Here is a 54,058-nt window from a genome sequence, read left to right as displayed (position 1 = left end):
TACTTCTGCTGGGGGTTGGCGAAGCGGTTGATGCGGGTGCAGGCCCCCTTGGTGGCCTTGCGGCAGCTGGACTCGTACGCCATCACGGTCGACCAGTCGCCCTTGGCGGGGAAGAAGCCGGTGGCGCCGTTCTCGGGCTGGACCGGCTGGGTGACGCGGTCGTGGTCGGCGCTCATGTTGTGGCCGATCTCGTGCCCCATGGAGTAGTTGCCGATCGCTGCCCGGCCGACGACGCTGTAGCCCCACGGAGCGGTGGAGGGGCCGGGGTCCGGCGGGGTGTAGCCGAGGCCGCCGGCGCGCCGACCGGCGGCGATGACGGAGACGAGGTCGGCGCCGTACTGGTCGCGCTGTGTGGCGAGGGTGTCCGCGAGGCCGTCGGTGGGGAGGGCGACCGCGCTCAGGAGGCTGTTGGTGACGCCGTCGAGGGAGGCCGGTACGGAGACGAGGGTGGTGCCGACGAGCCGCAGCCGGACCTTCGTACCGCTGGCCGCGAAGGCGTCGTTGCCGAGGGCGATGCCCTGGGCGGCGAGCGCCTTGATCTGGGCGTCGCCGCCGGCCTCGGTACGCGCGCCGGGCGTGTAGCCGACCAGCACGTCGACGAGGGAGTAGCCCGCGCCGCCCTTGCAGGCGGCGGCGGCCCGGCCGGCGGGGGTGCCCGGGGCTCCTGCGTCCCCCGCCGCGTCCTTCGGCGGTGTGGCGGCGGCCGTCGTGGCGGCCGGGACCTCGGTGGGCTGGGGCTCGTCCTCGTCGGTCAGGGGTGTGCCCTGCGCGATGAGGACGCGGCCGGGGCCCGCCGATTGGAGGGAGTACAGGTCGCCGCCGAGCATGAACTGCCCGCTGAGGATCTCGTTCCCGGGCGTGCGGTCGCAGCCGCCGTCGAGGGTGAGGACCACGTTCTGGTCGACGGCACCCGCCACGCGCCCGTGCCAGATGAGGGTGGAGCCGACGGTGGTCCGGGTGGCCTCCACGGCCTGGACCACCACGTCGCCGAAGAGCGGGAAGGTCGCCTCCCGGCCGTATCCGGTGCCGCAGACGGGCGCCAGGGCGGCCGGCATGACCCGCGCGATCCGGCCACGGACGAACTCCGCGCCGAAGGTCTCCGCCGCGTCACCGCCGGCCGGTCCCGTGCGGGTCAGGCCGGTGCCCTTGTTCGTCACGCGCTCGCCGGTGTCGGGGCTGAACGCCCCCGCCGCCACGACGGCGCGCTCCGCGCGCTCGTGGGCCTCCGCCCCGGACCCGTCGCCCGTGCCCGGCGGCGCGAAACCGGTGACGGTGGTGACGCCCAGAGCCATGGCTCCGAGGGCCGCACCGCCCGTCCATCTGTAGCGGGCCATCTCTTCCTCCTGTTTCCCCGAGGCGGCCGCGTCTTCGGCGGCCCGCCGGGTTCACCTACAGAAACGAGAGGGAGGGTTCCTCGATCGGATGAGCTGATCACCTGATCGTCCGGAGAATCACCCTGCCTGACAGGGTGTTCGGGGCGGCTGTGCTCCGCATGGCCGTGCGGCGGGGGCGCTCCCGCTTCGCGTCAGCCCTCCCGTACGGCCAGGGCGAGGTAGCGGGCGTCCTCGTCCACGTACGCGTCGAGCCGCCAGCCGGCCTCGGCGAGGACGGGGCGCAGCCGGGGCTCGGCGCGGAGGTCGTCCGGGGTGATCCGCCGGCCGTGGCGGGCCGCGAGGGCGGCGCGCCCGATGGGGTGGAAGAGCGCGAGCCGGCCGCCCGGCCGTACCACCCGGGCCAGTTCGCGCAGGTCGGCGACGGGATCGGCGAGGTGGGAGACGAGTCCCGCGCCGAAGACCGCGTCGAGCCCGGCGTCCCGGAGCGGCAGCCGGCCGACGTCGGCGAGGAGGAGGACGCCGGCGCCGTCGGGGCCGCGGCGCCCCGCCCGTACCGCCTCGGCCAGCATCTCGGGGGTGAGGTCGGCGCCGATCACCGTCCCCGAAGGGCCGACGGCGGTACGCAGCGGGGGCAGCGCGCGGCCGGTGCCGCAGCCCGCGTCGAGCACGGAGTCGCCGGGGCGCAGGCCCATTTCGGCCACGGCGGCGGCGTAGGCGGGGCCGTCGTCGGGGAACCGGTTGTCCCAGTCGGCCGCGCGGGAGCCGAAGAACGCTCGGACATCTGTGGGGTCATCGCTCATGCGCTCATGATCGCCCACTCGCGCGGGTGAAGGTTCTGTGTGGACGGATGTGTGGACGTTCTGTGTGCACGTTCGAACGTCGCGCGATCGATCTGAAACTTCTCGCTGTCATATTCCAGCAGCTTTCGAAATGCGCCCCTGGTGCGCCCCCACGTGCGCACTAGCGTCCCCGAGTCATGGGACACCTGGACCACGCCACCTTCGGCTGGCTGACACCTGTGCTGTCGTACGCGATGGCCTGCATCGGCGCCGCCCTCGGGCTGCGCTGCACCGTACGCGCGCTCGACGCGACCGGCCGTTCGCGGCGGAACTGGCTGCTCACAGCGGCCTCCGCGATAGGCACCGGCATCTGGACGATGCACTTCGTGGCGATGCTCGGCTTCGGCGTCACCGGCACCGACATCCGCTACGACGTGCCTCTCACCATCCTCAGCCTCGTCATCGCGATGGGCGTCGTGGGCGTCGGCGTGTTCGCCGTCGGCTACGGACGCGACCACGTGCGATCGCTTCTGATCGGCGGGCTGACGACCGGGATCGGCGTCGCGAGCATGCACTACATGGGCATGTCCGCCCTCCGCCTCCACGGCACCGTGCACTACGACCCGGTGCTCGTCGCCCTCTCGGTCGTCATCGCGGTCGTCGCCGCGACCGCCGCACTCTGGGCGGCGCTCAACATCCACGCACCGATCGCGGTCGCGCTCGCCTCGCTCGTCATGGGAGCGGCCGTCAGCAGCATGCACTACACGGGCATGTCCGCGGTGGCCGTCGAGGTCGTCCCCTCCTCCGCGGACCTCCCCGGCGCGACGGTCATGCAGTTCATCTTCCCGCTCGCCGTCGGCCTCGGCTCGTACCTCTTCATCACCTCCGCCTTCGTGGCCCTCTCCCCGACCGCAGGAGAACGCGCCGCGTACGCCTCCGCCGAACGCCTCACCGAACCGGACGAGCGCGCGGTGGACGTAGCCCCGCCCGGCTACCGCGCCGCCCGCACCCCCCTCCGCACCCCGACCCCCTGACCCCCTGACCCTCTCCCACCCCACCCAGCCGGAACGAGCAGCCCATGCGACCTCCCCGCAAAAACCAGGACGCCGCCGCGCCCACGCCCCCGGCGACCCCGCGCGGTCGGCGCGCCCATGCCGGGCCGCCTGCTGACGAAGCGGAGGCGGGTGCGGTGGGGGTGGGGGCGGACGGAGGTGTGGGGCCTGAGAGCTGTCTGGGATCCGACGGTGGTCTGGGACCCGACGGTAGTCGGGGACCCGACAGCGGTCTGGGGCCTGACACCCGTCTGGGGGCCGACGCCCGTCTGGGACCCGATAGCCGTCTGGGGGCCGACGTTCGCCCGGGATCTGGCACCCGTCCCGGCCTTGACGCCCGCCCGAGCCTCGGTACCGGTCTCGGCGCTGACACCCGTCCCGGGTCCGACGCGCCCCCGGGACCTCACAGCCATCCGGGATCTGACGCCCGCTCGGGATCCGGCACCCGTCCCGGCCTTGACGCCCGTCCGGGCCTCGGCATCGGTCCGAGCCTCGGCACCGGTTCCGGCGCAGACACCCGTCCCAGCCACGGCGCTGGTCCCGGTCCGGACACCCGTCCCAGCCACGGCATCCGTCCCGGCTCTGGCGGCCCGGCGGGCGACGCTCAGCGTGGCGCCGCCCAAGCGGCCGAAGTCCGGCATGCCGACGACTGGCCGGCCGCCGCTCGTGCGACGACCGGCGCTCAGCCGTCCGACGCGGGAGAGGGCGTCTCCCCGCCCGCCCCCGCCCCCGCGCCCGCCCCCGAGGCCCGGCGGTGGGGCCTGCGGCCTCGTACCGTGCGTGCCAAGATCGTCTCGCTTCTCATGGTCCCGGTCGTCTCGCTTCTCGCCCTCTGGGGTTTCGCCACCGTCACGACCGCCCAGGACATGGCGAGGCTCCGCCAGCTTCAGCGCGTCGACGCCGACATACGCCAGCCCGTCTCCGCCACCCTCGCCGCCCTCCAGGACGAACGCCGGGCCGCCGTACGGCAGCTCGCCGCCCCGGGCGCCGCACGGGCCGCCGAGCTCAAGGATCGGATCCGCCGCACCGACGAGGCCGTCGCACGGCTCAAGCTCGGCGGCGGTCACACCGTCGCGGACTCCGGCGACCTGCCCGCCGACGTCGCCGACCGCGTCCGCGCCTTCGTCGGTGAGGTGCAGGGCCTCGCCCGCCTCCGCGTCGCCGCCGCCGACGGATCCGGCGACTGGGACCGGGTGTACGACGCGTACACGACCGCCGTCTCGGCCGGCTTCGCCGTCGGCGGAGCCCTCAGCGGTATCCAGGACACCGGACAGGGCTCCCACGCGCGCGTGCTCCTCGAACTCGCCCGCGCCGGCGAGATGCTGTCCCGCCAGGACGCCCTGCTCGGCTCCGCCCACCTCACCGGCCGCCTGACCGCCGCCCACCAGCGCGCCTTCACCGGCGCGGCCGAGACCCGGCGGACCCTCCTCGCCTCGGCCACCGGCGACCTGCCCCCGGCCGGCCGGGCCGCCTGGTCCCGGCTCGCGGACGGCACCGACCACGCCCGCCTCACCGACGCGGAGGACCGCGTCGCCCGCGCCGACGACGGCCGCCCCGCCGCCCAGGCCGCGCCCTCCGCCGACTGGGACCCCACCCTCGCCGCCGTACGCACAGCCCTCGCCGCCGTCGAGAACGACGCGCGCACCGCCGCGGCCGACGACACGGACCCCCTCGCGGGAGGCATCCTGAGCCCGGCGGGCGCGGCCGTCGTCCTCGGCCTGGTCGCCGTCGCCGCCTCCCTCGTCATCTCGGTACGCATCGGCCGCGGCCTCGTCGTCGAGCTGGTCAGCCTCCGCAACACCGCGCTCGGCATCGCCCGCCGCAAACTCCCGGCCGCGATGGGCCGGCTGCGCGCCGGGGAGGAGATCGACGTCCGGGCGGAGGCGCCGCCGGGGCCCGCGCCCCAGGACGAGATCGGCCAGGTCGGCGAAGCCCTCACCACCGTCCACCGGGCCGCCCTCTCCGCGGCCGTCGAACGCGCCGAACTGGCCAGCGGCATCTCCGGCGTCTTCGTCAACCTCGCCCGCCGCAGCCAGGTCCTCGTCCACCGCCAGCTCAACCTCCTGGACAGCATGGAGCGGCGCGCCGACGACCCCGGAGAGCTCGGCGACCTCTTCCGCCTCGACCACCTCACGACCCGCATGCGGCGCCACGCCGAGAGCCTGATCATCCTCTCGGGCGCCGCGCCAGGCCGCGCCTGGCGGATGCCGGTACCGCTGACGAACGTCGTCCGCGCCGCCGTCTCCGAGATCGAGGACTACGCGCGCGTGGAGGTGCGCGGGCTCCCCGAGACGGCCGTCGCGGGCGGCGCGGTCGCCGACCTCACCCACCTCCTCGCCGAACTCATCGAGAACGCCGCACAGTTCTCCCCGCCGCACACCAAGGTCCGGGTCAGCGGCGAACCCGTCGGCAACGGCTACGCCCTGGAGATCGAGGACCGGGGACTGGGCATGGGCAAGGACACCCTCGCCGAGGCCAACGCCCGCATCGCCCAGTCCGAGGCCCTCGACCTCTTCGACAGCGACCGCCTCGGCCTCTTCGTCGTCAGCCGCCTCTCCTCCCGCCACGCCGTCAAGGTGCACCTACGCCCGTCCCCCTACGGCGGCACCACCGCCGTAGTCCTCCTCCCCACCCCCCTCCTCCAACCCCCCGGCACAGCCCCGACACCCCTCGCGGCCACCACCTCACGCGAAGACACCCGAGCCGCACACGAACGCGAAGAGGCCCACCAAGCCGAACCCCGCCGCTTCGCCTCCAGCACCCCGCCACCTGCCCCAGGCGCCCCAAAACCCCTCGGTGACACCCCGACACCCCTCACAGACACCGCCTCACGCGCCGACAAGCGCACCGCACACGAACGCGAGGAAGCCCACCGCGCCGAACCCCGCCGCTTCGCCAGCCCCCCGGCCACCCCTCGTACCCCCGAGCCCGCCGCAGGCCCCCCGAGGCGCCTCGGGGCGACCCCGGCAAATCCCGCGGGCACTGCCTCGCGCGCCGACAAGCCCGCCGCGCTTGAGGGCGAGGAAGCCCACCGCGCCGGAGCCCGCCGCTTCGCCAGCCCCCCGGCTGGCCCCCGTACCCCCGAGCCCGCCACAGACGCCCCGAGGCCCCTCGCGGGCACTGCCTCGCACGACGACAAGCGCGCCGCGCGTGAGCACGAGGAGGCCCGCCGCGTCGAAGCCCGCCGCTTCGCCCGGCCCTCGGCCTCCCCCCGTACCCCCGAGTCTGCCGCGGACGCCCCGAAGCCCCCCGGTGAGAACCCGGCGACCCTCGCGGGCTCTGCCTCGCGCGGCGACGAGCGAGCCGCGCTTGAGGGCGAGGAGGCCCGCCGCGCCGAAGCCCGCCGCTTCGCTCGCCCCCCGGCCACGCTCCGTACCCCCGAGTCCGCCGATCCCCGCGACCTCGCGTTCGCCGCCGACCCCCGTACTCCTACGACCGAGCCTGACCTCCGCACCCCCGAGCCCCTCGCGGGCACCGCCTCGCGCGGCGACGAGCGAGCCGCACGTGAGCGCGAGGAGGCCCGCCGCGCCGAAGCCCGCCGCTTCACCCGGCCCTCGGCCTCCCCCCGTACCCCCGAGCCCGCCGCGGGCGCGCCCAAGCCCCTCGACGACTCCCCGAGCACGCCGGCGCAGGCCCCGGGCTCGCCAAACGCCGGTGGGGCCCCGCCGATCCCCCTCACGCCCCCGCGTCCCGGCGCCGGACGGGTGCCGGCGAGGCCACAGTCCCTGCCGCGCCCGGCGGCGGTTCCCGCACTCGGGCCGGGGGCCGGGATCGCCTCCGTACCCGCTGGAGTGACTCCCCTGCGGCCCCGAGGACACGTACTGCCGCCGCAGGCTCCGCCGGACCGGACGGGGCATGGCTCCGGTGTCGGTTCCGGCGAGTCCGACGGTGACAACGGACTGCCTCGGCGGATCCGGCAGGCGAGCCTCGTGCCGCAACTGCGGCAGGTGCCCGCGGCCGCCCCGGCCTTCGGTCCCGACGTCAGCGGTGGTCGGGAGCGGACGCCGGAGCAGGTGCGGGACCGGATGGCCGCGTACCGCGACGGCTGGGCGCGGGGCGGCGGCCCCGCCCCGGGGGTCCGGCGGCCTCTCGGCGGCGGCGCCCCCTCCGTGCGTACCGAGCCGCCGACCGCCCCGCACCCCTGCACGCGCCCGTACGGCGACACCGGGCCCGCGGAGGCACCCCGCGGCGCCGGCCACGACGCCCCGTACGCCCCCCGCAGCGACGCACGCGCGCGTACCGACCTCGGTCCGTACTTCGGCGCGCGCCCCAACCCGCCCCAGGACCCCCGATCCGAAGGAGACGACGCATGATCGACCACGAGAGGGTCTCCCACCACCGCTCCGGCGAACTCGACTGGCTCCTCGACGATCTGGTGACCCGGGTCCGTGAGGTCCGGCACACCGTGGTGCTCTCCGGCGACGGCCTTGCGGTCGGCGCCTCCAGCGGACTGAGCCGCGAGGACGCCGAACACCTCGCCGCCATCGCCTCCGGCTTCCACAGCCTCGCCAAGGGCGCCGGACGCCAGTTCCACACCGGCGGCGTCCGCCAGACGATGGTCGAGATGGACGACGGCTTCCTCTTCGTCGCCGCCGCCGGCGACGGCTCCTGCCTGGCCGTGCTCAGTTCCGTCAGCGCCGACATCGGCCTCATCGCCTACGAGATGGCCCGGCTCGTCAAGCGCGTCGGAGAGCACCTGCACACCCCGCCGCGCCTCACCATGACCCCACCGGCCGCCGGCTGACGGGAGACCACCCCCATGATCATGGACAGCACCGGCTGGGACAGTCGGGACGGCACCGGCACCGGCGGCGGCCCGCCCCCACCGGGCAGCCAGTGGTACGACGCCGACGCCGGCCCGCTCGTCCGGCCGTACGCGCTGACCGGCGGCCGCACCCGGCCCGGCCCCAGCAACGTCCGTTTCGACCTGATCGCCCTCGTGGTCGTCGACGACGACCCGCCGGGCCCGGCCGAGGAGGCCGTACTCGGCCCCGAACACCGCGCCCTGCTCTCCCGCTGCCGCTCCGAGACCCAGTCGGTGGCCGAACTCGCCGCCGACGCCGACCTCCCCGTGGGCGTCGTCCGCGTCCTCCTCGGCGACCTCCTCGAATCGGGCTTCGTACGCGTCAGCCGGCCCGTGCCGCCCGCCCAGCTCCCCGACGAACGCATCCTGAGAGAAGTGATCGATGGCCTACGAGCGCTCTGACAGCACCGGCGCGGACGGCGGCGCAGACACCGCTCTCGCCCTCAAGATCCTCGTCGCCGGCGGCTTCGGCGTCGGCAAGACCACCCTGGTCGGCGCGGTGAGCGAGATCCGCCCTCTACGCACCGAGGAACGGCTCAGCCGGGCCGGCGAACTCGTCGACGACACCGGGGGAGTGGACCGGAAGACCACCACCACCGTGGCCATGGACTTCGGCCGGATCACGATCCGCGCGGGCCTGTCCCTGTACCTCTTCGGCACCCCGGGGCAGGACCGCTTCTGGTTCCTGTGGGACGAGCTCTCGCAGGGCGCCCTCGGCGCCGTCGTCCTCGCCGACACCCGCCGTCTGGAGGACTGCTTCCCGGCGGTCGACTACTTCGAGCACCGGAAGATCCCCTTCGTGGTCGCCGTCAACTGCTTCGAGGGCGCCCGCTCCTACGGGGCGCAGGACGTGTCCCGCGCCCTCGACCTGGACCTGGGCACGCCCGTGGTGCTCTGCGACGCGCGCGACCGGGACTCCGGCAAGGAGGTTCTCATCAGGGTCGTCGAGTACGCCGGGCGGATGCACACCGCCCGGCTCCTCGACACGGTCGGCTGAACCGGCCGCCGTCCGGGGGAGGTCAGTCGGAGACGCCGCCCGCCGAGATCACCTTCTCGATCTTCACCCGGACCAGGAGTTCGCCCGGCACCCCGTTGCGGCGGCCGAACTCCTCGGCCCGGTCCTCGCCCATGTAGCGGCCGCCGATCAGCGTGGCCCACCGGACCAGCTCCGCCGGGTCCTCGCTCAGCTCGGCCCGGCCGCTCAGGGTGACGTACGAGAACGGCGGGGCGTCGTCGTCCACACAGAGCGAGACCCGGGCGTCGCGCGCGAGGTTGCGCCCCTTCACCGTGTCCTTCCCGGTGTTGAACACGAAGGAGTCGCCGTCGAGCACGAACCACACCGGTACGACGTGCGGGCCGCCGTCCGCTCGCACGGTCGCGAGCTTGCCGGTACGGGTGCCCAGGGACACGAAGGTCCGCCACTGTTCCTCGGTCATTTTCGTCATCTCCCCATCGTGCGGCACGCGGTGACCGTACGGCGGCACCTTGTACGGCACGCGGTGGCCGTACGGCGGCACCTCGTACGGCGCGCGGTGGTCGCCCGGCACACGGTGGTCGCACGGCGGCACACCGGGGTCGGTGGGGTGCTTGCCCTGTCCACGACAGTGCGTAAGGCTTGCCGCGACACGCGGTCCGTACGGCGCACGCGGGCACGGGGCCCGGCCGGAGCGACCGCACCGATCGAGGGGGAGGACCACCACATGGCGCTGGACAAGGGGCTCGACTGGCTCCTGGACGACCTGACCCGACGGGTCGGACCGATACGGCACGCACTGGTGCTGTCGAACGACGGACTGGTGACGGGCGCGAGCAGCGAACTCGCGCGGGAGGACGCGGAGCACCTGGCCGCCGTCTCCTCCGGCCTGCACAGCCTCGCGCGCGGTTCCGGCCGGCACTTCCGGGCCGGCCGGGCCCGCCAGACCATGGTCGAGTTCGACGAGGCCCTGCTGTTCGTGACGGCGGCCGGCGAGGGCAGCTGCCTCTGCGTGCTCAGCGACGCGGAGGCGGACGTCGGCCAGGTCGCGTACGAGATGACCCTGCTGGTCAACCGGGTCGGCGAGCACCTGAGCGTCTCCGCGCGGCAGCTGGGCGGACCCACCGTCTGACGGTTGTCCACAGGCGGTTGTCCACAGGCCGCACGCTTTTCGTCACTCTCCGTTATCTTCGTGGTGTCGGGTTCACAGGAGCCCGGACCGGTCGACAGGCCGGGGTGAGCCAGTGGAACGAGCGAGTGGGGGAGGCGGCGGACGCCATGACGGTGGACGAGACGACACGGACGGTGACAGCGGCCCGGGCCGCGGAAGAGCTGGAACTGAGGCGCGAAGAGTTCCGGCTCGCCGTCCGGATGGGGCTGATCAGGACCGTCCCGGTCCCGGGCGCGGACGCCGCGGTCCGGGACCGGGGAGGCGGCGGGGCGGCCGGCCGGGGCCAGGCGCCCGAGCGGCGCCCGGTCGAGCGCGCCGAGCTCGACCGGCTCAAGGCGGCGCCGGACTTCCCCGCCGGCCTCCGGGAGCGCGTGCGGGCCGTGGGCGCCGGGGAGGCGGCCGGACTCCTCTCCATCACCCCCGACCGGTTCGCCCGCCTGGCCCGCACGGGCCACCTGAGCCCGGTCCGCTTCTACCTCAACCGCTACCGCACGGTGATCTGGCTGTACGTGGCCGCCGAGGTCACCGCCTTCGGCGAGGAGCACCCCGCACTGCTCACCGGCCGGCTGCCCGCCGAGGTGCGCGAGCGGGAGGCCACGGGGGAGGACCTGCGGGCCAGGAACTGGCGCTCCCGCCACCTGAGCCTGCTGCTGCGCGGCACCGACGACCCGTGGGTCCGCGCGGCGGCGATCGCCTCGCTGCTCGACCCGGTCCAGATCGCGGAGGTCGTCGACGACCCCTACGAGCGCACCCATCTCGACCGGCTGCGCCCCGCGCCCCCGCCGGGCTTCCCGCTCGCGGGCGCGGCCCACGAGGTCGCCGACCGCCTGGTCCGCGCCGACGACCCCGACGAGATCCTGTGGCACCGGATGAGCCTCGCCCTCGCCCTGGACGAGGCCCGCGCCGACCGCCAGGCACCGTACCCGGGCGAGCGGCCACGACCGGCCCCGGATCCGGCCCCGGCCCCGGCCCCGGATCCGGATGCGGCCCCGGCTCCGGATGCGGTGGCGGGCCGTCCGCCCGGTCGCCCGCGGGGTGAGCGGGTGACGGGGCCGCCGGGGCGGGCGCCGCGCACCCGGCGCTCCGGGGTGTGGGCGCGTCTGCGGCGGTCGCTTCCCGGTCGGTCTGCCGCCGGCGCGGGGTGGGGTGAGCGGCGCGACTGGGGCTGAGGCGGCCGACGCGGCTGCGGGTGCGCCCGTGGAGGGCGGCGGTGACGATGGGGGCATGTTGCTGGCCCGTGTCGCCGAGGTCTCCCGGCAGGTCGCCGCCGACCCGGCGCGGTCGCGGAAGATCGCCCTGCTCGCCGAACTGTTCGCGGAGGCCACGCCCGAGGAGAGCCCGCTGGTCATCGCCTACCTCTCGGGTCGGCTGCCCCAGGGCCGTATCGGAGTCGGCTGGAGCACGCTCAAGCAGGTCGTCCCGCCCGCCGTGCCCCCGGCGGCCGCGCCGCGGCTGACCCTGGCCGACGTGGACGCGGCGATGGACGGCCTCGCGGGCGTGGCGGGACCCGGCTCCCAGGCGGAACGGGCGCGCAGGGTGCGGGAGTTGTGCGCCGCGGCGACGGTCGAGGAGCAGGAGCTGCTGGTGCGGCTGCTCTCCGGGGAGGTGCGGCAGGGGGCGCTCGACGCCATCGCGCTGGAGGGCGTCGCGAAGGCCGCCGCCGTGCCCGCCGGTGAACTGCGGCGCGCCGTGATGCTGGAGGGGTCGCTGCCGCCGGTGGCGCAGGCGGTCCTCGCGGAGGGGCTGTCCGCCCTCGACCGGTTCACGCTCCGGGTCGGCAGACCGGTGCAGCCGATGCTGGCGCACACGGCCGGCTCCGTCACCGAGGCGGTGGAGGCGCTGGGTCCGTGCGTGGTGGAGGAGAAGCTGGACGGCATCCGGATCCAGGTACATCGCGACGGGGAGGAGGTACGGGTCCACACGCGCTCGCTCGACGACATCACGGCTCGCCTGCCCGAGGTGGTGGCCGTCGTCCGGGAGGTGCCGTCGGAGTCGTTCATCCTCGACGGCGAGCTGATCGCCCTCGATCCCGGCACCGGACGTCCGGCCGCGTTCCAGTCGATCGCCGGGCGGGTCGGCTCCCGGACCGACGTGATCGGCGCCCGGGCCGCGCTCCCGCTCACCCCGGTCTTCTTCGACGTCCTCGCCGCGGACGGAGAGCCCCTCGTCGACCGCCCCGGCCGCGAGCGGCACGCGGTCCTCGCCCGCCTGCTGCCCGAGGACCGGCGGGTGCGCCGGGTCGAGGTGACGGCCCCCGACGACCCCGCGCAGCGGGAGGCGGCCGAGCGGTTCCTCACCGACACCCTGGCCCTGGGCCACGAAGGGGTCCTGGTCAAGGCCCTCGACGCTCCCTACGTGGCCGGCCGGCGCGGGCGCACCTGGCTCAAGGTGAAGCCCGTGCACACGGTCGACCTCGTCGTCCTCGCCGTCGAACGGGGCCACGGGCGCCGCACCGGCTATCTCTCCAACCTCCACCTGGGCGCCCGCGCGGCGGACGGCGGGCTCGTGATGCTGGGGAAGACCTTCAAAGGGCTCTCCGACGACATGCTCCGCTGGCAGACCGACCGCCTCACGGAGCTGGCCGTCGAGGACGACGGCTACACCGTGACCGTACGGCCCGAACTGGTGGTGGAGATCGCCTACGACGGCCTCCAGCGCTCCACCCGCTACCCCGCCGGCATCACCCTCCGCTTCGCCCGCGTCCTTCGCCACCGGCCCGACAAGCCGGCGTCCGAGGCCGACACCGTCGAGACGCTCCTGGCCGGCGGCTGAGGGCGGCCGGGCGGGAGCCGTCGACGTACCGGGAGCGGAGGGGGATGCTGGAAGAGTGCCACGCGGGCCGCGAGGAGATGAGCGACGTGTACGACTTGCACATCGACACCGACGTCAGTGTCCAGCTGAGCGACTGCCGCCAGGAGGACGCCCGGGCCGTCTTCGACGTCCTCGACCGCTACTACCAGCTGGAGGACGTGGAGACCGCTCCGCCGGCGGGCGGGGGACCGGTCACCACCGTGTGGATGGCCACCTTCGACACCTCCGGCGGCCGGCGCGAGGAGACGCCTCCCCCTCGGCTCGACGGCAAGGTCGTCGCCCTGCTGACCGGCGGCTATCACGCCGTCGGCGAGGTCGAGAAGGTGCTCGCCGCCGACTTCGCCATCGAGTCCCTCCAGGCGGTCTCGGGCGACCAGGAGACCGAGGCACGGCTGCTCCTCGCCTCCCGCTGAGCGGCGGCGAGGGCGGCGTCACCTGACACCCCGGGCGGAGCGGACGGACCCCGCCCGGGGCTCCGTCGTGCCCGGAGGGGGAGACGAGGGGGAGGAGAGGGGGAGAACAGGGGGGGCGACGAGGGTCCCCGACCGGAAGGGGAGACCCCCCTTCCGACCCCGGTATACACCGTGTGTAGAGTTCACGGCGGCCATTCGGCGCACGCGTCCTGACCAGGCGCGGGCGTGGCCGCATCGCACACGAAACCGGGGAAAGCGGGTACCACCATGTTCCGATCCAGTCTGGGCCGCCGCGGTGGGAGGACCGCCGTCGTGCTCGCCGCCGCCACCCTCATGCTCACCCTCGGCGGCTGCGGCGTGGACCCGATCACCCCGCAGGCGGCGCGGGCCGAGTCGGGAGGCGACGACAAGCTGGGCGCGGAGCCCCGCCGGGTCGACTGCGCCCGGGTGAAGTGCATCGCGCTCACCTTCGACGCCGGGCCGGGCAAGGACACCCCGCACCTCCTCGACGTCCTCAAGGAGAAGCAGGTCCCCGCCACCTTCTTCCTCCTCGGCCACAAGCACGTCGACCGCTACCCGAAGGTCGTCCGGCGCATCGCGGACGAGGGGCACGAGGTGGCCAACCACACCTGGTCCCACCGCATCCTCACCGACCTCGACGAGGCCGAGATACGCGAGGAGCTGTCCCGCACCCAGGACGCCATCGAGAAGATCACCGGCCGTAAGCCGGTCCTCATGCGCCCGCCCCAGGGCCGCACCGACTCGACCGTCAGCGACGTCAGCCGCGAACTCGGCCTCGCGCAGGTCCTCTGGAGCATCACCGCCAAGGACTACTCCACGACCGACTCCGCCCTGATAGAGGAGCGCGTTCTCACCCAGGCGCACCGGGACGGCATCATCCTGCTCCACGACATCTACGACGGCACCGTCCCCGCCGTCCCCGAGATCATCGACGAGCTCCAGCGCCGCGGCTACACCTTCGTCACCGTCCCCGAACTCCTCGCCCCCGGCACCGCCCGCGCCGGCGCCGTCTACCGGCCCGAGAAGGACTGACCGCCGCCACCCCCTCCGGCCCGCGCGCGACGGGTGAGCCGACTCACACCCTTTCTCCCGGAGCGTCCGGAACATTCGGCAGGGATTCACCGTTCTTCTGTATGTGACGCCGAAGGGGTCCGGTCCCCAGGTCCCCCCCTAGAGGTGACCGCTCTTCGCACGTCACGGTGAGTGGCCCCGGCTGGAATCCCCCGTCCAGCCGGGGCTCCGCCATGTCCGGGGGCGGCTCGCGCACGGCGCCCGCAGGGCGCGCGCGACGGCGCGTTCGACCCGTTCGAGTGAGCTCGCGCATGGGCGCCCTCGTCACGGGCAGTGATGGTTCGGGCCGGCCGACGATCATCCTCCGGCCCGCCGACCAGGCACCGCGCCACCGCGCGAAGGGGGACCCATGCCGCTCGCCACCACACCGCTCGCCCGCCGCGCCCTAACCACCGCCGCAGCCGCCCTGGCCCTGCTCTCCGGATGCACCTCCATCCGGCCCGACGTGCCAGGACAGCCCACCGTCCCGACCGCGCGCGCCGAGCAGGACGCCCTCCTCAAGGCCGCGGAGCGGCGGCTCGTCGACGACTGCCTCGCCGGGCACGGCATCCGCGCCCCCGCCGAGCCGCGCGCCCCCGCCCAGGACCAGGCCCTCCAGGTCGCCCTCTTCGGAACAGGACCCCGCGAACTCTCCGTGACGCTCGCCACCGGCGCCACCGTCACCGCCCACAGCGACGGCTGCCTCGCCGCCGCCCAGCACCGGCTCTACGGCGACCAGCACCGCTGGTTCCGCGTCCAGGTCGTCGTCGACAACCTCCGCGTGGAGGCCCAGGCCCGCTACCGCGACGATCCCGCCCACCAGGCCGCCCTCGCCCGCTGGACCGCTTGCGTCGCGCCGCCCGGCACCCCCCGGCCCGAGACCCCCGCCACGGAGGACTCCGCCCGCTGCGCGCGGGAGACCGGCCTCGACGAGACCCGCGCCCGTCTGGAGCGCGCCGAGCTGACCGAGGTGCGCGCCCTGCACCGCGACGAGCTCGCCACCTACCGGCAGTTGCGCGACCGCGCGCTGCTGCGGGCGGTCCAGCTGCCCGCACCCACCCCACCACCGAAAGGCAACGCCGCCTCGTGAAGCGCTTCCTGGCCACCACGGCCGCCGCCCTGTTCGTCCTCACCACCGGCCTCGCCGCCGCCGGCTCCGCCACCGCCGCCGAATGCCCCTCCGGACACTTCTGTGTCTGGCAGGACGCGAACTTCGGCGGCCAGCGGGCCAACTGGAGCGGTGACGACGGCTGGTGGGAGAGCTGGATCTCCGACACCGACTCCTCGTGGGCCAACCACGGCATCTCCGGCCCCGGCATCAAGGACCACGTGCGGGTCTACGAGAGCGCCTGGCAGGGCGGCAGCATGACCATCTGTCTCGCCCCCGGGCAGGAGGTGGGATACAGCGGCGCGGCCAACGACGCCGGCGACTCCCACATCTGGGCGACCGGCTGCTGACCCCGTCCGCCCCGGGCCCGGCCCCGACCCCCACGCCGTCCCCGGGTCCGGCGCGCCCCCGTCAGGGGGTGCGCCGGGCTCCCGGGTGGCGCAGCGCCGAGGCCAGCATCAGTCCGGCGCCTCGGACCACGCTGGTCGCCGGGTCGTTGGCCAGCCGGACCCGGCCGCGCAGCACCTGCGCGAGCCGCGCGGTCACGTCCAGCCGGAGCGCGCCGCCGCCGGTCACCAGGACCCCGCGGCGCAGCGCACCGCGCACCGCGCCGGTGCCGTCCTCGCGCCACATGTCGCTCACCATGTCGGCGGCCGTGCCCGCCACCGCGTCCGGCACCCCGCCGTGCGCCGGCAGGTCGTCCACGCCGAGTTCCGCGAGCCGGGCGTCCTGCACCTGTCCGTCCACGACGAGCGTGACCTCGGTCAGCCGGGCGCCGAGGTCGACCACGAGCAGCGGACCGCCTCCGGGCGGCGCCGCGTAGGCGGCGGCGGCCCGGGCGCTGTCGACGGCGATCACCCGGACCGGGCCGAGACCCGCGACGACCCGGCGGGCCGCCTCGCGCTCCGCCGGGGCGGCGAGCACCGGATGGGTCAGCATCACGACGGTGTCGTGGCTCTCCCCGCCCGGGGCGGAGGCGGCGAGCCGCTGGAGGAGCAGCAGCTGGGAGGAGTCGTCCGCCACCCGGCCGCGCAGGACCGCGGTGCTCGGCACGTCCGCGAAGACGCCCGCCCCCGGGGCCCAGGCCCGCGTCCGTGAGCTGCCGATGTCGAGGGCGATCCCCCGTACCGGCCGCCGCTCGTCCAGGTGGGTGCCGCCCGCTCCGTACGATCCCATCGCTTCCGTCCATTTCCCTGTCGGCCCACTGAATACGAGGCCGATCCGCGCCCACACTATGCAGGATCCGCAGCGGGAACGCCACGGTGCTTCAGGATCGAAGGATCATGGAGGGGGAGGCTCCCCGGGTCAGGCCGCGGCGCCCAGCCAGAGGTCCGGTCCGAAGACCTCGTAGTGGACGTCGGCGGCGGCGACGCCGGAGGCGACGAGGTCGCCGCGGACGGTCCGCAGGAAGGGGAGCGGGCCGCAGAGGTATGCGTGCGTGCCGGCCGGCAGCTCCAGCGCGCGCACGTCGGCGCGGCCCTCGCGCGCGCCGGACGCGCCCGGCTCCTCGTACCAGAGGTGCAGGCTGCCCTCGGGGAGCCGTCCGACCAGCTCGCGCAGCTCCTCGGCGTGGGCGTGCGCCTCGGGGGAGCGGTCGGCGTGCACGACGACGACCGGGCGCCGGGCGCCGGTGGCGGCCAGGTGGTCGAGCATGGCGAGCATCGGGGTGCTGCCGATGCCGGCGGAGGCGAGCAGCAGCGGGCCGTCGCCCTCGGGCAGCACCAGGTCGCCGAAGGGCGCGGAGACCTCCAGGACGTCACCGGCCGCCGCGTGCGCGTGGAGCTGGTTCGAGACCTCGCCCGCCGGGTCGCCGTCGACCCGCTTGACCGTGATCCGCCAGGCGGGACGGCCGGGGGCGGAGGAGAGGCTGTACTGGCGGATCTGGTGGGCGCCGTCCGGCAGGGCGACGCGGACGCTCACGTACTGGCCGGGTCGGAACGGCGGCAGCGGCGAGCCGTCCGGGTCGGTGAGCACGAGGGAGACGGTGTCCGCGGTCTCCTCGCGTCGCTCGGAGATCCGCACCGGGCGCCAGACCTCGCCGCCCTCGACGCCCGCCTCCTGGTAAAGGCGGTTCTCCAGGGCGATGAGCGCGTTCGCCATCAGCCAGTAGACCTCGTCCCACGCCTGGGCGACCTCGGGGGTGACGGCCTCGCCGAGCACCTCGACGATCGCGGCGAAGAGGTGCTCGTGCACGACCTTGTACTGGCCGGCCGTGACACCGAGAGAGGCGTGCTTGTGGGCGATGCGGGAGAGCAGCGTGTCGGGGCGGGTGTCCGGGTGCTCCAGGAGCGCGACGGCGAAGGCGGCTATGGAGCCGGCCAGCGCCTTGCGCTGGTCGCCGTTGGCCTGGTTGCCCCGGTTGAAGAGGTCGCGCAGCAGCTCGGGGTGGGCCTCGAAGAGCCGCCCGTAGAAGCGCTCGGTGATCTGGTCGAGCGCTCCGCCGACGGCGGGCAGCGTGGCGCGGACGACGGGTACGGCCTGCTCGGACAGCATCGGAACTCTCAATCTGGTAGATGATCTGCGTATTTAAAGCGAAGCGGAACCCCGCGCGGCGCGGGCCGCCGGGGGTGCGCGGGTCAGGAAGGGGAGCGCGGTGTGAGGGAGAGCAGCACGGGACCCGTCGGCGACCGCACGAGATCGGCGACCGTCAGCGGGTCGAGCGTGCGGTAGAAGGCGTCCTGCGCCTCCCGCAGCGCCCCGCGCAGCCGGCAGGCCGCCCGTAGCGGGCACGGCGGATCGGCCTCGCAGCCGACGACCTCCTCCTCGCCCTCCAGTGTCCTGGTCAGCCAGCCCACCGAGGAGCGCCGGCCGAAGTCCGTCAGTGCGAGCCCGCCCCCGCGGCCGCGCCGGGCCTCCACCACGCCGAGGTGCTGGAGCCGGGTGACCACCTTCGCCATGTGGGCGTGCGGCACCGCCATCTCCTCCGCCACCACGCGCGTGGTGACGGGCTCCTCGTCGTCGGTGACCGCCAGGCGCATCACGGCGCGCAGGGCCAGGTCGGTGAACTTGGTCAACCTCACCATCCGACCGTATCAAAGCGGTATCCCGGACTCGCATTAAGGGTGCGTCGTCCGGGATACCGGGTCCCGCCGGGGGGCGGGGGTGGTGCGGGGTGGGAGCGGTCAGGCGAGGACCTTGGCCTTCGCCTGCTGGAACTCCTCCTCGGAGATCGAGCCCTTCGCCTTCAGGTCGGCGAGCCGGGCCAGTTCGTCGGTGGCGCTCGGGGCGCCGCCCGCGGCGGCCTGGGTGCCGGCCGTCTGACGGATGTACTCCTGGAAGCGGGCCTCGGCCGCCTGGGCCTGCTTGGCGTCGCGCTGACCCATGCCCTTGCCGCGGGCGATGACGTAGACCAGCACACCGAGGTAGGGCAGCAGGATGCAGAAGATCAGCCAGCCGGCCTTGCCCCAGCCGCTGAGCTCGTGGTCGCGGAAGATGTCGGCGATGACCTTGAAGAGCAGGAACAGCCACATGATCCAGAGGAAGAACCACATCATCGTCCAGAAGACGTTCAGGAGGGGGTAGTCGTCCATTCCTGCACACTCCGTTCCCCGCCGGCCGGGAGGCCGCGCGTTGGAGCGAGTCTCACCCGTCCGGCCCGCGCCCGCATGTCGTGGCCGCCCGCTCCCGCCCGGCGTGCGGGCCCGCGGCCGCCGTGTTCGCATGGAGATCCCGTACGCGGACGGCGGCCCACGGGGACGACGAGGAGCGGAGTGTCATGGGACCGGTGGAATGTGTGGTGCTCGCCTTTCCTGGCGAGCGGCTGAAGGTCGCGGCCGTCGCCGCGCTCGCCGACCTCCGCAAGGAGGGGCAGGTCCGGCTGATCGACTCGCTCGTGGTCGTGAAGTCGCCGGCCGGGGACGTCGCCACCTCCGAACTCGTCGAGTACGACGAGTACGAGGACGCCACGGCGGAGATCGGCCCCGAGGCGAACCTGCTCGGCCCGGAGGACGCGGCCGAGGTGGCCCAGTCGCTCGAACCGGGCTCCTGCGCCCTGATGCTGCTGGTCGAGCACATCTGGGCCGCGCGGGCCACCGAGGCGATCCGCGAGGCGGGCGGCCGCGTCGCGGCCAGGGTGCCCATCCCCGACACCTATGTGGAAGAGGCCAGGACCGCCTACCAGGAGGCGGTCGCCGCGGCCGCCGGAAGGAGCTGAAGCCGCGTGTTCATGCGACGCCGCCCCCTCGTCCGCCCGGTGATCCGCCCCGCGGGCGCCCCGCTGCTGCGCGGCGCCCTCGTCGGCGGAGCCGCGTACGCCGCCGGCCGCAGCGCCGCGCGGGCCTCCCGCCGCGAGCAGGACCAGGAGCAGGCCATCGCCGACCTCCAGTCCCAGCAGGCGCCACCGCCCCCGATGGCACCCCCGCCGCCGCAGGCCGCGCCGGCGCCCCAGCCCGCCGCCCAGGCCCCCGCCGGGGGCCTCACGGAACAGCTGGCCCGGCTCGGCGAACTCGCCCAGCAGGGACTGCTCACCCCCGAGGAGTTCGCCGCGGCCAAGGCCAAACTCCTCGGCGTCTGAGCCCCGGCGAAAGAGCCGGTCAGGAGGTCCGCAGCGCCGCCAGCGCGGCCAGCGCGCGGTCCGCGTGGGCACTCATCCGCAGCTCGCTGCGGACGACCTCCTTGATCCGCAGGTCCTGCCCGATCACGAACGTCACGCGCTTCGTCGGGGCCAGCGAGAAGCCGCGCCGCACGCCGAAGCGCTCCCGCACAGTGCCCTCGGGGTCGGAGAGCAGCGGATAGCCGAGCGAGTGCCGCTCGGTGAACTCCCGCTGCCGCTCCACCTCGTCACCGCTGACGCCCACGGGCAGCGCGCCCGCCGCGCGGAACTCGCCGGCCAGGTCGCGGAAGTGGCACGCCTCGGCGGTGCAGCCGGGCGTCATCGCCGCCGGGTAGAAGAAGAGGACGACCGGCCCCTCGGTGAGCAGTCCGGAGAGGGAGCGCGAGGCGCCGGTCTCATCCGGAAGGGTGAAGTCCTCGACGAGATCGCCGACGTTCATGGGGTCCGCCCCTTCGTCGGGCGCACCGGCCTCCGGGCGTCCGCCCGTTCCGTACCCGCCGGACTCCCCGGCGGGCTACCCGAAGGTTCTACCGCAGGGTAGGAGTCGGCGTCACCCCGCTGCCGCCCAGGCCCGCGGCGATCCGCGCGTCCAGGACCTCCAGCACCCGCTCGCTCCAGCGGAGGTTCTCCTCCTCAAGCAGCCGCCCGCGCATCAGCGTCAGATACGGCCCGACGCGCTCGGACTCGCGCAGATACGTCTCTTCGTCCCGGCCGCCGAGCAGCCACTCCCGCAGCCGGTCGTAGCGCGCCAGCTTGTCCCGGGAGACGTCCATGCGCCGGGCCACGAAGCCCCGTACGGCCCGGGTGTCACCGCCGTCGCACGCCTGCACCTGCACCATCAGCTCGTCGCGCACGGCGGTCGGCCGCGGCGCCACGGAGGTGAAGGAGTCGAGGTCGCGCCGGCCCTCCGGGGTGAGGCTGAACATCCGCTTGTTCGGGCGCCGTTCCTGCTCGACCACCCGCGCGGTGATGAGCCCGGCCTCCGAAAGCCGGTCGAGCTCGCGGTACAGCTGCTGGGGGGTGGCGGCCCAGAAGTTGGCGACGGACACGTCGAAGATCTTGGCGAGGTCGTATCCGGATGCCTCACCCTCCAGGAGAGCTGCGAGGACGGCGTGTTTGAGCGACATCCGGACACGCTAGCAGTCCGTTGAATAGTTTCCTCCGCACCTAATCAACGGACGGAGCAGCCGCGGTTCGTACGTCCTGCCTGGCACCCCGCCCGGTGCCTGCCTAGGCTGGATCACCACGACACCAAGGGGGAGACGACCGGGGGCCGGAGGAGCGAGCAGCACCATGGACAGCGACGCGTACGTCTACACCAGCTACATCAGGACAACCCCGGACGAGCTCTGGAAGGCGCTCACCGAGCCGGAACTCACCCGGCGCTACTGGGGCGTGGCCTTCGAGACGGAGTGGACCCCCGGCGCGCCGATGGTCTGGGAGGAGGGCGACCGCAGGACCGCCGACCCCGAACAGGTCGTCGTCGAGGCCGTCCCGGGCCGCCGGCTCGCCTACACCTGGCACACCTTCACCCCCGAATGGGCGAAGGCCGTCGGACTCGACGACGAGGTGTACGCACTCCTGTCCCGCGAGCGCCGGTCCACCGTCGCCTACACCGTCGAACCCTCCGGCGACATGGTCCGGTTCACCGTCACCCACGACGGCCTGGAGCCGGACGGCATCATGCGGGGACTCATCGGGGAGGGCTGGCCCGCGATCGTCTCCAGCCTGAAGTCGCTCCTGGAGACCGGCGAGGAGCTTCCCGAACCGCCCCGCTGACCCATTCGAGTCGTCTCCCGGCCCTCTCACCCGCCACGCCCGCGCCCTTGATCATCTTTTTCTCCTCTCGTCGGTTCTGATGATCCGGTCGGCGCCCGCGCGCCGGCCTTCCACCGGTCAGCGACGAATGGGGAGGGTGTCCGACGTGCCGTCACGCCGATACGTACAGGGGTGGGGAGCGCTCTCCCTCGCCATCGGGGCCGTACTCGTCACCACCGCCTCGGCACAGTCCCCTGCCCCCGGCCGCGCGGGTGTCGCGGCGGCACCGGGGCCCGTCGTCGTCGCGGTCGGCGCCTGCTCCGGCACCGCCGGCCTCTGCCGGGTGCCCCACGCCCCCGTGGCCCTGGACGCCCCCGCCACCGTCACCCTGCCCGCCGCCGCCACCGGCCCCGTCGACCTCGCCCTGCGCACCCCGGGACGGCTCGCCGACGTGACCGTCACCGACCGGCGCGGGCGCCGGATCGCCGGGAGCACCGGCCCGGACGGCACCCGCTGGACCAGCGAGGCCGCGCTGCCCGCCGGAGGCACGTACACGGCGCGTCTCGTCCTGGAGGAGAGCGGCCCGGACGGCCCCCGCGGCCGGGTCGTCCGGCTCGCCGTCCGCACCGCGAAGGCCCCGGCGGGGGAGCGGCTCACCGTCGCCTTCGGCCCCGGCGAGAGCGAGGGCGGCGGCGACGGCGACGGTGGGGGAGGGCGTACGTACGGGGTGGGGCAGCCGGTCACCGCCGAGCTCAGCCACCCCGTGCCGCGCGGCGATCCGGCCGCCCGCCGGGTCGTCGAACGCGCCCTGGTGGTGCGCGGCGAGCCCCGCGTCGAGGGGGCCTGGCACTGGGTGGACGCCGACACCCTGCACTACCGACCGCGCGCCTACTGGCCCGCCGGCGCCACCGTCCGGGTCCGTGCCGCACTCGACGGAGTCCGTGTCACCGACCGTCTGCACGGCGGCCGCTCACGGCCCCTCACCTTCTCCACCGGCGCCCGGGTGGAGGCCGTCACCGACGTCGCCGCCCATGAGATGCGGGTCTACCGCGACGGGCGGCTGCTGCGCGTCATCCCCGTCACGACCGGCAAGCGGGGCTTCCGTACCAGGGTCGGCACCAAGGTCGTCCTCGGCAAGGAGTCCATGGTCCGGATGCGGGGCGACTCCATCGGCATCGCGCGCGGCAGCCGCGAGTTCTACGACCTCAAGGTGCGCTGGGCCACCCGGGTGACGTGGAGCGGCGAGTACCTGCACGCCGCGCCCTGGTCCCTGGACGCGCAGGGCAGCGCCGATGTGAGCCACGGCTGCACGGGGATGTCCACGGAGGCCGCCCGCTGGTTCTTCCGTACGGTCAGGGAGGGCGACCTGGTACGGGTCGTCAACGGGTACGGGGAGCTGATGACCCCGTTCGACAACGGCTACGGCGACTGGAACCTCGGCTGGTCCGAGTGGCTGCGCGGCAGCGCGCTCGGCGTCCGCGCGGCCCCTTCCGGCGCGGCGGGAAGTCCGTTGCGGCCCGCACTCTGACGTGCTGGTTCAGCCCCCGGCGCCCGGGCGCGGTGCCCTCGCGCCGTCCGTGCCGTTCGCGCCGGTGGTCCGGTCCTCGTCCGGGCCGGGTGCGGGGGTGCTCGGGGCGGGTTCGCCGAGGAGCAGCCGGGGGCGGCGCTGGAGTCCGGCGCCCACGAGCACGCCGAGGGCGATCGCGGCGACCGTGATCACCGTCCCGACCAGGCTGTTCAGGCCGCCGTCGGTGTCCTTCTCGACGATGATCTCCGAGATGCTGGTGAGCCCGACCGCGCCGGGCACCAGGAGCCAGAAGCAGGGCAGGAAGACGACCTGGTCGGGGGTGCGGGAGCGCTTCTCGATCCAGCCCGCCATCGGCGGCAGGACCGCTCCGGCGGCGAACGCGCCGAAGGTCGCCCCGGCCAGGTCGGAGGCGACCGACTGCACGAGGCGTTCGGCGAGGAGCGCGCCGAGCAGCCAGCCGATGACCCGGGGAGGGGCGGAGAAGTACAGCAGGAAGCCGAAGCCGAGCAGCAGCACCCCCACCCAGGGCGCCCACGCGCCGAGAGGCTCGGCGGCCTTCCCTGCGGCGGGGTGGGGCCGCAGCAGTTCGGAGCCGACGAGGATGCCCAGCGAGAGCAGCAGCAGGACGCTCACCGCGCCGGCCAGCCGGGACAGCCCGGACAGCGCGGCCCCGGTGGCGAGTTCGATGGCGCCGAGCGTGAGCGCCGCACCGGGCAGGAAGGCGATGAGCGGCGGGATGTAGAGCACGGCGGGGTTCTCGTGGAGGAGGGGGCCCGCCCAGCGCAGCGCGGCGGCCGTGACGAGGATGGCCGCGACCACCGGCAGCGCGGTACGGGCGGCGGGCAGCCGGTCGCCGAACAGGCGCAGCAGGCCGACGCCCGCGCCGAGCACCGCGTACCCGACGACGGCCGGCACGGTCGCGTGCCGCATCGTGCCGAGACCGACCGTCAGCAGCACGTACCCGAAGACCGTGGCGGTCGGGCTGAACCGGTCCGGCCGCTCCCGGTTCTCCCGCAGCGCCCGCCGCACCTCGTCGAACGGCACTTCCTCCGCGAGCATCCGGCCGACCAGCGCCTGGAGCGACTCCACCTGGTCGAGCCGCAGGTCGGGGCCCTCGACCGGGGCGAAGTCGAGTTCGCCGCCGCGGCCGTCGGGCCCGCCGCCGACCCGGACGAAGAGCCCGGTGGGGACGACGAAGCAGCGCGCCCGGGTGCCGTAACGGGCGGCGATGTCGTGCAGCGTCCGCTCGACCTCCGAGCTGCGCTCGGCGGCCCGCAACAGGTCGGAGCCGAGCTCGCAGAGCAACGAGGCGAGGTCCCGGAGCCGCTCCCGGCCGGCGGTCTCGTCCTCCGGCAGAGTGACCGTGCCGGTGCGCCGCCGGGGCCGCAGAGCCGCCGCGCGCCGCGCGAGCCCGCGCACATCGAATCGGGACAAAAGGCGCATTCGTGAACGTTAGCAGCGGAAGGGGAGGGGAGTGGGGGCGTGGGTGCGTGGGCGACGGGGCGTCAGCTCCCGCCCCTGGCGGCCGGTCTCGCCTGGCGCCAGGGGGGGCTGCCGCCCGGTCTCGCCTGGCGGCCGGTCTCGCCTGCGGCGCGAAAACGGTTCGCCCGCCTTCACCCCTGCTGCGAGCATGATCGGATGAACGACAGGACCCCCACCCCCGAGGAGCGTGACCGCCTCCTCTCCGAGGCCGTCGCCCTCCGCTCCGGAGACGGCAAGGAAGAGGCCCGCGTACGGCTGGTCGCGCTCGCCGGGCGCCTCCCCGGCGACGCCGAGGTCGCCTACCAGACCGCCTGGGCCCACGACGTGCTCGGCCTGGAGGCCCAGGCCGTGCCCTACTACGAGACCGCGCTCGCCGACACCGGCAGCGGCAGCGGCAGCGGCACCGGCACTGGCACGGGCACCGGCCTCACCGCCGACGACCGGCGCGGCGCCCTCCTCGGCCTCGGCAGCACCTACCGGACCCTCGGCCGGTACGAGGACGCTGCCGCGCTGCTCGAACGGGCCGCGGCCGAGTTCCCCGAGGACGGCGCCCTGCGCGCCTTCCTCGCGATGGCCCTCTACAACACCGGCCGCCACCACGACTCCGTACGGCTGCTCCTGACCCTCCTCGCCGCCACCAGCGAGGACCCGTCCGTACGGACGTACCGCGCGGCCATCGAGCACTACGCGCGGGACCTCGACGCGATCGAGTGACTGCCGCACCGCCGGCGTGCGATTGAGGGGGGGCGGTCAGTCGTTCACCGCGGTCAGGAGCACCACGCAGTCCTCCACCGCGGTCAGCCCGTGGCGCTCCTTGGGGATCATCCGCAGCGCGCCCGCGGCCAGTTCGTCCGCCCAGCCGTGGGTGGTCAGCCGCACCCGGCCGCTCAGCACCTGGAGGCTCGCCGCCGGGGGAGCGTTGTGCTCGTCCAGGGCCGTGCCGGCCTTCAGTGCGATCACGGTCTGCCGCAGCACGCCGTCGTGCAGCACCAGATGGGCGCTGCGCCCGTGTGGGGCCGTGCGGGCGGCGGCCAGGTGCTCGTCGGCGAGGGCGGTGAGGTCCAGGTTCATACCCCCCAGCCTCCCGACTGCGTACGAGGACGCAACTCGGGGCGCGGGCCCGGCTCACCCCGCCGGCAGCAGCGCCCCCGTGAGGTGGTCGTACGCCACGTGCGCGTGGAGCCGGACACCGGTCACGAGGGTGTCGTCGTCGGCGTAGAAGTGCGGGTTGTGGTTGGTGACGAGACCGCGTCCGCCCTCCTCCGGCACCGGCAGCCCGTCCGGGCCCGGCGTCGCGTCCTGGACGCCGAGCATCACGTACAGCCCGCCGAAGCGTGCGATGAACTCGGAGACGTCGTCGTAGCCGAGGGTCGCCCCGGTCTCGGTGACCCGCTCCTCGCCCACCACGCGGCGGAAGGTCGGTAGCCCCGCCGCCACCCACGGCCCGGTGTTGTGCACCGGCGGCACCGGCTGGAGGTACGCGACCTCGGCCGTCGCCCCGTACGCCGCCGCCGAGTGCTCGGCCAGCCGCTGGAGCCGCTCGCGCACCCCCGCCATGTCGGACTCCACGGCGCAGCGGATCGTGCCCCAGAGGGTCACCGTCTGGCCGATGATGTTGAACCGGCCGACGTCCTCGACGTGCCCGATGGTGACGGTCACCGGGTCGAAAGCGGACACCTGCCGGTACAGCTGCCCGATCCCCGTGAGCACCGCTCCGGCGGCGGGCATCGGGTCGACGCCCTGCCACGGCGTGGAGCCGTGCACCTGCTTGCCGTCGATCGTGATCCGGACCAGCACCGAGGCCCCGTACTGGTTGCCGACCCGGTAGCCCACGTACCCCTTCGGGTACGGCGTCACGTGCATCCCGAAGGCCATCGTCGGCACCGGGTCGGCGAAGGCGCCCGCGTCGACCATGGCGAGCGCGCCGCCGGTCTCGGTCACCGGCGGCCCCTCCTCGGCCGGCTGGAAGACGAACAGGACCGTGCCCGGCAGCCGGTCGCGCACCCCCGCCAGCACCGTCGCCGCGCCCATCAGCATCGCCGTGTGGCAGTCGTGGCCACAGGCGTGCGAGACGGGGAACGGGCCGCCCGGATAGTCCGCGTCCACGACCGTCGAGGCGAAGTCGACCCCGCACAGGTCCTTCACCGGCAGGGCGTCCGTGTCCGCCCGCAGCGCCACCACCCGCCCGCCACCCCCGCCGGCCGTCCCGCGCAGCACGCCCACCACGCCGTGCCCGGCGATGCCGGTGCGGACCTCGTCGAGCCCCAGGCTCCGCAGATGGTCGGCGACCAGCCGGGCCGTCCCCTCCTCCCGGTTGGACAGCTCGGGGTGCCGGTGCAGGTGCCGACGCCAGGCGATCACCTGAGCGGAGGTCTCCTCGGCCAGCCGGTCGAGCTCGCCGTGGACGGGATCGGTGCGGGCGAGGTCCGCCTCGGCCGGGGCGGTGTGTCCGGGCGCGGCGGGGAAGAGGTCGGCGTGGACGGGGTCCTGGGTCATGGGACGTCCTCTCGTGACGGTCGGAGCGTGCCGGGGGCGGGGGTGGGAGAGGGGCGCGCGGGCCAGCGACCGGTGAGGTCGCGGAGCGCGAAGTCCTCGGACAGCGGGACGGAGAGCCCGTTGAGGGCCGCTCTCAGGTTCTTCTCCTCGTACGTGAAGCGCGATTCGACGAGCGCGATCAGCCCGTCCAGCCCGTCCAGCTCGCCGCGCACCCGGCGGGCCTCCTCGGACGAGGTGGCCATGGTGCGCATGATCGCACCGGCGGGGGGTCCGGGGCATGGCTCCGGCGTACGGCCCTGGGGTCACGGCTCCGGGGTACGGCCTCGCGATACGGCTCCGGGGCCGGGCCCGCAGGGTGCGGGAACGGCCCCGGAGGGGGAGCGGTCGGCGGGGGTGCGTCAGCCGGTGAAGACCTCGACGAGGGACCAGATCGCGAGGCCCAGCATGCAGACGCCGCCGACGCGCTGGACGGTCTTGAGCGGCACGCGCTTGGCGATGAAGCGGCCGGCGACCAGCGCCAGGGCGGAGACCGAGGTCAGCGCCAGGAAGGAGCCGATCGCGGTCGACGCGGTGCCGTTGGTGGCGGCGAGGTTGGCGGTGGTGATCTGCGTCAGGTCGCCCCACTCGCTGATGAAGACGGCCATGAACGCGGTGGAGAACACCGGCCAGAAGCCGGTGACGGTCTTGCCGCCCGCGTCGTCGTCCTCGTCGTCGCCCCCGGCCCGCAGCAGGATGAACGCACCGAAGCCGAACATCAGCGCGGAGACGAGTTTGACGATCCAGCCGGGGAGCAGCCCGAGGAGGCTGCCGGCGCCGACGGCGATGGCGACGTGCACCGCGAAGGCCGCGGAGGTGCCGAACCACACGTACAGGGGACGCATGCGCGTGCCCATGGCGAGCGACGCGAACATGGTCTTGTCGGGAAGCTCGGCGAGGAAGATGAGCCCGAAGGCGGTGACGATCGCCAAGGGTTCGAGGTGCATACCGGCGCTCTCTGCTCGGTCCGGGCCCCGTGGCCCCGCACGACACCTCGGTGGGCGACGGGAGGACCACTCGGCCCGGCATGACGGACCACGTCCACGGAGATGTGGACGTGGTGATGCCTGGCCGAAGGTCTCGCCCGTCCGCGTCGTGCGCGGACCCGGTCACCGGGAACCCGGGGGTTCCAGTGTGTCGACGACCGGTTCGCAGAGCTACTCCCCTTCGCTGCCCACCAGTGTAACCGATGGGTCACTCGAGCCGTAGACACTGTCTACGGCTGACTGGTAGACAGTGTCTATGTCTCACTCTGAACCTCAGGATCACGGTCACGGTCACGCTCAGCCTCCGGTCGACGGTGACGGCGAGGGCGAGCGCGGCGGGCTGCGTGAGCGGCTCGTCCGGGCGGGCGTCGCCCTCGTCGACGCCGAGGGGGCCCAGGCGCTGACCCTGCGCGAGATCGCCCGCAGCGCCGGTGTCTCCCACGGCGCGCCCCGCCGCTGGTTCCCCACCCACCTCGACCTGCTCTCGGCCATCGCCCGCGAGGGCTTCGCCGAACTCGCCGCCCGCGTCGCCGAGGCCGACCGGGAGGCCGACCGCACGTCCGCCGGGCCCCGGGCGCGGATCGAGACCCTCACCCGCGTCTACCTCGCGTACGCCGACGAGCGGCGCGGCATGTACGAGCTGATGTTCCGCCACGACCTGCTGGAGAGCGGCCGGCTGGGGCTGCGCGAGACGAGCCTGCCGCTCTTCGCCCGCCTCACGGCCCTCGTCGCCGAGCTGCGCCCCGGCGCCGCCGACCCCGTCACCGCCGCGGGCGCCCTCTGGGCGAACCTCCACGGCCTCGCCCAGCTCCGCCACTGGGGCAGCCTCCCCCTCGCCACCGGATCCGACGACCCCGCGCCCCTCGTCCGCGCCGCCCTCGACGCCCACCTCGGCCCGGCGGAGCCCACCCCGTGAACACCACCACCCACCCCGAGAACACCAGCCCCATCAAGCCCGGTACCCATCCCCGCGCCCGTACCCGCACCCTCGTGTGCAGCGGCACCGGCGCCGCCGTCGTCGCGCTCGACGGCACCGTCCTGACGCTCGCCCAGCCCGCCCTCCAGCGGGACCTGCACGCCGGCGTCGCCCAGGTGCAGTGGACGAGCACCGGCTACCTCGTCGCCGTCGCGAGCCTCCTCGTGCTCGCCGGGCGCCTCGGCGACCGCCACGGCCACCACCGGGTCTTCGCCCTCGGCGCGCTCGGCTTCGCCGCCGCGTCCGCCGGGATCGCGCTCGCCCCCGGCATCGGCGCCGTGGTCCTGCTCCGCGTCCTCCAGGGGGCCTGCGGCGCGCTGCTCCAGCCCGCCACCCTCGGCATGCTCCGTACCGCCTACCCGCCGGACCGGCTCACCGGGCCCATCGCGCTGCGCACCGGCGCCATCGGGCTCGCCGCCGCGGCCGGACCCCTCCTCGGCGGCGCCCTGGTCTCCGCGTACGGCTGGCGCGCCGTCTTCCTGCTCGGCGTGCCGCCGACGCTCGCCGTCGGGCTCCTCGCCCTCACCGTCCGCGAGCCCCGCCGGACGGACCCGCCACGCGCGCGTGCCGGCGGCGATCCGCTCGGCGCGCTGCTGCTCGCCGCCGCGCTCGGCCTCCTCGTCCACGGACTCGTCTCCCTGCCCCAGCCCGGCGCCGGAGGGCGCGCGGCCGTGACCCTCGCCGTCTCCGCGGCGGCCGCGCTCGCCCTCGTACGCCACGAACGGCGGGCCCCGCACCTGCTGCTGCCGCCCGCGCTGCTGCGGAGCCGGCCGGTGGCCGCCGGGCTCGGCGCGCTCCTCGCGGCCTCCGCCGCCCTCTCCGGCACCCTCTTCGTGACCACGTACTTCCTCCAGGAGGTCCAGCGCCTCGACCCGCTCGACGCCGGGCTGCGCTTCCTCCCGCTCGCGGTCCTGATGGTGCTCGGCGCCGCGTTCTGCCCGCCGCTCCAGCGCCGCCTCGGCCCCCGGGGCGCGGCCCTCACCGGCGGCGCTCTGCTCACCGCCGGGGTCGTGGTCCTCGCCCGCCTCGACAGCGGCGCGGGAGCCGTCGCGACCGGCACCGGCGCGGCCCTCCTCGGCGCCGGCTTCGTCACCGTGATGGTCACCGCGACCGCCGCGATCGTCCGCAACGCCCCCGAGGCCCACGCCGGGGTCGCGGGCGGCCTCCAGCAGACCGCCATGAACACCGGCCCCGCCCTCGGCGTCGCCACCGCCGCCCTCCTCCTCGCCCTCGTCCCCGGCGGCGGCTTCGTCCCCGCGCACGGCGCCGCGCTCCCGGCCCTCGCCTGCGTCGCGGGCCTCACCCTGCCTGCCGCGCTCGCCCTCCCCGGGAGGCCCGGCGGCCCGGGAGAGGGGACACGCGGGCCCGCCGCGCGCCGGTCGCGGCGCCCGTTCTGCGTACGATCATGAAATGCACGCAGCGGGTCACCGTCCCCGGCCGCGGCTCGCCACCGCGACGCGGACCCAGGTCAACCTCGGCCGCGCCCTGCCCGTCCTGGTCATGGTCACGGTCGTCGTCCTGGACCTCGTCACGCCCGACTCCGAGCGTGTCGACCGGCTGCTCATCACCGTCCCCGCGCTCGCCGCCGCCACCTGGAGCGTGACCGGCACCATCGGCATGGGCTTCCTCGCGATGGTCCTGAGGGCCCTGCTCGTCCTGGTCCGCGGCGAACCCCTCGCCGCCGAACTCGTCGCGAGCGAGGGCCTCATCCTCGGCATCACCGCCGCCTCCGCCTGGGTCAGCTCGGTCCGCACCCGCTACGAGCGCGACCTCGCCGAGGTCACCGCCGTCGCCGACGTCGTCCAGCGCGTCGTGCTCCGCCCGCTCCCGCCGCGCCTCGGCCCCGTCGAGCTCCACCTGCTGTACGTCGCCGCCGCGGCCAAGGCCCGTATCGGCGGCGACTTCTACGAGGCCGTCCAGATCCCCGGAGCCGTACGGATCATGCTCGGCGACGTCCAGGGCAAGGGCCTCGGAGCCGTCGAGACGGCCTCCGTCCTCCTCGGCGCCTTCCGCTCCACCGCCTACGACGCCCCCGACCTTCCCGCACTGGCCGACCGGCTCGACCAGGGCCTGGCCCGCTACGCCGCCTGGGACCCCGACTCCGACGCGGCCGAACGTTTCGCCACCGTCGTCCTCGTCGAACTCCCCGACGGCAGCGACACCGCCCGCCTCCTCAACTGCGGCCACCCCGCCCCGCTCCTCCAGCACGGCACCCGCGTCACCACCGTGGACGTCACCGAGCCCTCGCTGCCGCTCAACCTCGCCGGGCTCGCCGACTCCCGCCACCAGGTGGAGGAGTTCCCCTTCGGACCCGGCGACCGGCTGCTGCTCTACACCGACGGCGTCAGCGAGACCCGCGACCGCGCCGGCGTCTTCTACCCGCTGGAGGAGCGCGCCCGGCAGTGGTCCGACGCCCCCTCCGAGCAGGTCCCGGAGCTCCTCCACCGCGACCTCGCCGCCTACGGCGACGGCGGCCTGGACGACGACGTCGCCGCACTGCTGGTCGTCCGCACCGCAGGCTCCGCAGGCCCCGCAGGCACCGCTAGGCCCGAGGGCTCCCGCTGACCGCCTGCGGAACGACTCCGTCCGCTCCCAAACGTCGAGTTCGAGGCGGCCTGGGTCGTTCCCGCCCCGTTGCGTGATGCGTGCGCCCTTCGTGCGCTCTGGTCACTCCCTTCCCGATACGTGAGGCTTGCGTGCATCCGTATGACGGACAGTCACACCCCAGTCGAGAGGAACGGGTGCACGTGCCCCAGGACACCCCCATCACCGACGGCCCGTCCGAGGACTTCCCGGGATTCCCCGGGGGCGGGTCGGCCCTCACCGAGGCCGACGCGGACCGTGTCACCGCCGACGGCCTGTGGGCCTCCGGCGGCACCGTCCACCCCGACGCCGTCCGCTTCGGCCAGACCGTCGTCACCGCCCTCCTCACCGACGGGCCGCTCGCGGAAGGGGCGCTCCCCGCCGGACTCGCCGAGCGGATCGCCCGGGTGCGCGGCCTGGCCCTGCCCGGCTACCACCGGATCGAGACCATCGACGGCCACCGCCTCTCCGCCTTCAGCCTGCGGCAGCTCGCCCCCGGCCCGCACCCGCTCGTCGTCGTCCCCTCCGGCTGGACCCCCTTCGGCTGGGGCCTCTTCCCCGGCCTGTACATCGCCCTCGCCCTGCGCGGCTACCACGTCCTCGCCTACACCCCGCGCGGCCTCGGCATCCCCGGCCTCCCCACCACCTCCGAGGGGTACGTGGACGTGGCGGGCCCGCACGACGTGGCCGACGGCTCGACCGTCGTCGACTTCGGCATCGAGCGGTTCGCCCCGGCCGTCACCGGCTTCCTGGGCGAGTCCTACGGCTCCGGCATCAGCCAGCTCGTCGCCGCCCACGACGAGCGCGTCGCCGCCGTCGTCGCCCTCAGCACCTGGGGCAACCTCGCCACCAGCCTCTACGAGAACAGGACCCGCCACCTCGCCGCCGTCAAGGCCCTCATCGGCTTCACCGGCGGGCCCGTGGAGGAGAAGTTCGACGAGGAGAACCGCGCGATCCTCGACGACTTCCTCAACGACCGGAACCTCGACGCCGTCGTCCGCTGGGGCGAGCGGCGCTCCCCGGAGACGTACACCGACCTCACCGACGACAACGGCACGCCCACCTTCTACTCGAACACCTGGCACGAGAGCCTCTTCGCGGTCAACGAGGCCGTCGACACGTTCGAACGCCTCAACGTCCCCAAGCGCCTCAACCTGTGGATCGGCGACCACGCCGCCCCCGAGGGCGCCGGTCTTCTCGGCAGCACGTTCGGCGCCCCCGACCCGGTGCTGGACGAGGCGTACGCCTGGCTCGACCACCATCTCAAGGGCGAGCGCAACGGCGTGGAGGAGTGGGACGAGGTCTGTAGCCAGATCATGTTCACGTACGTCACCGAGCCCGCTGCCGACCCGGCCGGCGGTCAGCCCAGCGGCGCCCGGGGGATCGTCGAGCCCGCCGTCCGCGAATCCCGCCCGACCTGGCGGGACGTCACCGTCGGCCACGAGGTCCTCGGCCTCACCGGCGACGGCGCGGGCGGCACCGACGGCCGGCTCGTCCCCGCAGAGGAGGCCGGGACGACCACCGGATGGCGCCGCACCTTCCTCGCCGGCGTGGACACCGAGGCCACCGCGATGGGCGAACTGCTCAGGACCGGCCAGGCCGAGTGGAAGGGCAACCCCAAGATCTACGACACCCACAAGATCGACCGGCGGCACGCCCTCGCCTGGACCACCGACCCCCTCGTCGCCGCCGACGGCGGCTCCGTCGGGCGGCGCGTCCGCGGCGTCCCGAGGCTCCGCCTCACCGTCCGCTCCACCGCGACCTCGGCCGGCCTCATCGCCCACCTCTTCGACGTAGCCGAGGACGGCACGGCCCGCATCATCACCCACGAGCCGCTGAACGTCTATGACCTGACGGTTGATCAGGACACCACCGTCACCTGGCGCCTCCAGGCCGCCGCGTACGACATCCCCGCCGGCCACCGCCTGATGCTCGTCGTCGACAGCAAGGACCCGCTGTACGGGGACGCCTCCGTCACCTGGACGCAGACCGAAATCGGCTCACCGCCCGAGGCCGCCTCGTTCCTCGAACTGCCCCTGGGCTGAATCCCCCACGGGATACGCCTCGTGGTGGACGCGGCGCCCGGGGGAGTGCTCCTAGCGTGACCCGCATGAAGCGACTCACCCGGGCGGCCGCGGCCGCCGTCCTCGCCTGCTCCCTCGCCCTGTCGGGCGGCATCGCGGTCGCCACCACACCGGATCCGGCGCCCACTTCGGCACCGACTTCGGGACCGGCCTCGGCACCGGCCTCGGCATCGGCCTCGACGGCGAAGCCGTTCACGCTGCCCGCGCCGACCGGACCGCACCCCGTGGGCAGCACCGTCCTGCCGCTCGTCGACCGTTCGCGTACGGACCCCTGGGTGCCGACGGCCGACGGACGGCGGCTGATGGTCACCGTCCACTACCCGGCCGCACGCGCCGGCGGCGGACCCCGCGCCCCGTACGCGACCCGCGAGGAGGCGCGCCGCCTGGCCGAGGGGCTGGGCGTGGGGGCCGCGATGCCGGCGGACGTCCTGGCCGCCACCCGGACCCACAGCAGGACCGACGTCCGCCCCGCACCCGGACGCCGGCCGCTCGTCCTGCTCTCGCCGGGCTTCTCCGTCTCCCGCTGGACGCTCACCCACCTCGCCGAGGACCTCGCCTCGCGCGGCTATGTCGTCGCCTCCGTCGACCACGCCTATGAGTCGTACGGGATCACCGTCCCCGGCGGCGAGACGCTGGGCTGCGTCGCCTGCACCGCCCTCGACGAACAGGGCGTCCCCGCAGACGTCGTGACCGCGACCCGGGCCGCCGACATGCGTTTCGTCCTGGACCGGCTCACCGGCCCCGCGCCCGCGTGGCGGCACGCCCGAGTGATCGACGCCCGCCGGATCGGCATGGCCGGCCACTCCATCGGCGGCGCGAGCGCGGCCACCACGATGGTCGCCGACCGCAGGGTCGACGCGGGCGTGAACATGGACGGCGCCTTCTGGGAGGAGCTTCCGGCCGAGGGGCTGCGGGGCCGTCCCTTCCTGATGCTCGGCACCCACGACGAGGTCCATCTGCCAGGCGGCCTCGACACCACCTGGGACCGGATCTGGCCGCGGCTCGACGGGTGGAAGCGCTGGCTCACGGTCGCCGGATCGGCGCACTCGACCTTCTCCGACTTCCCCCTGGCCGAGCGCCACTTCGGCCTGCCCCGCCCGGAACTCGCGCCCGAGCGGGCTCTCCTCCTCACCCGCACCTATGTGGCGGCCTTCTTCGACCGCCACCTGCGCGGAGCCTCGGAAGGACCGCTCGGCGGGCCGACCCCGGACCACCCGGAGGTCCACTTCCAGAACCCGTGACCTCCGGAGCGCCGTAGCGCCGGAGGCCGGCTTTTGACTCAGCCGCGGTACGCCGGGATGTGGGCGGCCGCCCAGTCGGCCAGCTCACGGGAGCAGGCGGCGACCGACTCGCGCCAGGTGCGGTCGGCGCCGTCGCCGGCCTCGTCGCTCACGTGCTTCACGATCCGCAGCGGCACCCCGGCGAGCTCCGCGGCGGCGGCCAGCGCGTACCCCTCCATGTCGACCAGCGGGGCCCGCTCGGCCAGCCGGGCGCGGGCGGCCTCGTCGGAGATGAAGGCGTCCCCGGTGGCGAGGACCACGTCGCCGCCGTCGGGGAGCGCGATCGGCGCTCCGTACGTCTCGCCGGTCAGCGTCGCGAGGAGCTCGCCGTCCAGGTCGTGCTGGACGACCGTGCCGACGACGTGCGTGCCCGTCCAGCCGGGGCGCAGGGCGCCGGCGGTGCCGAGGTTGACGACGCCCGAGGGGCGCGGTCCGCGGGCCAGGGCGGTGGCGAGCGCGGTCGCCGCGTTCACCTTGCCCATGCCGGTGAGGAGCACGGGCAGCGCGGTGTCGAGGAACTGCGCCTCCTCCTTGACGGCGAGGACGAGCAGCGGACGGTCGGAGGTGATCTCTCCCAGGAGTTCCATGGGCCCCACGCTAATTCGCCCGCCCCTGGGCCGTACAGCCGGTACGTGGTGCGGTGGGGTGGGGAGGGCGGGTAGGGGAACGGGGGATGGGTGGAACAGGGGATGGGGCTGGGTCAGCCGAGCGAGCGGCTGCGCTCGGCCAGTGCCTCGCCGAGGACGCGCAGGGCCTTCGGGCCCACGCCGTGCAGGGCGGCGAGTTCGGCCGCCGGGACGTCCGCGAGCTGGTCGAGCCGGGTGTAGCCGGCGGCGACCAGGGCCCGGGTCGCGGGCGCGCCGACACCGCGCGGGAAGTCGGTCCCTGGTCGGTCGGATCCGGTCGTGGCCATGGCTCGATCGTGCCACGGGCGGGGTGGCTCCGCCCGCGGCTCAGACCGGGAGCAGGCGGCCGATCAGTTCGCCGAGCTGACGGGCGTTGCGGCAGGGGCGCATGTCCACCAGCTCCGCGTAGAGCGGGGCCACCGAGTCGCCCGTGCCCCACAGCGCGGGCTGCTCGGGGTTGAGCCAGTGGACCCGGCGGGCCCGCTCCGCGATCAGCCGCAGCGACTCCGGGCGGGGGTCGGCGCGGTTGGTCCTGGCGTCCCCGAGGACGAAGACGACCGTGCGCGGCCCGAGCACGTCCGCGTACCGCGCGACGAACTCGTCGAGCGCCGTCCCGTAGTCGCTCTGCCCGTGCCAGCCGGTCAGCCGGGCCTCCGCGAGGATCCGCTCGCCGAGCCCCGCCGGGTCCGCCGTGCCCTGGGCGAGGAGGCCGGTCACCTCGTCGACCCGGTTGACGAAGGCGAAGACCCGTACCCGGCTGAACTGGTCGTGCAGGGCACGTACCAGCACCATCGTGAACTGCGCGAACCCGGCCACCGAACCGGACACGTCGCAGAGCAGCACCAGCTCCGGGCGCCCTGGGCGGCGCCGGCGCAGCACCGGCCGCACGGGCACGCCGCCGGTCGACAGCGAACCCCTCAACGTGCGGCGCAGATCGATCTCGCCGCGCGAGGCCCGCCGCCTGCGGGCCGCGAGCCGGGTCGCCAGCTTCCGCGCCAGCGGCCGTACCGTCCGGCGCAGCTCGTCCAGCTGCTCGCGTCCGGCGAGCAGGAAGTCCACCCGGTCCGCCGTCCCGGCGACCGCCCGGCGGGCCACCTCGTCACGGCCCTGCCGCTCGGCGACCCGCCGCCGCGCCTCGGTCCGCACCCGCTCGCGGAAGCCCTCGATCGCCCGCCGGATCTCGTCGTCGAGCAGCCGGTCGGTGAACTCGGGATCCTGCCCGGCGGCCGTGCGCGCGGCCCGCACCCGGGCCAGGAGGGTCTCGGGGCGGAGCCGGGAGAGCGTCTGGTACGAGGACCAGCCGTCGCCCCCGGGGCCGGAACCGTAGCCGCCGAGACCGGCCACCGCCTCGGCCGCGAGCCGGTCCAGGAGGGCGGCGTCACCGGCGGCGAGGGCGTCCGCGATCCGCGCGCGCAGCCCGGCGAGGCCGTCCCCGCCGCCGTTCCTGCCGCCGTCCCCGCCTCCGTCCTCGACCGCGTGCTGCCCGGGGCCGGTCACGGTCGCCGGGAAGTACAGGTCGAAGACCCGGTCGAAGACGCGGCGCTGCCGCTCCCCGTGCAGCAGGGTCGCGGCGAGCGCCTCCCGCATCCGCTCCCGGTCGGCGAACCCCACCGCCTCCAGCGCCAGCCCGGCGTCGACCGTCTCTCCGGTGCCGATGCCGAAACCGTGGTCGCGCAGCGCCGCCACGAGCCCGGTCAGACGCGCGACGGGCCCGTCGCCCCGCGCGGTCCCGGTGCCGGTGCCGGTGCCGGTGCCGGCGCTGGGGTCGTTGCCGGTGTCGGCTGCTCCTGGGGCGCCGCTCACACCGCGTCCAGGTCGAGCTTGGCCCCGGCCGTCACGATGTCGTCCTGGTGCTTGAGCAGCACGCCCAGGGTCTCCCGGACGACCCGCTCGTCCAGCCGGTCGGCGCCGAGCGCGAGCAGGGTCCTCGCCCAGTCGATGGTCTCCGAGACGGACGGCACCTTGCGCAGGTCCATCGCGCGGAGCGCTCCCACGACCCGAACGACCGAGGCGGCGAGGGCCGCGTCGAGACCGGGCACCTTGAGCGTGACGATCCGGCGCTCCAGCTCCTCCTCGGGGAAGCCGATGTGCAGGAAGAGACAGCGCCGGCGCAGCGCCTCGGACAGTTCGCGGCTCGCGTTGGACGTGAGGACGGTGAAGGGGCGCCGGTCGGCGGTGATCGTCCCGAGCTCGGGCACGGTGACCTGGAAGTCGCCGAGGACCTCAAGCAGCAGGCCCTCGACCTCGACGTCCGCCTTGTCGGTCTCGTCCACGAGCAGCACGGTCGGCTCCTCGGAACGGATCGCCGTCAGCAGCGGCCGGGGGAGCAGGAACTCCTCGCTGAAGATGTCGGTGCGGGTCTCGTCCCAGGACTCGCCCCGTCCGGCCGTGATCCGCAGCAGTTGCTTGGCGTGGTTCCACTCGTAGAGCGCCCGGGCCTCGTCGACGCCCTCGTAGCACTGGAGCCGGACGAGCCGGGCGCCCGTCGCCTCCGTGACGGCCTTGGCCAGCTGCGTCTTGCCGACGCCCGCGGGGCCCTCGACCAGGAGCGGCTTGCCGAGACGGTCGGCGAGGAACACCGTGGTGGCGATGGCGGGGGAGGGCAGATACCCGGTCGCGGCGAGCCGCTCCGCGACTTCGTCGACGGAGCCGAAGAACCCGTTCGTCATGGCTGTCCCCCCGGGGAGCGAAGTCTCTTACTGGCCGGTAGCCTCAGGCTGTACTTGATCAGATCCCGCACTGCCGCACAACCGTTCCCGCGCCGGTGCGCGCCGTGCGTGGAACGCCGCCCGCTGGTGCAATGGGGTGAGCGGGCGCCCGCCGCCCGCCCGGTGGCCGCACGGCGGTGGAGGTGTCGTGGCGGAACGAGAAGAGACCCCCACCCCCACCCCGGACGCCGGCCCCCCGACACCAGGCCGCCGTCCAGCCCACGACCACGCCCCGGACCTGCCGCTCGACGACCAGGCCGCGGCCCTGCCGCTCGGCGACCAGGCCCTGGAGCGACCCCGCGATGACCAGGCCCCGGACTGGCCCCGTGACGACCAGGCCGCGGACCGGCCCCGCGACGACGCGGCCCCGGACCGGCCGCGCGACCGCCAGGCCGCGGACCTGCCCCGCGACGCGCGGGCCGAGCGCCGGGCACGGGCCGAGGCGGGTGAGGGGCGCCTCGCGCAGGCCCTGGAGGCGGCGATCGGCGGCATCGGCACCACGCTCGACGAGACCACCACCTGCCGCGAACTGACCGCCTTCCTCGCCCGGTACCCCGGCGGAACCGCCACCATCGACCTGACACCCGGGAACGGCGAGGACGCCACGTCGGGCGTCCCGGTCACCCCCGACACCGCGCCCCTCTCCCCGCCGACCCTCGGCGGGTCGGAGGCCGGCCGCGCGCTCACCGTCCCGCTCGCCGTGGACCGGGAGCGACCCCTGGGCACGGTCACGATCACCCGTGCCGCGCCGCCGTACACCGACGACGACCTCGCCGTACTGCGGCAGGCGGCGCGGCTCGCCGCCCGTCACATCCGGCACGCCCGGCGGCTCGCCGCCACCGAGGACACCGCCCTCCACCTCCAGCGGGCGCTCGTCGCCGAGCCCGGACGTCCGCACCCCAATCTGGAGATCGCCGGCCGCTATCTCCCGGTCGGGCCGCGAACCCTCGTCGGCGGCGACTGGTTCGAGACCGTACGGCTCCACTTCGGCCGCACCCTGCTCGTCGTCGGCGACGTCATGGGGCACGGCCTCGCCGCCGCCGTCGACATGAACGCCTATCGCTCCGCCCTCCGCGAGGTGGCCGCCACCGACCTCCCGCCGCACCGGGTGCTGCGCCACCTGGACGCGGTCGTCGCGGAGGACGACGCCCGCCGCCCCGCAACGTGCCTCCTGGTCCGCGTGGACCCGGGACGCGGCACGGCCACCTTCGCCAGCGCGGGCCACCTCCCGCCGGTGGTCTTCGGCCCGGACGGCTCGGCCGAACTCGTGGACCTGCCCGTCGGCCCGCCGCTCGGCACCGGCGTCGGCGGCTACGACTTCGCCACCCGGCCGCTGGGCGAGGGCGACACCCTGCTGCTCTTCACCGACGGCCTGGTCGAGCGCCGGGGCGAGGACATCGACGTCTCGCTGGCCCGGCTGGCCGGACTGCGGCTGCCGCCGGATCCCGGACCGGAACGGGTCGTCGACGAGGTCCTGAGCCGCCTCGACGCGCACCACGCCGAGGACGACGTCGCCGTCCTCGCGGCCCGTGTCCGCGCCCGCCCGCCGACGTGACCCGGCGGCGGTGACGGAGCGCTCTCCCGACCCCACCCACGGTGGTGACATTCCGTCACTTTCCTCTCTCCGGCGATCGGTTTCCGGCCTCGACCGGATTCTTTGGCCAGGACGCTTGTGCCGCGCCCCGGAGCCCGGCACGCTCCTCGTATGAACACGGCCAGGCATGCCAGTGAACGTCTGATGAGCTGGCCCTCGCTGACCCGTGGCCGGGCGCACTGCGGTGCGGAGCTCGGTCTCGGGACGGCGACGGAGGAGATCGTCCATTTCCACGGCGAGCACGAGGCCGACGTCCATCTCACCCGCGCGATGGTCGCCCGACTGCGCCCCGCCCTCCAGAACTCGACCGCGGTCCGGCTCCGGGCCGGCTCCGGCTGGGTCACCGTCCGGCTCGACGCGGGCTCCGACATCGACCTGCTCGCCACCCTGGTGAGCGCCGCGCTCCAGGCCACCGCGGCCCCCGACGCGGCTCCCGACCGCTGTACCCGCGCCCGCCCGGTCCTCGTCCAGCGCTGACCGGACGGGCGCGAGCCCGGGCTCAGGCGCGAGCGCCCTCGCCCGTCTCCCGGCCGGGAACCGGGAAGAGCATGCAGGTGCTGGTGGCGTGCGCGAGGAGGCGGTCCTCCTCGTCGTACAGCCCCGCCTCCGCGAGCGCGGTCCGCCGCCCCTGCGAGATGACCGTCCCGACGGCCCGCACCTTGCCCGTGTCCATCGTGATCGGGCGCAGGAAGCGGGTCTGGAGGTCGAGCGAGGTGTACGCGGTGCCCCGCGGCAGCGTGGTGTGCACCGCGCACCCCGCCGCCGAGTCCAGGAGCGTGGCGTAGACCCCGCCGTGCACGCTGCCGATCGGGTTGTAGTGCTCCTCGCCGGGCTCCAGGACGAAGACCGCCCGCCCGTGCTCGACCTCCTCCAGCGAGAACCCGAGCAGCGCCGCGATCGGCGGGCCCGGCAGCCGGCCCGCGATCATCTCGCGCAGGAAGTCGAGCCCCGCCATCGACGCCGCCGCCCGAGCCGTGGCCCCGGCGTCCTCCCACTCGACCGTCCGTGACCGCCCCATGACCACTCCACTCCGTCGTTCCCCGTCCGCCGTACCGACGGCTGGCTCTGCACTGCGAAGCTAGACCTCGCGTCAGCTGACTGTCAACGACGCAGTCAGGTGGCTAGAGTGTGACGATGAAGTGGCTGGAGACGGATACCGAGAACTGCTCGGTCCGGCGCACCCTGGACCTCGTGGGCGAGAAGTGGAGCCTGCTCATCCTGCGCGACGCCTTCAACGGCGTCCGCCGGTACGACGACTTCCACCGCCACATCGGCCTCTCCGAGGCGGTCCTCGCCGACCGGCTCCGCAAACTCGTCGCCGCCGGAGTCCTCCGCAGCGTCCCCTACCGGGAACCCGGCACCCGCACCCGCAACGAGTACCGGCTCACCCCCAAGGGCGTCGACCTCTGGCCCGTCATGCTCGCCCTCAAACAGTGGGGCGACGCTCACACCGGCGACCCCGAGGGCCCCGCCCTGGACATCCGCCACACCGCCTGCGGCTCCCCCGTCCAGGTCGTCGTCCAGTGCGCCGGCGAGGACGCCGAGGTCCTCACCGCCCGCGAAGTCACCGTCACCCCCGGCCCCGGCGCCCGCCCCCTCCCCTGACCCCACACCCCACCCGTTCGGCCGCATCCCTGCGGGAGCCGGCCCTCCGGCGGGTACCGGACCAGACATGCCCCCCACCCCCGGTACCCCGAGCGACCAGCGACCGCCCGAACAAGCCCGGCCGTTCCAGCGGTTGCACATCCGCCTGCTCGAATCGTCCGTGGGTCTCGCCTGGAACCGCGGCCGCGCGATGGAACTCATGCACCGCGCGATGGGGTTCGCCGCCCTCAGCCTCCTCACCCTCGTCCCCCTCCTCATCGTCGTGGCCGCCGCCGACCTCGCCCGCGGCCAGGGCTTCGCCCGCTGGCTCATCCAGGGCCTGGGCGTCACCCAGGTCTCCGAGGAAGAGGTCGAACAGCTCTTCGGCCAGCCCGGTCAGGCACTCCAGCGCACCACCGCCTTCGGTCTTGCCGCCCTCGCCGCCTTCGGTGTCACCTTCGGCTCCGCCGTCCAGACCGGCTACGAACGCGCCTGGGACCTCCCCACCGCCCGCTGGCACACCATGTGGCGCCACATCGTCTGGCTCGCCGTCCTCATCGCCGCCCTCCTCCTCTTCGTCGCCTTCCCCGCCCCCGAACGCGCCCCCGCCGGCGTCACCGTCCTCGTCGCCCTCGGCGACCTCATCGGCACCTTCCTCTTCTTCTGGTGGTCCCAGCGCTTCCTCCTCTGCGGCAGGATCCGCTGGCGCGCCCTCCTGCCCGGTGCCGTGCTCACCGCCCTCGGCCTCCTGGGGCTGCGGATCTTCTCCCAGCTCGTCTTCTCCCCTCTGATCGCCTCCAACGCCGTCACCTACGGCCAGTTCGGCACCGTCCTCGTCCTCCAGTCCTGGCTCGTCGGCGTCGGCTTCGTCGTCTACGGCAGCGCCCTCGTCGGCCGCCTCGTCCACGAGACCCGGGTCCGCCGGCGCCTCGCCCGCCGGTTCCTCGCCGACCCGGCCCCGCCTCACTGATCCCGCCGGCGCACCGCCACCACCGTCACCAGCGCCGCCACCACGGCCCAGACCCCGTACACCGCCCACGCCCCGCCGACCGTCCACGGGAACGGCCCCGCCACGCCCTCACCGGCCAGCCGCTGCCACGCCCGCAGCGGAGTCGCGTGCCCCAGCACCGCCGTCAGCCGGCGCTCTTCGCTCAACACCATCGGCACCAGCAGGAGCAGCACCACCGCCCCGACCACCGCCGCCGCCCCGCGCCGCGTCAGCGCGCCCAGCGCCATCCCCGCCAGCGCGCACACCGGCGCGAGCAGCGCCGACGCCACCACCAGCCGCAGCGCCGGCGGATGGCCCAGCGACACCCCCACTCCCCGCAGCGACAGCACCGCCTGCGTCGCCCAGAACGAGCCGCCCGCGACCACCGCCCCGAACCCGGCCTGCACCCCGGCCAGCACCAGCGCCTTCGCCGATATCAGCGAGCCCCGCGCCGGCACCGCCGCGAACGTCGTCCGCGCCAGCCCGCCGCCGTACTCGCCGACCACCGCCACCGCGCCCATCGCCGCCGAGCACAGCACCAGCACCATCGCCGCGTTCCCCGTGAACGCGTCGCCCAGCGCCAGACCGTCCGCCACGAACGCCGCCCTCGACGCCTCGTCATAGGCGAACCAGTACCGGTAGTGGTCCCAGGCCGTGCCCACGTTGAACGCCATCACCGCCAGCGCGCCCAGCACCAGCGACCAGCCGGTCGAACGCAGCGACCACAGCTTCAGCCACTCCGAAGCCACCAGATCGCGGAACCGGGCCCGCGGCTCCACCACGGGAACGATCAGCGCCGTCATCGTGCACCCCCTGCTGTGTAGTCGGCGCTCTCCGCCGTCAGTTCCATGAACGCCTCTTCCAGCGAGGCACCACGGCTCGTCAACTGGTCCAGCACCACCCGGTGCTCCGCCGCCAGCTCGCCTATCCGGGCCGCGCTCAGCCCCGTCACCGTCAGCCGGCCCTCCTCCGACACCACCTCGGCGCCCGCGGCCAGCAGCAGCGGCGTCAGCACCCCGGGAACCGGCGTCCCGACCGCCACGCTCGACCGCGCGCCACGCGCCGCGAACTCCGCCAGGCTCTCCTCGGCGATCAGCCGGCCCCGGCCGACCACCACCAGGTCGTCGGCCGTGTGCTCCATCTCGCTCATCAGATGGCTGGAGACGAACACCGTCCGCCCCTCCCCGGCGAGCCGCACGAACAGCTCCCGCACCCAGCGCACCCCCTCCGGATCCAGCCCGTTCAACGGTTCGTCGAACAGCAGCACCGGGGGATCGCCCAGCAACGCGCCCGCTATCCCCAGCCGCTGCCGCATCCCCAGCGAGAATCCGCCGATCCGCCGCCGCGCCGCGGAACCGAGCCCCACCTCCTCCAGCACCTCGTCGACCCGCGAGAGCGGTATCCGATTGCTCCGCGCGAGCACCGCGAGGTGCGCCCGCGCCGTCCGCCCGCCGTGCACGTCCGCGGCATCGAGGAGCGCGCCCACATGCCGCAGCCCCCGCGGCCGGTCCGCGAACCGCCGGCCCCCGACCGTCACCGCCCCGCTCGTCGGCGCGTGCAGTCCGAGGACCATCCGCAGCGTCGTGCTCTTCCCCGCGCCGTTGGGCCCGAGGAAGCCGGTGACCCGGCCGGGCCGCACGGTGAACGTCAGTCCGTCGACCGCGGTGGTGGCGCCGTAGCGCTTCGTGAGTTCCTTGACTTCGATCATGTCCACCACGGTGCCGCCTCGCACCGGCCCCCGGCATCGGACCAGGACGGACAATCACGCGGCGGACAGTCATCCCCGGTCGTACAACCTGGGGCTGATGACCCGACACGTCTCCGCGAACTACGATTCCCGCATGTCAGGCATCGCGGCTGCGCCACTCCACAAACGGGTCACGCCGGGCTGGTGGGCCGCGCTCGCCTGGCTCGCCGGACTCCTCTTCACCGCGCTCCTGCGCATGCGCCTTCCCGGCCAGGAGAGGGCCGACGTCCTCGTGGGCGTCGTCTTCCTCCGCTGGGACGGGCTCACGATGCTCGGCCTCGCCACCGTCCTCGCCCTCCGCGGCAGCGCCCTCCTCGACCGCAGGCCCACCGCCGGCCTCGGCCACCTCCTCGCCGCCGCGGCCCTCGGCTCCTTCCCGCTGGGCGTCACCGCCATACCGCTCGCCCAGTACCTCGCCGTCGACGTCGCCCTCTACACCATCGCCGCCCGCCGCCCGACGAAGGAGGCCGAACGAGCCGTCCTCCTCGCGTGCGGCGTCGTCCTCGGCCACCTCGCCGTCCGGCTCCTCGCCGGCTGGACCGCGGGAACCACCACAGCCCTCGCCGTGCTCTCCACCGCGAGCGTCGCCTGGCTCCTCGGCCGCTCCGCACGCCAGAACCGCCTCCACGCCGAGGAGAACCGCACCCGCGCCGCCGAACAGGCCGTCACCGCCGAACGGCTGCGGATCGCCCGCGAGATGCACGACACCGTCGCCCACAGCATCGGCATAGTCGCCCTCCAGGCCGGCGCCGCCCGCCTCGTCATCGACAAGCGCCCCGAACTCGCCCGCGAAGCGCTCGACGAGATCGAGACCGCCAGCCGCGAGACCCTCGCCGGCCTCCGCCGCATGCTCGGCGCCCTCCGCGAGGCCGACGCACCCGCCACCCCGTCCGGCACACCCCCCGAGACGGCCGCCAAGACAGCCGCCGACGCCCCCGCCGGACCCGCGCTCCCCGAGATGCCGGGGCTCGACTCGCTCGACCGGCTCGCCGAGACGACCGGAGCCGCCGGTGTCCGGGTGACCGTCCGCCGCGTCGGCGCCCCGCGCACCCTGCCGCCCGACATAGACCTCTCCGCCTTCCGCGTCCTCCAGGAATCCCTCACCAACGTCGTCCGCCACTCGGGCGCCGACACCTGCACCATCACCGTCGACCACCGCGACCCCGAGACCCTCGCTCTCACCGTCGAGGACCCCGGACCCGCCCCCGCCCCCGACCGCCGGCGCGCCCGGGTGGCGGGCGGAGGATCCGGCTACGGCCTCGTCGGCATGCGCGAGCGCGTCGGACTCCTGCACGGGGAGTTCACCGCCGGGCCCCGGCCCGGGGGAGGGTTCCGCGTCACCGCCCACCTGCCCGTCCCACCTGGAGCCGCCCCCGCATGAGCGACACCACCGCGTCCGCCACCACGCCGTCCGCCACCACCCCGTCCGCCACTACCCCGCGTCCGGTGCGGGTCGTCCTCGCCGACGACCAGCCGCTGGTGCGCACCGCCCTGCGCATGGTCATCGCGGAGACCGACGACCTGCTCGTCGCGGGCGAGGCGTCCGACGGCGCCGAAGCCGTCCGGCTCGTCGAGGAGACCGGCGCCGACGTGGTCGTCATGGACCTGCGCATGCCCGGCACCGACGGCATCGAGGCCACCCGGCGGATCACCTCCGGCCGCACCGGTACCCGCGTCGTCGTCCTCACCACCTTCGACGACGACGACCACGTCTACGGCGCCCTCGACGCCGGGGCCTCCGGCTTCCTCGTCAAGGACATGGCCATGGACGACATCCTCGCCGCCGTCCGCGTCGTCGCCTCCGGCGACGCCCTCATCGCCCCCGCCGTCACCGGACGTCTCATCAAGCAGTTCACCCGCCGCCCCCGTGACGGCCGGGAAGGCCCCACGCCCGCCGCGCTCCGGCTCGCCGAGCGCACCACCGAACGCGAACAGGAGGTCCTCACCCTCGTCGGCCGTGGGCTGTCGAACACCGAGATCGCCGACGAGCTCCACATCACGCTCGCCACCGTCAAGACCTACGTCACCCGGCTCCTCGCCAAGCTGGAGGCCCGCGACCGGGTCCAGCTCGTCATCCTCGCCTATGAGGCCGGACTCGTCTCCGCCGGCTGACCGGGCGTCGGCGGGCCGATCGCCCCGGCCGCCCAGCGGAATCGATCACACGATCCGGTGATCGACTCCGGAGAGGGCGGGCCGCCCGCCGCGGACCGCTTGGATGGAGGAGCCCCATCGGTCCGTCGAGAGAGAGCCGTCCATGACGCACACCTGGCTGCCGCCCGTCGAGTACGTCGCCACGCTGCCCAGAGCGACCGCGTACTCCTGCCTCTACTTCACCGACACCGCAGGCCGCACGCTCCAGCTCCGTGCCACCTACGGCGAGGACGTCTGGCAGTGGCCCGGCGGGAACATGGACCCGGGGGAGACTCCCTGGCAGACGGCGGTGCGGGAATGCCAGGAGGAGACCGGCCTGGTCTTCACCGGGGAACCGAGACTCCTCGGCACCACCTTCGTCGGCGACCGCGGCGACCACTGGCCCGCCAACCACATCGGCTTCATCTTCGACGGCGGCGAGTTGACGGATCAACAGGTCGCCTCCCTCGTCCTCGACCCGGAGGAACACACCGCCTACGCGCTGCGCACCCTCGACGAATGGCGCCGGGAGATGCGCCCTCGCGACTTCGAGCGCCTCGCCGCGGTCGACCGGGCCCGCAGGACGGGCGTCCCCATCCACCTGGAGACCGCTCCGGCCGGCACGTGACCCGGTTCCGGTCCCGGCCCCGGGCCCATCCGGGGTCCCGGCCCGCCCGTTCCCGGCCCGTCCCCGCCGGAACGCGGGCGGCGGGCCGGGACCCGTAACCCTTTCCCTCTCCAGCAGTTGACCAGGGCATGAAGAAGCGCAGCATGCTCGCCATCGCCTCCCTCGCCGCAGGCGTCGTCACCGCCCTCGTCACCCCGCCGCCGCAGGCCAGTGCCGCGGACAGCCCCCTCGGCGGTGCCACCGGACTCCTCCAGGAGGAGGGCGCCGCGACCGTCCTCCACGAGACCGTCACGACCGTGGAGGGCACCGTCGCCGACAGCTCCGCCCAGGGCCTGCGCTGACGCACGGCCCCCTCGCCTCCGGTGCCCCGCGCCCCGTCCGGCGCGGGGCACCGGCGCGCCGTGACCCGCCGGGAGGCGGCCCGTGCGCGCGCGGTGCGCGGGTAATGACAGGATGTCCCCATGAGCAACAACGTTTTCTTCGACATCACCATCAACGACGAGCCGGCCGGCCGGATCGTCTTCAAGCTGTTCGACGACGTCGTCCCGAAGACGGCGCAGAACTTCCGCGAGCTCGCCACCGGCCAGCACGGCTTCGGCTACGAGGGCTCGCCCTTCCACCGCGTCATCCCCGCCTTCATGCTCCAGGGCGGTGACTTCACCCGGGGCAACGGCACCGGCGGCAAGAGCATCTACGGCGAGAAGTTTGCGGACGAGAACTTCACCCTCAAGCACGACCGCCCGTTCCTGCTCTCGATGGCGAACGCGGGCGCGAACACCAACGGTTCGCAGTTCTTCATCACCACCATCGCCACCGACTGGCTGGACGGCAAGCACGTCGTCTTCGGCGAGGTCGTCGAGGGCTCGGACGTCGTCAAGAAGGTCGAGGCCCTGGGCTCCCGCTCCGGCGCCACCAGCGCCGTCATCAAGATCGGCAAGTCCGGCATCGTCGAGGGCTGACCCGACTCCCCGCGACACCTCACGGCACGGGGCGGGAGGAGCGGCGTCCACCGGACTCCACTCCCACCGCCCCGGCCTACGGGAGCCTCAGCCGCCCTCGCCGAACCGCCGCTCGAACTTGGCGATCCGCCCCTCCGTGTCCACGGTCCGCGCCTTGCCCGTGAAGAACGGGTGGCTCTCCGACGAGATCTCGACGTCGATCACCGGATACGTGTTGCCGTCGTCCCACTCGATCGTCCGCTCGCTCGACGCGGTCGACCGGGTCAGGAACGCGTACCCCGCCGAACGGTCGCGGAAGACCACGGGCCGGTAGTCGGGCTGCTTGTCCTGCTGCACGGGACCTCCTCGCCTCGGGCGGCCGCCGCGCGGCCACCCCGTCTCGTCCGGCCCGAACGGCACGGACCCTCCCCAGCCTCGCCGGGCCCACCCCCGCCGACCAGCGCCGCTGACCCGACCGGGTGAGCGCTACGCGCCGTGCCGCGGCCAGCGGGCCGCGAGCAGCAAGGCGATGTCGTCCGGCCGGTCCGACGCCCGCACCGCCTCGTGGATCAACCGGTCCGCCGCCTCCGCCAGCGGCAGCGACCCCGTCGACGCCAGCGTCCGCCGCAGCCGCTCCACCCCCTCGTCGATGTCCGCGCCCGGCCGCTCCACCAGCCCGTCCGTGAAGAGCGCCAGCACCGCGCCCTCGGCCAGCCGCAGGCGCGTCACCGGATACGTGGCACGCCCGTCCACCCCCAGCACCACCCCGCCCGCGATCTCCAGCAGCTCCGCCGTCCCGTCCGGATGCCGCAGGAGCGGCTGCGGATGCCCGGCCCGCACCGCCCGCAGGTCCCCCGTCCGCGAGTCCATCACCACATAGCAGGCGCTCGCGAACTGTCCCGGATCCAGGTCGATCAGGAGCCGGTTGGTGCCCCGCACCACCTCCTGCGGTGGCAGGCCGCTCAGCGCGAACGCCCGGACCGCGCTCCGCAGCTGCCCCATCGTCGCCGCCGCCGCGACCCCGTGCCCCTGTACGTCCCCGATCACCAGCGCCAGTTCGCCCCGGGCCGTTTCCACCACGTCGTACCAGTCGCCCCCGACATCCATGCCCTGCGTCCCCGGCAGATACCGTGCCACCGTCTCCACGCCCTCCCGCACCGGCAGCCGGTGCGGAAGCAGCGCGTCCTGGAGCCCGCGCGCGACGGCGGCCTCGGAGTCGTACCGCTGCGCCCGCTCAAGCGCCTGCGCGATCAGCCCGGCCAGCGCGGTGAGCACCGCCCGCTCTTCGGAACTGAAGTCGCGCGGCCGGTCGAAGCCGAGGATGCACGAACCCACCGGCCGGCCCGAGGCGATCAGCGGCAGGAACGCCCGGGCCCCCGTGTCCGCGTCCAGCGGCAGATCCGGATAGGTCCGGCCCAGGCTCTCCATCGACTCGAAGAACAGCGCCCGGCCGCCGGTCAGCGCGTCCACACCCGGAACCCGGGCGTCGAGCCCCACGCCGTCGAACCGGTCCAGGAAACCCGGCGGGAAGCCCGTCTCCCACGCCAGATAGAGCCGCCGGTCGCTGAGCAGGTAGATCGCCAGCTGCCGGCCGCCGAAGGCCGGCAGCAGCTCCTCGGTGACCACCGCCGACACCTGCCGCGCCGTCACCGCCTCCGTCAGCGCGATCGCCAGCGCCACCGGCCGGTACAGCGACGCCGCCCGCGTGCTCTCGGGCCCGAGCCCGTCCCCCGAGGGCGGAGCCGGGACCGGGGTGGGCGCCGGTGTCGGATAGAGGGAGGGTACGGAGGCGGGTACGGTCACGGGCGGCGCACCGGACGCCTCCGGAAGCGGTTCCTCCTCCGGGACCAGCACCATGGTCACGCCGTCCCGGCCCGGGTAGAGCGACACCGTCAGCCACCGGCCGTCGTCGGGGCGGGCCAGGAAGCGCACGGGCTCGCTCGACAGCAGCGCCGCCCGCAGCTGCTCCTCGTGGAACGGGTGGGCGAACCACGGCAGCGCCTCCCACAGCGGCCGCCCGGCCAAGGCCCCGCGCGGGCGGCCGAGGAGGCGCTCGGTGCGCTCGTTCACGTACGTGACGCGGCCCAGCCGGTCGATCGCCAGGATGGCGCGGGGCAGCCGGTCCGTGGCGTCCGAGCCGACCAGGCCGGTGCCCAGGTCCACCAGGGCGCCCGCCAGATGCCCGTGGCCGTCCGCCCCGACGAACCGGGAGCGGGCGGACACCTCCAGCAGGTGCAGGCCGCCGTCCGGGCCCTTCAGCCGCAGCCGGCGCACCGAGCCGCCGCCGTCCGCGGAACCGGTTCTGCGGGCCGCCGCCCACAGGGCGTAGCCGTCCTCGGGCTCCAGCCGGGAGGTCAGCGCGTCGATCGGCAGCGGGGAGGCGTCCGGGACGCCGAGGATCGCCCGCAGCCCGTCGTCCATGGTCACGGTCCCGGCCGCCAGGTCCCAGTCGAAGGAGCCGAACCGCACGGGCGGCACGGAGCCCGACGGCAACTGGACGCAGATCGGATCGCCCGGCCACCGCACGTCCGTCCCGCCCGCCGCGAGCCCCGTGAGGACCTCGCCGAGCCGCAGCCCCGCGCGGGTCATCCGCTCCCGGTCGCGGGCGCCGACCGGGAGGCCGGGGGTCGGGGGCCGCAGCACCACGAGCACCCCGAAGCGGTTCCGGCCGGCGACGACGGGGGTGTACAGGGAGGAGAACGGGAACGGCAGGCTCGCCACGAGCTGCGGGAACCGCCGCATCGACTCCTCGACGTCGGCCAGGTGCACGGCCTGCCCGGAGCGGTGGACCTCGGCGACCGGGAAGGGGCGGTTGGTGTGCATCCGCGACCAGGGCCGGAACAGCTCGCCCGGCAGCCCGGCCAGGACCGAGAGCCGCAGCAGTCCCTCCGTACCGGAGCGCAGGTACACCCCACCGGCGTATCCGCCGACCGATTCGACGACATCCGTCGCCGCCTCCGCCAGCGCCTGTGTCAGGGCTTGCGGAGGCGCGCCGGGGTGAGGGCCGGGGGACGGGCCTGGGGGCGGGCCGTGCGGGGTCACACAGTCAGGATGCGCCCGCCGTGAAAGCCGCCGCATCCTGGCGCCGGGCCTGCGGGGCCGGTCTCAGGGCGGCTCCACGCGCGCGTGCGGACGTCTTGGGGGCGGGGAGCGGCTCATGTGTGCGTGTGTGGGTCGACCCACACATGGGCGTCGGTCGACCCGCGCGCGGGCGTCGGTCGACGCACGCGTGTGGGCGGGCTGCGGCCATGCGGCGCGTGGGTCGGCCGGTCCACGCGCGCGTGGGGGGGCGTCGCCCACACGGCTCCCGGGGCTGTTGACCCGGCGCTTCCGGGCCGTCACACTCGGTCGTCGTCCGCCGCCGCGACGAGCGGGCGGCGGGTGCGACCACCACCCTCATCACCCACCTCGCGCGCAGGGGGCACCATGACCGGCCGGGTACTTCCGTACGACGTCCACGGCGAGGGCCCGGGGAGGGCCCTCGTCCTCCACAACTGGTTCGGCGACCGCAGCAGCTTCGATCCGCTCCGCGCGCATCTCGACGAGGCGGCGGGCAGCTACGCGTTCCTCGACTGCCGGGGCTACGGCGAGGCACGGGACGCGGACGGCGCCTTCACGATGGAGGAGGTCGCCGCGGACGCCCTGGCCGTCGCCGACGACCTCGGCTGGGATTCCTTCTCCGTCATCGGCCACTCCATGGGCGGCAAGGCGGCCCAGCTGATGCTGCTCGACGCGCCGGAGCGGGTCCGCTCGATCGTCGGGATCTCGCCGGTCTCCGCCGCGGGCTTTCCCCTCGACGAGGAGAGCCGGCAGCTGTTCGCCGGGGCCGCCGAGGATCCGGCGCTGCGGCGGGTCATCATCGACCACACCACCGGCGGCCGTCATGCCGGGCCCTGGCTGGACGCCGCCGTCCACCGCTCGGTGAGCCGCTCCTCGACCGCCGCGTTCCGGGCGTACCTGGACTCGTGGTCCGGCGTCGACTTCCACGAGCGGGTTCGCGACAACCCGACGCCCGTGCTGCTCGTCGTCGGCGCGCACGATCCGGCGCTCGGGGCCGAGGCGATGGAGGCGACCTGGCTGCGCTGGTACCCCAACGCCCGTCTCGAAGTCCTCGCGGACGCCGGGCACTATCCGCCGGAGGAGGCGCCGAAGGATCTCGCGCGGGCGATCGAGGCGTTCCTCGCGGCCTGACCGCGGGTGGGTGTGCCGCTTGGCTCCGGCGGCGTCTTGAGCAGGGACCTTTCGCGGGGTCGCGCGGGACTTCCGGCCCGCGTGGCGCCCGGTCCGGCGGGAAGTCGACCGGTGTACTCGATCACGAGGGCACCCGTGATCGGCGGGCCATGACCGGAAGGGCGGCAGAGCGATGGGGCGCAGCGAGGAGCGGGGCGCGGCAGCGGGGACGACGGCGGCGAGCGGGCCGTTCGTCCTCGTCGGGACGGACGGGTCGCCGTCGGCGCTCGGGGCGGTCGAGGCGGCGGCGCGGGAAGCCGGGCAGCGCGGTACGCGGCTGGTCGTCGCGCACGCCTTCATCTGGCCGCTGTTCCGCGTCGGCCTGGAGCCGTCCCTGTACGGGCCCACGGAGAGCGGGCTGCGGCGGCAGGCGCAGATCGTGCTGGACACGGCGGTGGCGCGGGCGAAGGCGGTCGCGCCGGGCGTCGAGGTCTCCGGCGAGTTGATCTCCGGCGAACCGCTCGTCGTCCTCGCGACCCGGTCGCGGGGCGCGGAGCTGGTGGTCGTCGGCAGTCGTGGCACCGGCGCGTTCGGCGGGCTGGTGCTCGGCTCGGTCGCCGTCCATCTCGCGGCCCACGCCGGGTGTCCCGTCCTCGTCGTGCGCGGCCGGGAGGAGCCCGAGGGGCCGGTGCTGCTTGCGGTCGACGGCTCGCCGGACTCGGACGCGGCCGTCGATTTCGCGTTCACGGAGGCGCGGGCCCGCGGGGTCGGCCTCGTCGCCGTCCACGCGTGGACGCCGCGCTCGGGTCCCGCGGACCTCACGCCGCTGTTCCACTCCGTGGAGGAGGTCCATGCGGAGGCCGCCCGCGTCCTCGACGCGGCGCTCGCGCGGGCCGCCGAGCGGCACCCCGGGACCGAGGCCGAGCCACGACTGCTCCAGGGCCGTCCCCGCGAGGTGCTCCTAGAGGAGAGCGAGAACGCCCAGCTCGTCGTCATGGGCGCCCGAGGCCGCGGAGGCTTCACCGGCCTCCTCCTCGGCTCCGTGAGCCAGGCCCTCCTCCACCACGCCCACTGCCCTGTGGCCGTCGTCCGGAACGGGGGCGGGGCGGGCTGAGGGCGGGGCCTGGGCGGGGTGGGGCCCGGGTGGGCGGGGTGCGGCCCGTGCCGCCGTGCCCGGGGCGGGCGGTGGGTCCCGGTCTGTGCCGTCGGCACCGCGGCTACGGGGGCGGGCCCGGCCCGTGTTGCCGGGCCCGCTCGTGGCGTCGGGCTCGGCCGTGCTGGCGGGCCTCGGCCCGTGCAGGCCGATCCGGGCGAGGCCCGTGCCGTCGGCGCCACGGCCACGGCGGTGAGCCCGGCCTGTGTTGCCGGGCCCTGCCCGTGCCGGCCGAGCCGCCCGTGCCGGCCGAGCCGCCCGTGCCGGCCGAGCCGACCGTGTCGTCGGGCCGGGACCGGCGGCGGATCCCGGCCCGTTTGGTCAGGTCCCACCATGCTGGCGGGCACGGCGGGTGTCGTCGCGTCCGTGCTGGCGGGTGTCCCGGCCGTGTCGTCGGAGCCAGTCGGGCCCGACCGCGCCGGTGGCCCAGCCGGTGTCGCCAGGCCCGGCCCGCGCCGCCGGAACCGGGCCTGTACCGAACAGGCCCGCCCGTGCTGCCGCGCCCGGCCCTGTGC

The 54,058-nt window shown here is 74.8% G+C and carries 57 protein-coding genes (1 of these 57 running past the window's edge); 33 read left to right on the top strand and 24 right to left on the bottom strand.

The genetic code is table 11. The features are described 5' to 3' along the window. Nucleotides 1–1,334 carry the 5' portion of a reprolysin-like metallopeptidase gene (locus ACFXMG_RS13680; RefSeq protein WP_383817952.1) on the bottom strand. It extends 871 nt beyond the left edge of the window, so 1,334 of the gene's 2,205 nt are visible here — the first part of the coding sequence; its start codon is at nt 1,332–1,334; its stop codon lies beyond the left edge, outside the window. Between the two features lie 191 nt (nt 1,335–1,525). Continuing rightward, a complete protein-coding gene (locus tag ACFXMG_RS13675; protein WP_383817950.1) occupies nt 1,526–2,134 on the bottom strand; it encodes a class I SAM-dependent methyltransferase in 609 nt (202 codons plus the stop codon). 176 nt (nt 2,135–2,310) lie between these two features. Between ACFXMG_RS13675 and ACFXMG_RS13670 the strand changes: the two genes are divergently transcribed. The 5 genes from ACFXMG_RS13670 to ACFXMG_RS13650 all read left to right on the top strand — a co-directional run bounded on the left by ACFXMG_RS13670 (nt 2,311) and on the right by ACFXMG_RS13650 (nt 8,966). Next, nucleotides 2,311–3,147 carry an MHYT domain-containing protein gene (locus ACFXMG_RS13670; RefSeq protein ID WP_383817949.1) on the top strand — a complete coding sequence of 279 codons (837 nt, stop codon included), beginning with the start codon at nt 2,311–2,313 and terminating at the stop codon, nt 3,145–3,147. A 794-nt stretch (nt 3,148–3,941) separates the two neighbouring features. Then, nucleotides 3,942–7,478 carry a nitrate- and nitrite sensing domain-containing protein gene (locus ACFXMG_RS13665; RefSeq protein WP_383817948.1) on the top strand — a complete coding sequence of 1,179 codons (3,537 nt, stop codon included), beginning with the start codon at nt 3,942–3,944 and terminating at the stop codon, nt 7,476–7,478. Then, nucleotides 7,475–7,909: a roadblock/LC7 domain-containing protein gene (locus ACFXMG_RS13660; RefSeq protein ID WP_383817947.1), complete on the top strand. Its 435-nt coding sequence runs from the start codon at nt 7,475–7,477 to the stop codon at nt 7,907–7,909. Before ACFXMG_RS13665 ends, ACFXMG_RS13660 begins: the two co-directional genes overlap by 4 nt. Nucleotides 7,910–7,930: 21 nt before the next feature. Beyond that, nucleotides 7,931–8,371, top strand: a complete 441-nt coding sequence (locus tag ACFXMG_RS13655; protein WP_383818035.1) for a DUF742 domain-containing protein — start codon at nt 7,931–7,933, stop codon at nt 8,369–8,371. After that, nucleotides 8,352–8,966 (top strand): ATP/GTP-binding protein, encoded by a 615-nt coding sequence (locus ACFXMG_RS13650; protein ID WP_383817946.1) that lies wholly within the window; start codon nt 8,352–8,354, stop codon nt 8,964–8,966. The genes ACFXMG_RS13655 and ACFXMG_RS13650 overlap by 20 nt, the downstream gene beginning before the upstream one ends. 22 nt (nt 8,967–8,988) lie before the next feature. On the opposite strand, the gene ACFXMG_RS13645 is transcribed toward ACFXMG_RS13650, so the two are convergent. Next, on the bottom strand, nt 8,989–9,414 hold the full coding sequence (locus ACFXMG_RS13645) for a PPOX class F420-dependent oxidoreductase (RefSeq protein ID WP_383817944.1): 426 nt from the start codon (nt 9,412–9,414) through the stop codon (nt 8,989–8,991). Between the two features lie 255 nt (nt 9,415–9,669). Between ACFXMG_RS13645 and ACFXMG_RS13640 the strand changes: the two genes are divergently transcribed. From ACFXMG_RS13640 to ACFXMG_RS13610, 7 genes are all read left to right on the top strand, one after another. Next, the gene (locus ACFXMG_RS13640; protein WP_383817942.1) at nt 9,670–10,074 is read left to right on the top strand and encodes a roadblock/LC7 domain-containing protein; all 405 of its coding nucleotides are present in this window, start codon (nt 9,670–9,672) and stop codon (nt 10,072–10,074) included. A gap of 104 nt (nt 10,075–10,178) precedes the next feature. Next, complete coding sequence (locus tag ACFXMG_RS13635; protein WP_383817940.1) at nt 10,179–11,282, top strand: DUF6397 family protein; 1,104 nt, start codon at nt 10,179–10,181, stop codon at nt 11,280–11,282. 55 nt (nt 11,283–11,337) lie between these two features. Then, the gene (locus ACFXMG_RS13630; protein WP_383817938.1) at nt 11,338–12,885 is read left to right on the top strand and encodes an ATP-dependent DNA ligase; all 1,548 of its coding nucleotides are present in this window, start codon (nt 11,338–11,340) and stop codon (nt 12,883–12,885) included. Between the two features lie 44 nt (nt 12,886–12,929). Beyond that, on the top strand, nt 12,930–13,337 hold the full coding sequence (locus ACFXMG_RS13625) for a hypothetical protein (RefSeq protein ID WP_383817936.1): 408 nt from the start codon (nt 12,930–12,932) through the stop codon (nt 13,335–13,337). 267 nt (nt 13,338–13,604) lie between these two features. After that, complete coding sequence (locus tag ACFXMG_RS13620) at nt 13,605–14,390, top strand: polysaccharide deacetylase family protein (protein ID WP_383817934.1); 786 nt, start codon at nt 13,605–13,607, stop codon at nt 14,388–14,390. A gap of 388 nt (nt 14,391–14,778) precedes the next feature. Continuing rightward, nucleotides 14,779–15,498: a hypothetical protein gene (locus ACFXMG_RS13615; RefSeq protein WP_383817933.1), complete on the top strand. Its 720-nt coding sequence runs from the start codon at nt 14,779–14,781 to the stop codon at nt 15,496–15,498. Next, nucleotides 15,495–15,866, top strand: a complete 372-nt coding sequence (locus ACFXMG_RS13610; RefSeq protein ID WP_383817931.1) for a peptidase inhibitor family I36 protein — start codon at nt 15,495–15,497, stop codon at nt 15,864–15,866. Before ACFXMG_RS13615 ends, ACFXMG_RS13610 begins: the two co-directional genes overlap by 4 nt. Nucleotides 15,867–15,927: 61 nt before the next feature. Here ACFXMG_RS13610 and ACFXMG_RS13605 read toward each other — a convergent pair whose 3' ends face one another. The 4 genes from ACFXMG_RS13605 to ACFXMG_RS13590 form a co-directional block, all read right to left on the bottom strand. Beyond that, nucleotides 15,928–16,692: a rod shape-determining protein MreC gene (locus ACFXMG_RS13605; RefSeq protein ID WP_383817929.1), complete on the bottom strand. Its 765-nt coding sequence runs from the start codon at nt 16,690–16,692 to the stop codon at nt 15,928–15,930. Between the two features lie 129 nt (nt 16,693–16,821). Further along, entirely contained in the window at nt 16,822–18,009 is a 1,188-nt protein-coding gene (locus tag ACFXMG_RS13600; RefSeq protein ID WP_383817927.1) for a globin domain-containing protein, read from the bottom strand. 83 nt (nt 18,010–18,092) lie between these two features. Further along, on the bottom strand, nt 18,093–18,536 hold the full coding sequence (locus ACFXMG_RS13595) for an RrF2 family transcriptional regulator (RefSeq protein ID WP_383817925.1): 444 nt from the start codon (nt 18,534–18,536) through the stop codon (nt 18,093–18,095). Between the two features lie 102 nt (nt 18,537–18,638). After that, nucleotides 18,639–19,046 carry an SHOCT domain-containing protein gene (locus ACFXMG_RS13590; protein ID WP_383817923.1) on the bottom strand — a complete coding sequence of 136 codons (408 nt, stop codon included), beginning with the start codon at nt 19,044–19,046 and terminating at the stop codon, nt 18,639–18,641. Between the two features lie 185 nt (nt 19,047–19,231). Between ACFXMG_RS13590 and ACFXMG_RS13585 the strand changes: the two genes are divergently transcribed. Both ACFXMG_RS13585 and ACFXMG_RS13580 read left to right on the top strand, forming a co-directional pair. Continuing rightward, entirely contained in the window at nt 19,232–19,669 is a 438-nt protein-coding gene (locus ACFXMG_RS13585) for a DUF6325 family protein (protein WP_383817922.1), read from the top strand. A 12-nt stretch (nt 19,670–19,681) separates the two neighbouring features. Continuing rightward, a complete protein-coding gene (locus tag ACFXMG_RS13580) occupies nt 19,682–20,029 on the top strand; it encodes an SHOCT domain-containing protein (RefSeq protein WP_383818034.1) in 348 nt (115 codons plus the stop codon). Nucleotides 20,030–20,048: 19 nt separating this feature from the next. On the opposite strand, the gene ACFXMG_RS13575 is transcribed toward ACFXMG_RS13580, so the two are convergent. Together ACFXMG_RS13575 and ACFXMG_RS13570 are read right to left on the bottom strand one after the other, a co-directional pair. After that, nucleotides 20,049–20,507, bottom strand: coding sequence for a peroxiredoxin (locus ACFXMG_RS13575; RefSeq protein WP_383817920.1), 459 nt, complete (start codon nt 20,505–20,507; stop codon nt 20,049–20,051). An 88-nt stretch (nt 20,508–20,595) separates the two neighbouring features. Further along, nucleotides 20,596–21,195, bottom strand: a complete 600-nt coding sequence (locus ACFXMG_RS13570; RefSeq protein ID WP_383817919.1) for a PadR family transcriptional regulator — start codon at nt 21,193–21,195, stop codon at nt 20,596–20,598. 166 nt (nt 21,196–21,361) lie between these two features. On the opposite strand from ACFXMG_RS13570, the gene ACFXMG_RS13565 reads away from it, so the two are divergent. Together ACFXMG_RS13565 and ACFXMG_RS13560 are read left to right on the top strand one after the other, a co-directional pair. Further along, nucleotides 21,362–21,847 (top strand): SRPBCC family protein, encoded by a 486-nt coding sequence (locus tag ACFXMG_RS13565; protein WP_383817917.1) that lies wholly within the window; start codon nt 21,362–21,364, stop codon nt 21,845–21,847. Between the two features lie 145 nt (nt 21,848–21,992). Beyond that, nucleotides 21,993–23,354, top strand: a complete 1,362-nt coding sequence (locus ACFXMG_RS13560) for an Ig-like domain-containing protein (RefSeq protein ID WP_383817915.1) — start codon at nt 21,993–21,995, stop codon at nt 23,352–23,354. Between the two features lie 9 nt (nt 23,355–23,363). Here the strand turns inward: ACFXMG_RS13560 and ACFXMG_RS13555 are convergent, their stop codons facing one another. Further along, nucleotides 23,364–24,797: a threonine/serine exporter ThrE family protein gene (locus ACFXMG_RS13555; RefSeq protein ID WP_383817913.1), complete on the bottom strand. Its 1,434-nt coding sequence runs from the start codon at nt 24,795–24,797 to the stop codon at nt 23,364–23,366. 195 nt (nt 24,798–24,992) lie between these two features. On the opposite strand from ACFXMG_RS13555, the gene ACFXMG_RS13550 reads away from it, so the two are divergent. Further along, the gene (locus ACFXMG_RS13550; protein ID WP_383817911.1) at nt 24,993–25,550 is read left to right on the top strand and encodes a tetratricopeptide repeat protein; all 558 of its coding nucleotides are present in this window, start codon (nt 24,993–24,995) and stop codon (nt 25,548–25,550) included. A gap of 36 nt (nt 25,551–25,586) precedes the next feature. On the opposite strand, the gene ACFXMG_RS13545 is transcribed toward ACFXMG_RS13550, so the two are convergent. The 4 genes from ACFXMG_RS13545 to ACFXMG_RS13530 all read right to left on the bottom strand — a co-directional run bounded on the left by ACFXMG_RS13545 (nt 25,587) and on the right by ACFXMG_RS13530 (nt 28,315). Beyond that, nucleotides 25,587–25,907 (bottom strand): cupin, encoded by a 321-nt coding sequence (locus ACFXMG_RS13545; RefSeq protein ID WP_383817909.1) that lies wholly within the window; start codon nt 25,905–25,907, stop codon nt 25,587–25,589. Nucleotides 25,908–25,961: 54 nt separating this feature from the next. Then, nucleotides 25,962–27,332 carry a M20 family metallopeptidase gene (locus ACFXMG_RS13540; protein WP_383817907.1) on the bottom strand — a complete coding sequence of 457 codons (1,371 nt, stop codon included), beginning with the start codon at nt 27,330–27,332 and terminating at the stop codon, nt 25,962–25,964. Beyond that, nucleotides 27,329–27,574, bottom strand: a complete 246-nt coding sequence (locus tag ACFXMG_RS13535) for a hypothetical protein (RefSeq protein WP_383817905.1) — start codon at nt 27,572–27,574, stop codon at nt 27,329–27,331. The genes ACFXMG_RS13540 and ACFXMG_RS13535 overlap by 4 nt, the downstream gene beginning before the upstream one ends. 156 nt (nt 27,575–27,730) lie before the next feature. Further along, on the bottom strand, nt 27,731–28,315 hold the full coding sequence (locus ACFXMG_RS13530; protein ID WP_383817904.1) for a TMEM165/GDT1 family protein: 585 nt from the start codon (nt 28,313–28,315) through the stop codon (nt 27,731–27,733). A 295-nt stretch (nt 28,316–28,610) separates the two neighbouring features. On the opposite strand from ACFXMG_RS13530, the gene ACFXMG_RS13525 reads away from it, so the two are divergent. The 5 genes from ACFXMG_RS13525 to ACFXMG_RS13505 all read left to right on the top strand — a co-directional run bounded on the left by ACFXMG_RS13525 (nt 28,611) and on the right by ACFXMG_RS13505 (nt 35,238). Further along, nucleotides 28,611–29,270 carry a TetR/AcrR family transcriptional regulator gene (locus ACFXMG_RS13525; protein WP_383817902.1) on the top strand — a complete coding sequence of 220 codons (660 nt, stop codon included), beginning with the start codon at nt 28,611–28,613 and terminating at the stop codon, nt 29,268–29,270. After that, complete coding sequence (locus ACFXMG_RS13520) at nt 29,267–30,739, top strand: MFS transporter (protein ID WP_383817900.1); 1,473 nt, start codon at nt 29,267–29,269, stop codon at nt 30,737–30,739. The genes ACFXMG_RS13525 and ACFXMG_RS13520 overlap by 4 nt, the downstream gene beginning before the upstream one ends. A gap of 1 nt (nt 30,740) precedes the next feature. Further along, complete coding sequence (locus ACFXMG_RS13515; RefSeq protein ID WP_383817898.1) at nt 30,741–31,895, top strand: PP2C family protein-serine/threonine phosphatase; 1,155 nt, start codon at nt 30,741–30,743, stop codon at nt 31,893–31,895. A gap of 182 nt (nt 31,896–32,077) precedes the next feature. Beyond that, entirely contained in the window at nt 32,078–33,958 is a 1,881-nt protein-coding gene (locus tag ACFXMG_RS13510) for a CocE/NonD family hydrolase C-terminal non-catalytic domain-containing protein (protein WP_383817896.1), read from the top strand. 65 nt (nt 33,959–34,023) lie between these two features. Beyond that, complete coding sequence (locus ACFXMG_RS13505; RefSeq protein WP_383817895.1) at nt 34,024–35,238, top strand: alpha/beta hydrolase family protein; 1,215 nt, start codon at nt 34,024–34,026, stop codon at nt 35,236–35,238. 38 nt (nt 35,239–35,276) lie between these two features. Here the strand turns inward: ACFXMG_RS13505 and ACFXMG_RS13500 are convergent, their stop codons facing one another. The 4 genes from ACFXMG_RS13500 to ACFXMG_RS13485 form a co-directional block, all read right to left on the bottom strand. Beyond that, nucleotides 35,277–35,864 (bottom strand): nucleosidase, encoded by a 588-nt coding sequence (locus ACFXMG_RS13500; RefSeq protein WP_383817894.1) that lies wholly within the window; start codon nt 35,862–35,864, stop codon nt 35,277–35,279. 113 nt (nt 35,865–35,977) lie between these two features. Next, nucleotides 35,978–36,190: a DNA-binding protein gene (locus ACFXMG_RS13495; RefSeq protein WP_383817892.1), complete on the bottom strand. Its 213-nt coding sequence runs from the start codon at nt 36,188–36,190 to the stop codon at nt 35,978–35,980. A 40-nt stretch (nt 36,191–36,230) separates the two neighbouring features. Further along, nucleotides 36,231–37,601, bottom strand: coding sequence for a VWA domain-containing protein (locus tag ACFXMG_RS13490; protein ID WP_383818032.1), 1,371 nt, complete (start codon nt 37,599–37,601; stop codon nt 36,231–36,233). Between the two features lie 101 nt (nt 37,602–37,702). Next, nucleotides 37,703–38,572: an AAA family ATPase gene (locus ACFXMG_RS13485; protein ID WP_383817890.1), complete on the bottom strand. Its 870-nt coding sequence runs from the start codon at nt 38,570–38,572 to the stop codon at nt 37,703–37,705. Between the two features lie 187 nt (nt 38,573–38,759). Here ACFXMG_RS13485 and ACFXMG_RS13480 point away from each other — a divergent pair, with 187 nt between their 5' ends. Both ACFXMG_RS13480 and ACFXMG_RS13475 read left to right on the top strand, forming a co-directional pair. After that, complete coding sequence (locus ACFXMG_RS13480; protein ID WP_383817889.1) at nt 38,760–40,166, top strand: PP2C family protein-serine/threonine phosphatase; 1,407 nt, start codon at nt 38,760–38,762, stop codon at nt 40,164–40,166. A 150-nt stretch (nt 40,167–40,316) separates the two neighbouring features. Then, nucleotides 40,317–40,682, top strand: a complete 366-nt coding sequence (locus ACFXMG_RS13475) for a luciferase family protein (RefSeq protein WP_383817887.1) — start codon at nt 40,317–40,319, stop codon at nt 40,680–40,682. 22 nt (nt 40,683–40,704) lie between these two features. Here the strand turns inward: ACFXMG_RS13475 and ACFXMG_RS13470 are convergent, their stop codons facing one another. Continuing rightward, on the bottom strand, nt 40,705–41,223 hold the full coding sequence (locus tag ACFXMG_RS13470) for a PaaI family thioesterase (RefSeq protein WP_383817886.1): 519 nt from the start codon (nt 41,221–41,223) through the stop codon (nt 40,705–40,707). A 116-nt stretch (nt 41,224–41,339) separates the two neighbouring features. On the opposite strand from ACFXMG_RS13470, the gene ACFXMG_RS13465 reads away from it, so the two are divergent. Together ACFXMG_RS13465 and ACFXMG_RS13460 are read left to right on the top strand one after the other, a co-directional pair. Then, nucleotides 41,340–41,810, top strand: a complete 471-nt coding sequence (locus ACFXMG_RS13465) for a winged helix-turn-helix transcriptional regulator (RefSeq protein WP_383817884.1) — start codon at nt 41,340–41,342, stop codon at nt 41,808–41,810. A gap of 67 nt (nt 41,811–41,877) precedes the next feature. After that, complete coding sequence (locus ACFXMG_RS13460) at nt 41,878–42,759, top strand: YhjD/YihY/BrkB family envelope integrity protein (protein WP_383817882.1); 882 nt, start codon at nt 41,878–41,880, stop codon at nt 42,757–42,759. On the opposite strand, the gene ACFXMG_RS13455 is transcribed toward ACFXMG_RS13460, so the two are convergent. Together ACFXMG_RS13455 and ACFXMG_RS13450 are read right to left on the bottom strand one after the other, a co-directional pair. Then, nucleotides 42,753–43,580, bottom strand: coding sequence for an ABC transporter permease (locus tag ACFXMG_RS13455; RefSeq protein WP_383817880.1), 828 nt, complete (start codon nt 43,578–43,580; stop codon nt 42,753–42,755). The two genes, ACFXMG_RS13460 and ACFXMG_RS13455, sit on opposite strands and share 7 nt — an antisense overlap. Further along, entirely contained in the window at nt 43,577–44,485 is a 909-nt protein-coding gene (locus ACFXMG_RS13450) for an ABC transporter ATP-binding protein (protein WP_383817879.1), read from the bottom strand. Before ACFXMG_RS13450 ends, ACFXMG_RS13455 begins: the two co-directional genes overlap by 4 nt. A gap of 133 nt (nt 44,486–44,618) precedes the next feature. Between ACFXMG_RS13450 and ACFXMG_RS13445 the strand changes: the two genes are divergently transcribed. The 5 genes from ACFXMG_RS13445 (at nt 44,619) to ACFXMG_RS13425 (ending at nt 48,241) form a co-directional block, all read left to right on the top strand. Next, nucleotides 44,619–45,905: a sensor histidine kinase gene (locus ACFXMG_RS13445; RefSeq protein ID WP_383817877.1), complete on the top strand. Its 1,287-nt coding sequence runs from the start codon at nt 44,619–44,621 to the stop codon at nt 45,903–45,905. After that, complete coding sequence (locus ACFXMG_RS13440; protein ID WP_383817875.1) at nt 45,902–46,636, top strand: response regulator; 735 nt, start codon at nt 45,902–45,904, stop codon at nt 46,634–46,636. The genes ACFXMG_RS13445 and ACFXMG_RS13440 overlap by 4 nt, the downstream gene beginning before the upstream one ends. A 142-nt stretch (nt 46,637–46,778) precedes the next feature. Next, nucleotides 46,779–47,282: an NUDIX domain-containing protein gene (locus ACFXMG_RS13435; RefSeq protein ID WP_383817873.1), complete on the top strand. Its 504-nt coding sequence runs from the start codon at nt 46,779–46,781 to the stop codon at nt 47,280–47,282. Between the two features lie 128 nt (nt 47,283–47,410). Continuing rightward, complete coding sequence (locus tag ACFXMG_RS13430) at nt 47,411–47,623, top strand: hypothetical protein (RefSeq protein WP_383817871.1); 213 nt, start codon at nt 47,411–47,413, stop codon at nt 47,621–47,623. Nucleotides 47,624–47,743: 120 nt separating this feature from the next. Beyond that, nucleotides 47,744–48,241: a peptidylprolyl isomerase gene (locus tag ACFXMG_RS13425; RefSeq protein ID WP_383817870.1), complete on the top strand. Its 498-nt coding sequence runs from the start codon at nt 47,744–47,746 to the stop codon at nt 48,239–48,241. A gap of 87 nt (nt 48,242–48,328) precedes the next feature. On the opposite strand, the gene ACFXMG_RS13420 is transcribed toward ACFXMG_RS13425, so the two are convergent. Together ACFXMG_RS13420 and ACFXMG_RS13415 are read right to left on the bottom strand one after the other, a co-directional pair. Further along, nucleotides 48,329–48,577, bottom strand: coding sequence for a type B 50S ribosomal protein L31 (locus ACFXMG_RS13420; RefSeq protein ID WP_383817868.1), 249 nt, complete (start codon nt 48,575–48,577; stop codon nt 48,329–48,331). Between the two features lie 129 nt (nt 48,578–48,706). After that, a complete protein-coding gene (locus ACFXMG_RS13415; RefSeq protein WP_383817867.1) occupies nt 48,707–51,298 on the bottom strand; it encodes a SpoIIE family protein phosphatase in 2,592 nt (863 codons plus the stop codon). Nucleotides 51,299–51,646: 348 nt separating this feature from the next. Here ACFXMG_RS13415 and ACFXMG_RS13410 point away from each other — a divergent pair, with 348 nt between their 5' ends. Continuing rightward, nucleotides 51,647–52,411, top strand: coding sequence for an alpha/beta fold hydrolase (locus ACFXMG_RS13410; protein ID WP_383817865.1), 765 nt, complete (start codon nt 51,647–51,649; stop codon nt 52,409–52,411). A gap of 172 nt (nt 52,412–52,583) precedes the next feature. Continuing rightward, the gene (locus ACFXMG_RS13405; RefSeq protein WP_383817863.1) at nt 52,584–53,504 is read left to right on the top strand and encodes a universal stress protein; all 921 of its coding nucleotides are present in this window, start codon (nt 52,584–52,586) and stop codon (nt 53,502–53,504) included. A 360-nt stretch (nt 53,505–53,864) separates the two neighbouring features. Here ACFXMG_RS13405 and ACFXMG_RS13400 read toward each other — a convergent pair. Then, nucleotides 53,865–54,058: hypothetical protein (locus tag ACFXMG_RS13400; RefSeq protein ID WP_384900995.1), on the bottom strand; the 194-nt coding region annotated here is incomplete at its 5' end.

The organism is Streptomyces sp. NPDC059201 (genome assembly GCF_042754585.1).
Lineage (GTDB): Bacteria > Actinomycetota > Actinomycetes > Streptomycetales > Streptomycetaceae > Streptomyces.
Note: the sequence above shows the minus strand (reverse complement) of the source record. Positions and strands in the feature narration are given on the sequence as shown.

Excerpts from the sequence above, each read along its gene's own strand:
- ACFXMG_RS13460 (WP_383817882.1), top strand. The coding sequence starts at position 41,878 with ATGCCCCCCACCCCCGGTACCCCGAGCGACCAGCGACCGCCCGAACAA.
- ACFXMG_RS13485 (WP_383817890.1), bottom strand. The coding sequence starts at position 38,572 with ATGACGAACGGGTTCTTCGGCTCCGTCGACGAAGTCGCGGAGCGGCTC.
- ACFXMG_RS13415 (WP_383817867.1), bottom strand. The coding sequence starts at position 51,298 with ATGCGGCGGCTTTCACGGCGGGCGCATCCTGACTGTGTGACCCCGCAC.
- ACFXMG_RS13640 (WP_383817942.1), top strand. The coding sequence starts at position 9,670 with ATGGCGCTGGACAAGGGGCTCGACTGGCTCCTGGACGACCTGACCCGA.
- ACFXMG_RS13475 (WP_383817887.1), top strand. The coding sequence starts at position 40,317 with ATGAACACGGCCAGGCATGCCAGTGAACGTCTGATGAGCTGGCCCTCG.
- ACFXMG_RS13590 (WP_383817923.1), bottom strand. The coding sequence starts at position 19,046 with ATGGACGACTACCCCCTCCTGAACGTCTTCTGGACGATGATGTGGTTC.
- ACFXMG_RS13650 (WP_383817946.1), top strand. The coding sequence starts at position 8,352 with ATGGCCTACGAGCGCTCTGACAGCACCGGCGCGGACGGCGGCGCAGAC.
- ACFXMG_RS13450 (WP_383817879.1), bottom strand. The coding sequence starts at position 44,485 with ATGATCGAAGTCAAGGAACTCACGAAGCGCTACGGCGCCACCACCGCG.
- ACFXMG_RS13540 (WP_383817907.1), bottom strand. The coding sequence starts at position 27,332 with ATGACCCAGGACCCCGTCCACGCCGACCTCTTCCCCGCCGCGCCCGGA.
- ACFXMG_RS13470 (WP_383817886.1), bottom strand. The coding sequence starts at position 41,223 with ATGGGGCGGTCACGGACGGTCGAGTGGGAGGACGCCGGGGCCACGGCT.
- ACFXMG_RS13605 (WP_383817929.1), bottom strand. The coding sequence starts at position 16,692 with ATGGGATCGTACGGAGCGGGCGGCACCCACCTGGACGAGCGGCGGCCG.
- ACFXMG_RS13585 (WP_383817922.1), top strand. The coding sequence starts at position 19,232 with ATGGGACCGGTGGAATGTGTGGTGCTCGCCTTTCCTGGCGAGCGGCTG.
- ACFXMG_RS13570 (WP_383817919.1), bottom strand. The coding sequence starts at position 21,195 with ATGTCGCTCAAACACGCCGTCCTCGCAGCTCTCCTGGAGGGTGAGGCA.
- ACFXMG_RS13465 (WP_383817884.1), top strand. The coding sequence starts at position 41,340 with ATGAAGTGGCTGGAGACGGATACCGAGAACTGCTCGGTCCGGCGCACC.
- ACFXMG_RS13500 (WP_383817894.1), bottom strand. The coding sequence starts at position 35,864 with ATGGAACTCCTGGGAGAGATCACCTCCGACCGTCCGCTGCTCGTCCTC.
- ACFXMG_RS13410 (WP_383817865.1), top strand. The coding sequence starts at position 51,647 with ATGACCGGCCGGGTACTTCCGTACGACGTCCACGGCGAGGGCCCGGGG.
- ACFXMG_RS13545 (WP_383817909.1), bottom strand. The coding sequence starts at position 25,907 with ATGAACCTGGACCTCACCGCCCTCGCCGACGAGCACCTGGCCGCCGCC.
- ACFXMG_RS13405 (WP_383817863.1), top strand. The coding sequence starts at position 52,584 with ATGGGGCGCAGCGAGGAGCGGGGCGCGGCAGCGGGGACGACGGCGGCG.
- ACFXMG_RS13630 (WP_383817938.1), top strand. The coding sequence starts at position 11,338 with ATGTTGCTGGCCCGTGTCGCCGAGGTCTCCCGGCAGGTCGCCGCCGAC.
- ACFXMG_RS13645 (WP_383817944.1), bottom strand. The coding sequence starts at position 9,414 with ATGACGAAAATGACCGAGGAACAGTGGCGGACCTTCGTGTCCCTGGGC.
- ACFXMG_RS13440 (WP_383817875.1), top strand. The coding sequence starts at position 45,902 with ATGAGCGACACCACCGCGTCCGCCACCACGCCGTCCGCCACCACCCCG.
- ACFXMG_RS13425 (WP_383817870.1), top strand. The coding sequence starts at position 47,744 with ATGAGCAACAACGTTTTCTTCGACATCACCATCAACGACGAGCCGGCC.
- ACFXMG_RS13675 (WP_383817950.1), bottom strand. The coding sequence starts at position 2,134 with ATGAGCGATGACCCCACAGATGTCCGAGCGTTCTTCGGCTCCCGCGCG.
- ACFXMG_RS13525 (WP_383817902.1), top strand. The coding sequence starts at position 28,611 with ATGTCTCACTCTGAACCTCAGGATCACGGTCACGGTCACGCTCAGCCT.
- ACFXMG_RS13550 (WP_383817911.1), top strand. The coding sequence starts at position 24,993 with ATGAACGACAGGACCCCCACCCCCGAGGAGCGTGACCGCCTCCTCTCC.
- ACFXMG_RS13430 (WP_383817871.1), top strand. The coding sequence starts at position 47,411 with ATGAAGAAGCGCAGCATGCTCGCCATCGCCTCCCTCGCCGCAGGCGTC.
- ACFXMG_RS13580 (WP_383818034.1), top strand. The coding sequence starts at position 19,682 with ATGCGACGCCGCCCCCTCGTCCGCCCGGTGATCCGCCCCGCGGGCGCC.
- ACFXMG_RS13535 (WP_383817905.1), bottom strand. The coding sequence starts at position 27,574 with ATGGCCACCTCGTCCGAGGAGGCCCGCCGGGTGCGCGGCGAGCTGGAC.
- ACFXMG_RS13435 (WP_383817873.1), top strand. The coding sequence starts at position 46,779 with ATGACGCACACCTGGCTGCCGCCCGTCGAGTACGTCGCCACGCTGCCC.
- ACFXMG_RS13505 (WP_383817895.1), top strand. The coding sequence starts at position 34,024 with ATGAAGCGACTCACCCGGGCGGCCGCGGCCGCCGTCCTCGCCTGCTCC.
- ACFXMG_RS13455 (WP_383817880.1), bottom strand. The coding sequence starts at position 43,580 with ATGACGGCGCTGATCGTTCCCGTGGTGGAGCCGCGGGCCCGGTTCCGC.
- ACFXMG_RS13555 (WP_383817913.1), bottom strand. The coding sequence starts at position 24,797 with ATGCGCCTTTTGTCCCGATTCGATGTGCGCGGGCTCGCGCGGCGCGCG.
- ACFXMG_RS13620 (WP_383817934.1), top strand. The coding sequence starts at position 13,605 with ATGTTCCGATCCAGTCTGGGCCGCCGCGGTGGGAGGACCGCCGTCGTG.
- ACFXMG_RS13670 (WP_383817949.1), top strand. The coding sequence starts at position 2,311 with ATGGGACACCTGGACCACGCCACCTTCGGCTGGCTGACACCTGTGCTG.
- ACFXMG_RS13530 (WP_383817904.1), bottom strand. The coding sequence starts at position 28,315 with ATGCACCTCGAACCCTTGGCGATCGTCACCGCCTTCGGGCTCATCTTC.
- ACFXMG_RS13575 (WP_383817920.1), bottom strand. The coding sequence starts at position 20,507 with ATGAACGTCGGCGATCTCGTCGAGGACTTCACCCTTCCGGATGAGACC.
- ACFXMG_RS13565 (WP_383817917.1), top strand. The coding sequence starts at position 21,362 with ATGGACAGCGACGCGTACGTCTACACCAGCTACATCAGGACAACCCCG.
- ACFXMG_RS13515 (WP_383817898.1), top strand. The coding sequence starts at position 30,741 with ATGCACGCAGCGGGTCACCGTCCCCGGCCGCGGCTCGCCACCGCGACG.
- ACFXMG_RS13625 (WP_383817936.1), top strand. The coding sequence starts at position 12,930 with ATGCTGGAAGAGTGCCACGCGGGCCGCGAGGAGATGAGCGACGTGTAC.
- ACFXMG_RS13445 (WP_383817877.1), top strand. The coding sequence starts at position 44,619 with ATGTCAGGCATCGCGGCTGCGCCACTCCACAAACGGGTCACGCCGGGC.
- ACFXMG_RS13615 (WP_383817933.1), top strand. The coding sequence starts at position 14,779 with ATGCCGCTCGCCACCACACCGCTCGCCCGCCGCGCCCTAACCACCGCC.
- ACFXMG_RS13495 (WP_383817892.1), bottom strand. The coding sequence starts at position 36,190 with ATGGCCACGACCGGATCCGACCGACCAGGGACCGACTTCCCGCGCGGT.
- ACFXMG_RS13600 (WP_383817927.1), bottom strand. The coding sequence starts at position 18,009 with ATGCTGTCCGAGCAGGCCGTACCCGTCGTCCGCGCCACGCTGCCCGCC.
- ACFXMG_RS13660 (WP_383817947.1), top strand. The coding sequence starts at position 7,475 with ATGATCGACCACGAGAGGGTCTCCCACCACCGCTCCGGCGAACTCGAC.
- ACFXMG_RS13655 (WP_383818035.1), top strand. The coding sequence starts at position 7,931 with ATGGACAGCACCGGCTGGGACAGTCGGGACGGCACCGGCACCGGCGGC.